Raw genomic sequence first — 57,671 nt, forward strand, 5'->3', positions numbered from 1 at the left:
GCAGACCGCATGCGCGTAGCCCGTCTGATCGAAGTCATGACCGGTGGTACGGCGCTGGTAGAAAGCATGCACGGTGCCGGCAGCCCGCAGGCCCAGGAAGTTATGTATTCGAAGCTGGCTAACCTGGACGCTAAGAAGAAAGCTGCCCTGGCCATTGCCGGTGTAAAAACGGAAGACTGAGGTCTATCATGATTGTTGGTGTAAAATTTTGCGGTAACTGTAATCCCTTTATTGAAACGCCAACCCTGTTTAAGAAGCTTATTGCCGCTGCGCCGGATATGGAGTTTCGTCTGATCAGCAGGACCTTGCCCAAGTGGGATGTGTCGCTGCTCCTCAACGCCTGTCCGGCCGGCTGCCTGAAGGCTAAAGAATTCCCGAATTCTGTCGTTGTTTCGGGATTTAACGTTGACTACTGGGATGTAGACCCGGAGGATCTGGTGGCTCGGATCCTCCAGGCCATCCGCAGTAAATGGGCTGTCGTGCAAAAAGAACGTTCCGCGAAGAACATGGATGTTTAAAACGCATAGTTAGTCGACTGACGTTGCGAATTACTAAAATGCACAGGAAATATGCCTTGTGAATATTGACGTTATATAAGGAAAAACGTATAATTAAGTCACTAGAGCATTCGAATATGCAACGTGTTTCTTATATGAGAACTCATTACTTCGTGGCGATACAATGAGTCCTGATGAACGTATAAGAGAAAGCAAGAAAGTGAAAAAAGACGCGTGTTGGTTGCATAGTTTGGGATACTAGTGTCATGCGATATGTTATCATACATATCGTGGATCACACAGAGCGTCAGAAGCAGAGTACGTATGACAGAAAGAGAGGTGAAAGAGGTACATCTGTTCATGACCTTATTATTCGATTAAAAACGAATACTTACTCTGAACCTTCTGATTCAGCAATGTGCATATCGGAATGGCTGTGGTTGCCGTTCCAATAGAAATTGTTCGAATTTTGTGGAGGTGGCTATTTTGTCTAACGAATTGGCTATTGAAAAATCTTGTATGAGCAAATGCTCGTGGCGACTTTTACCGTATTTGCTCTTCATGTTCGTTCTTTGCTACATTGATAGAACGAACTTGGGCTTTGCCGGCCTTCAGATGTCCCCTGAATTAGGGCTCACAGCATCGACCTTCGGCTTTGGTGCAGGCCTGTTCTTTATCGGCTATTTTATTTTCGAAGTTCCTTCCAACCTGTGCTTGGCTAAATTCGGTGCCCGTCGCTGGATTGCCCGTATCATGGTTACCTGGGGTGCTGTAGCAGCTCTCATGTGCCTCATCAACGGTACTACAAGCTTCCTCGTAATGCGTTTCTTACTTGGTGCTTCTGAAGCTGGTTTCTATCCTGGCGTTATTTACTTCATCGGCGAATGGTTCCCGAACAAATATCGTGCAGGCGCTCTTTCCCGCTTCAACCTCGCTCAGCCTGTTGCTTTGATCTTCGGTTCCTTGCTCTCTGGCTTCCTCATTTCCGCCCTCGACGGCGTTATGGGGTATTCCGGTTGGCGTTGGCTGTTCCTCGTAGAAGGTATTCCGACCGTATTCTTTGGTATCGTAACCCTCTACTACCTGACAGACAAACCGGCCGATGCACAGTGGCTGACAGAAGAAGAACGTACATGGCTCATGAATCGTCTGGCTACGGAAGCTGCTGCTATTAAAGGCGCTAACGAAGACTACACGATTGGCAAGGCTCTGACACATCCGGCTGTATTGGCCCTTGGTATTGCTTACTTCCTCGCTATTTGCGAAGGCGTTTATGGTATCAACATGTGGATCCCGCAGATGCTCAAACAGTGGTCCGGCATGACTCCGGTCGAAATCGGTTTCATCGGCGCATTACCGTTCGTAACAGCTTTCTGCTGCATCCTTCTCCTTGGTTGGAGCTCCCAGAAACATCAGGAACGTAAATGGCATCTTACCTTCGCCCTGATGGTTGGCGCTATCGCTCTTTGCTCCAGCTTGTTCGTAACAGGTACGATCCCGACCATGATCTGCGTATGCTTAGGCTGCGGCGGCATGTTCTCGGCTATTCCTCTGTTCTGGACAATTCCTGCTCAGTTCCTTACCGGTACGGCTGCTGCTACAGGTATCGCTGTTATCAACTCCATTGGTAACCTCGGCGGTTTCTTTGGCCCGACGGCTGTTGGTATGGTTCGTGACGCTACAGGCGAATTCCAGTATGGTCTTCTCCTCATCGGTGTCAGCGTATTCATCGGTGCTGTTATCTGCCATGTTCTCAACAACATCTATGGCAAGAAAGTTGACTACAGCGCTATTGAAAACGAAGCAAAATAAGTTAAATTACATACAGCTTGACAGCGTGATGTCTGTAGGGCTGTAACATAGGCAAACGGCTCTGTCCATCTGGATAGGGCCGTTTGTTTTTTATAAGGAGGCAGGTAATATGGATCTTTCAAACTTTTCTTTAGAGGGCAAGCTGGCCCTCGTCACCGGTGGCAGCCGCGGCTTAGGCCAGGCTATGGCCGTTGCATTGGCCAGGGCCGGTGCAGACATCATTTCTATTCAGCGGAAAAATGAATGCGCAGAAACCAAGCGCCGTGTAGAAGCCTGGGGCCGGAAATGCTATCCTTATGGACTCGATCTGGCAACGCTCAATTCAGCAGAAGAGCTCGCAGAAACACTGGAAAACACCTATGGCCCTGTAGATATTCTCGTCAACAACGCCGGTATTCAGCGGCGCCATCCGTGCACGGAATTTCCCATTGAAGACTGGGATCTCATGCTGCAGGTACACCTGCGGGCTACGTTCCTCATGTGCCAGGCTTTTGGCAAGCGCATGATCGCCCGCGGCGGTGGTAAAATCATTAATGTGGCGTCTCTGTTGGCTTTTTCCGGCGGCTATACGATTCCGGCCTATGCAGCAGCTAAAGGCGGTATTGCCCAGCTGACAAAAGCGCTGGCCAACGAATGGGCAGAAAAAAATGTCAATGTCAACGCCATTGAACCGGGCTACTTCGATACGGATATGAATACGGCCCTGCAGCAGAATCCTGTACGCAACAGCCAGATTTTGGACCGCATTCCGGCCAAACGGTATGGCGATCCCGATGAAATCGGCGGCATGACGGTCTTTCTCGCCTCGCCGGCAGCGTCTTATGTACATGGCAGCGTCATGATCGTCGACGGCGGCTGGATGGCACGATAAAGTCATAGCCTAGCCATCAGCCATACGATAAATTCATATCATATTGACAACCTATACTGAGAATACTAATATATTAGTATGTAAGAATTAATCGGAAGTGATACAGTTGCAGGTTGTTTGCGCAGCTCCGGCGTGCCGGGACTGTACGAGTCAGGAGGGTATGAGTATGCCAAAGTACAACAAAGTTACACCGGAATTGATTGAAAAGTTATATGCCTTGTTAGGCAAGCACAACATGACGACGGATCCGGAAAAACTGGATACGTATAAGACGGACGAAGAAACAAATCCCATTTATTTTCATACGCCGGAAGTAGTCGTTTTTCCGGAAACGACGGAACAGGTTGCCGGTATTATGAAGCTGGCCAATGAATACGTCGTGCCTGTTACGCCGCGCGGTGGCGGCAGCAGCCTGGCGGCCCAGGCCATTCCTGTATACAATGGCATTGTCCTTTGCCTGGAAAAAATGAATAAGATTATTGAGGTCAATAAAGATGCTCTTTACATGATCGTCGAAGCCGGTGCTGTTACGACAGCCGTCCAGGCAGCAGCCAAAGAAGCGGGCTTATATTATGCCGGCGATCCCAGCTCGAAGGCGTCCAGTGAAATCGGCGGTAACGTAGCGACGAACGCCGGCGGCAGCCGCGTTGTCAAATACGGGACAACACGGGATCAGGTCTACTGGATCGAAATGGTTACGCCGACTGGTGAAATCACAAAGGTTGGCAAACGGCTGCAAAAGAATACGACAGGGTATGCACTGGAAAAACTCATTTGCGGCTCTGAAGGGACACTCGGCATTATTACCAAGCTTTGCTTGAAGCTGCGTCCTGTTGCTCCGTATCATTTCGACATGGTCGCTATATTCCAGGATGAAATGAAAGCCCTGGCTGTTCCTAATCAGCTCTTGAAGGCCGGCGTACAGCCGACAGCTATTGAATTCCTCGATAATAAGGGGATTCAAAGCGAAGAACGGTACATGAAGATCGAGTTGCCCTATTCTAAGGATCAGGGCAACTACATTATCGTCACAATCGATTCGTATGATCAGGATGACCTGGATAACCGCGTAGCTACGGCTGACGAAATCTGCGAAAAGAACGGTGCTGTTGAATCCCTCGTAGCAGACGACCGCATTTGGGGCGCCCGCTATAATATTGGCGAAGCGGCCCGTAATGACAGCCTTGTCTTCCTGGCAGAAGATATCGTCGTTCCGGTCGATAAGATTGGGGAACTGATGGCTAAGCTGCCGGAAATTGAAAAGCAATACGGCATTGCTACGACGACGTCGGCCCATATTGGTGACGGCAATATTCACGTCAATGCCTTGAAGATGGATATGCCCTTGGAAAAATGGAATGAAATCATTCCCAAGTACCATGATACACTGTATAGCTTCGTGTACAGCTTAGGCGGTTGTTTATCCGGCGAACATGGTATTGGCTGCCGCAAGATACAGGAAATGAAGAAATTTACAGACCCTGTAGAATTAGGTACGATGAAGGCCATCAAAAAGGCTCTCGATCCGAAACTGATTTTGAACCCTGGCAAGATATTCGATTATTCAGAAGCATAAGCACGTTACACGAGCCGGTCTGGACCTAAGCCAGGCCGGCTTTTATGCATATTTTATATAGGTAAGCCCTAACGTATGTTAAAATCGTCACATACTTGATTTTAATTGACTTTATGCAATGATTATGATAATCTAATCCTATAGTTAACATATACGAACTTAAATTGAGTATTCGAACGAAAGAGGACAGCCTATGGATCCTGATAAATTACACAATCCCACCCTGCGTGTACTGAATATACTGGAAACGGCATATAAGTATGAAGGAGGTATTTCTTTTACAGACTTATCGCGCCAAACGGGGATTTCTAAAGGGACCCTGCATCCGATCGTCATGACCTTGGCAGCGAAGGATTACCTGCAGTGTACAGACTCCCTGTTTACATTGGGAAAAAGCTGTTTTCGCCTGGGCTATGCCTACACGCGTACGCTGCGCTGCCTCGATATTGTAAAGGCTCATATGGAAGAAATCGTCGATGCCTGCAACGAGATTTGCCAGTTAGGCATTCTCGAAGGAACCGATGTCCTCTATATTGCGAAGATGGAGCCACAGCAGGCCATTTGCGTCAATTCTTCTGTTGGCGCGACACTGGGGGCCTATGCGACGAGCCTGGGCAAAAGCCTGCTGAGCTGCTACAGTGATGACGAAGTGCGGCGCATTTGTCCGGCCACGTTCATTCAATACACGCCGAAAACGGTGAAAAATATTGATGAGCTCCTGGCGCAGCTGGACACGATCCGCACGCAGGGCTATGCCTTAGAAAATGGAGAAGTAAATAAGGATATTGAGTGCATTTCCGTGCCCGTCCAGGTAGCGCGGCAGACCATGGCTATTAGCGTCAGCCTGCCTATCTACCGTTCGACGCAAGAAAAGCAGGCAGAAATATTGGCCCTGCTGCAGCAGCACAAGCACGAAATTGCCGATCAAACAGCTGGTTTACAGCAGGATCTCAGTTTTATATGATGGCCGGGATTTGCTGATATTAAGGAAAAGAGGGTATATAACGATGAATGAATTTAAAGACAAAATTGTAGTAGTAACAGGCGGCGGCCGTGGCATTGGTGCCATGACAGCCCGCAGATTCTGTGAAGAAGGGGCTCATTGCGTTATTTCCAGCAATGTCCTTTCGGAATGTGAAGAATGTGCTGACGCCTTGAAAAAGGATGGCTTTTCTGCCAGCGTCATGGCCTGTGATGTCAGCAAGCCGGCTGATGTAGATGCCCTGATCGCTGCTACGGAAAAAGAATACGGTCAGATTGACATTTTTGCCAACATTGCCGGTATCTGCACGAGCGGTATGAACTTCCTCGGCGTCACGCCGGAAAGCTGGGACCGCGTCATGAAAATCAACGCCTTCGGTACGCTCTATACGAACCAGAAAGCCATTGAATCCATGATTCGCACGGGTACGAAGGGCAACGTAGTCAACGTGACTTCCATTGCTGCCAAAACCGGGGCCGGTGCTGTCGGCGTCGACTATTCGGCCAGCAAAGCGGCTATTGTCAATATTACTGTGTCTGCCGCTACGTATGCAGCCCGCTATGGCATTCGTGTCAATGCGGTCGCACCGGGACCGATTGCAACGAAGATGACCGATGTATGGGATCCTAAAATGTGTGCCAAATTAGTCAAGACCATTCCCTTGGGCAGAAAGTTCGGCGAACCGGATGACATTAGTGAAGCCATTATTTTCTTGGCCAGCGACAAAGCAAAATATATTTCCGGTGAAATACTGGATGTCAACGGCGCAGCGTATTGTGACTAACAGAAGAGGTGATTTTCATGTTTGATAAATTACAGCTTAACGGTAAAACGGCTATTGTAACAGGTGGTACGAAAGGGATTGGCAAGGGCATCGTCGAAGGCCTGGCCCAGAGCGGCGCCAACGTCGTCGTCGTCAGCCGCCATCAGGATGAATGCGATGCTGTAGCCAAAGAAATAGAAAAATATGGCGTCAAGGGTTTGGGCGTAAAAACGGATGTCACCGTTGCCGCTGAAGTCGCACAGCTCATGGAAAAAACGATTGCTGCCTTTGGCCGCATTGATATTCTGGTCAACAACGCCGGCAGTGCCATTACCAAAAAAGCCGAAGATTTGACAGAAGCCGATTGGGACCGCGTCATCGATATGGATATGAAATCCGTGTTCTTCGTGACCCAGGCAGCCGGCAAGTACATGATCCAGCAGAAGTCCGGCAAAATCATCAATTTGGCCTCCATGCTGGGCCTGGTAGCCGAAAAACAGGTATTGCCCTATTGTGTAGCCAAGGGTGGTGTACTGCAAATGACCAAGGCGCTGGCATTGGAATGGGCCCGGTACAATATTCAGGTCAACGCTATTTGTCCGGGCTACGTCATTACGGATATTAATAAAGACGCCTTGAGTGAAGAAAAAGTATATAAGCATATTACCGGTAAAATTCCTATGCGCCGCTTCGGTGAAGTAGGTGATATTGCCGGTGCTGCCATTTTCCTTGCGTCACCTGCGTCTGATTATATGACAGGCCAGCAGATCGTCTTAGATGGCGGCTGGACCATGCAGTAAGAAAATTTACAAAATAGTTCTAATATAGGAAGACATTCCCATATACGAATTAATCAAAGAAAAAAATATAGTACTATAATTTTGCCTATTACAGGCGTTGAGAGCGATTGCGGTCACAGAGCAATTGCTCTTTTTATTTTTATTTGTTATATAAAATATAACGTAAATATAACGTTATACCTAGGCAATTGTTAAAATCTTTCGGAAAGATTTAGTTGATAAATTTTCTTGGTATAGTACAATGTAGACGCTAAGGGCATGCTTTGTGGCTACTAATCTACAGTATAATCAATTCTAATTTAGAATAACATGTTTTTATACTTTTTATGATGTACTGTATGATGAAACATGTCATGCAATTTATTATTTCAAAGGATGTGTTTTAAATGGCAGATTTACAAAACATTCCGGCTAAACGCTGGATCCGTATTATTCCGCCGACGATCCTGGTTTATATTTTTGGCTTTATGGATCGCACGAACATTGGCTTCGCTATGGCTGGTGGCATGAATGAAGCCCTGCAGATGACAGCTACTCTTTCCGGTTTAGCTGCAGGCATTTTCTTTATTGGTTATATGGTTCTTCAGGTACCAGGTGGTCATATTGCGGAAACGGGCAATGCGAAAAAGTTCATTGCTATTTCTATCCTGGCCTGGAGTATTATGTGTACGAGCCTCGGGTTCGTTCAGACCTCGACGCAGCTTTTAGTCCTGCGTTTCCTCATCGGCGTTGCCGAAGGTGGTGTTTGGCCGGCTATTCTGGTTATCATCGCCCATTGGTTCCCCCAGTCTGAACGTGGCCGTGCTAACTCGTACTTCATTATGAACATCGCCATTGCGTCCATCATTACCGGACCGGTTTCCGGCTGGCTGGTTACGACCTATGGCTGGCGTTCTGTATTCCTCGTTGAAGGTGCTGTTTCCTTCCTCCTCATCTTCGTTTGGTGGCCGCTCATCAGCAACCGTCCGTCGGAAGCTAAATGGATTTCCAAAGAAGAACGGGAATATTTGGAAACGACCCTGGCTGCTGAACAGAACGAAATCAGCGGTGAAGACAACACACCGTCTACGCTCTCTGCTATTCTCGGCAGTGTCAACATGTGGAAACTGATTCTCATTTATTTCGCATACCAGACCGGTATTTATGGCTTTGCTATGTGGCTGCCGACGATCCTGCGTGACCTCACGCAGACCGGTATGACCAGCATCGGCTTCCTCTCGACGATTCCGTATTTCGCTTGCATGATCGGCCTCTATGTATTCGGCCATCTTTCCGATAAGAGCGGCAACCGTAAAAAATACGTTGCCTTGCCGTTGCTCGGCTTTGCCCTTTGCTTCCTGGCAGCAGCGTTCCTGAGAGAAAACACATGGGTATCCTTTGCCTTCCTCTGCGGCTGCGGTCTTTTCCTGCAGTGCGCATCCGGTATTTTCTGGACGATTCCGACAATGCTCTTCCCGGCTAAGGTTGCCGGTGACAGCGTCGGTGTTATCAACGCCTTAGGTAACCTGGGCGGTTTCGTTGGCCCGTTCATCGTTGGCTGGCTGACGACACAGTTCATGTCCGTCTTTGCCGGTGTATATTTCCTGGCTGCTATGCTGGCCTTTGGCTTTATCCTGACTCTTACCCTGCCGAAGAAAACGGAAGGCGTACAGGAATAAGCAAACAGCTGATATATCCTGTCAGATACTAGTAGTTCCCAACACAACACGCGCATAGAGCGGTATCCGTTAGCCACCGGATGCCGCTCTTATTTTTATAGAAAAAGGGCAGGTGCACTGTAACGCACCTGCCCTTTCCCTGTCTTAAAGACCTGTATTTAGTTATCGCTGTCGTTTAAATCGAGAATGGCCCCTGTAGCTGCCGACTTGGCAATGCGGGAGTAGAGGCCGAGCCAGCCGTGGGTAAACTTCGGTGTAGGCCGTACCCATTTTTCCCGGCGTTTCTGTAATTCTTCATCGGAAACGTGGAGCGTCAGCTGGTTGTTGGGAATGTCGATCGTGATCTTATCGCCATTTTCTACCAGGGCGATCGGTCCGCCGTCAGCGGCTTCCGGCGAGATGTGGCCGACAAAGCAGCCGTTGTTCGTGCCGGAGAAGCGGCCGTCTGTAACGAGGGCCGTCGACTTAGCCAGGCCGCGGCCATATAAGTACTTCATGGCTTTGAACATTTCCCGCATACCCGGGCCGCCTTTCGGGCCTTCGTAGCGGATGACGACGACGTCACCGGCGACGATTTCGCCGTTCAAAATGGCTTCTTCCGCAGCTTCTTCCGAGTCGTAGCACTTAGCGCTGCCCGTAAAGGTCATAATGGAAGGATCGATGGCTGCCGGCTTGGTAACGCCCGTTTCCGGTGCCAGGTTGCCACGCAAAATGGCCAGGCCTTTACGCGATTCAAAGGGCTCTGCCATGGTCTTGATGACGTTGGGATCGAATTCATATTTATAGATATAGTGTTCCAGATTTTCTTTTACTGTACCGCCTGTAACGGTAATGCAGTCTGCGTGGAGGAGCGGCAGGATTTCCGTCATGACCTTGGGAATGCCGCCGGCCTTGTAGAAATCTTCCATATCGTATTCGGAAGCAGGATTTACTTTGGCTACGAGCGGCGTCGAAGCGCTGAGCGTGTCAAAGGTCTTGAGCATTTCTTCGTGGTCAATGCCCAGTTCGTGGGCCATGGCCGTCAGGTGCAGGACACCATTGGTCGAACCGCCTGTGGCCATGAGAACGCGGATGCCGTTTTCGATAGCTTCCTTGGTGAGAATCTTATGGCTCGTAATGCCTTGGCGCGTTAAGTTTACGATGGCTTCACCAGTCTGTTCGGCCGCCCGTGTACGGTCGGCGTAGACAGCCGGAATGAGAGCGACACCGGGCAGGGAAAGACCCATGGCTTCGGCTACGCAGTTCATCGTATTGGCAGAGCCGTAGAAGGAACAGGAACCGCACGTAGGGCCGCAAACTTCTTCCATGCTGTTAAATGTGGTTTCATCGATCTTGCCGGCCTTGAGCATGCCCAGGCCTTCGGACATAGAAGTCAAATCCGATTTACGGCCGTCGAATTTTTTCCCGCCGAGCATAGGGCCGCCGCCCATGAAGATGACGGGAATGTCGAGGCGGGCTGCTGCCAGGAGCATGCCCGGAACGATCTTATCGCACGAGCCGAGGAGGACAACGGCGTCGAGGCGGTGGATTTCTACCATTGTTTCGATATCGTTGGCAATGAGATCACGCGAAGGCAGGATGTAGTGCATGCCTGCATGGCCTTGGGCTGTGCCGTCGCAGCCGGCGATAACGCCAAATTCACAGGCTGTGCCGCCGGCACGGTAAATACCTTTTTTTACGGCTTCGGAAATCTGGCGGAGATTGTAGTGGCCCGGGACCAGTTCGTTCCATGAATTGGCAATGCCGATTAAGGGACGTTCCAAATCATCGTCGGAGTAGCCAATGGATTTGAAGACGCTACGGTTGAACGACCATTCCGGCCGGCCGAGTATTTCTTTACTTCTGTACATGAGAGTCATCCTTTCTTTACCTCAGAGTATAATAAAATTAAATAATACATATTTAACATAAGTAATATTCCTCTGTTTAATATATCTGTTTTCTGTTTTTTTTGCAACTGGTTAAGGCGGAAATATATGTGAAAAATAATTACAAACTTTTGATAAATCCCCATTTTATGCGGTTGTATGACGCTAAAAAAAATATCTCTTTTTTCATAGACTGGGACACTAGAATGTGATAAAATGACAGTAAGAGAAATCGTTTTCAACAGCCGCGGCCAAGAGCGGTGCCATGGGCCTCGTCAGAGTATTTGCCAGGCCTGGAAAAAGAGTAAATACTTGCGGTAAAAAGCGCAAAAACTATACGTGAATTACTTGACATAATAGAACAGACTAGTAAAATTAAAGTATGTGAAATTCGCTTATGTATACTAATATGCATATACGAATTAGCGAAGAACAGTGAAGCAGAATATTGTTAATATATCGCTGTTTATAGTGAATAGGAGGAGTTTAGTTATGAAACAAGGAACAGGCGTAGTTGCAAATTTGTGTAAAGATGTATTCATCCCTAAGATGGCGAAGGTACGTCAGAATTTTGACCTTTCGTATATTAAGGTGGAAGACATTCCTGCTGCTGTCCGGGCTCAGCTCGACCGGGACGTCATCGCTTCCAAGATTAAACCGGGCATGTCCATTGCCATTACCTGCGGCAGCCGCGGCGTATCCAATACGGCGTTGATTATCAAGACCATCGTTGCCTATGTCAAAGAAAAGGGCGGCAAACCGTTCGTTTTCCCGGCTATGGGCAGCCACGGCGGTGCTACTGCTGAAGGCCAGACGGAACTGGTTAACGGCTATGGCGTTGTAGAAGACTATATTGATTGCCCGATCCGCGCTACGATGGAAACAAAACAGATCGGCACGACAGACGATGGCCGTCCTGTTTTCATCGATAAATACGCTGCTGAATCGGATGGTATTATCATGCTCGGCCGTATTAAAGCACATACGCAGTTCGTTGGCCCTTATGAAAGCGGCCTCATGAAGATGGCTGTTATCGGCATGGGCAAACAGCATGGTGCCGAAGGCGTACACGAACAGGGCTTCGTCAACATGGCTGCCAACATTCAGCGCTATGGCAAAGTTATCCTGAAAAACGCCCCGATCATCTGCGGCGTAGGCTTGCTCGAAAATGCAGCTGACCAGACGCACACCATCGTTGCATTGACACCGGATGAAATCATCGAAAAAGAACCGGAATACCTGAAAAAAGCAAAAGAATTGATGGGTCATATTATGATCAAACATGCTGACCTCCTGATCATCGACCAGATCGGCAAAAACATCAGCGGTGACGGCCAGGATCCTAACGTATCCAACATGCTGCCCCGTGAAACAGGCGTTCCCTTTGGCCCGAATGGTGAATTCCCGTCGAAATGTGAATTCCGTGCAGACCGCAACATCATCCTCGACCTGACGGAAGAAACACACGGCAACGCGAACGGCCTCGGCCTGGCTGACGTAACGACACAGCGCTGCGTCGATAAGATCATCAACGCTGCTGCCTATCCGAACGCTGTTACGTCCACGATTTTGGAAATGGTTAAGATTCCGCTCTGGACAGAAAATGATAAACTGGCTATTCAGGTTGCCCTGAAGACAGCTACAAAAGCTGATAAAAACGCTCCGAAGATCGTTCGTATTAAGAACACGATGGAAGTACAGGAAATCTATGTTTCCGAAGCACTCCTTCCTGAAGTAGAAGCTAATCCGAACATGGAAGTAATCAGCGGTCCGGAACCGATGGCCTTTGACGCAAAAGGCGATTTGTTCTAAGATCCTGTAATCTTTTGTCTGCATCCGGGGGTTGAATAGAGCAATCCCCGGATACTTATATAGTTCCCTATCCACGGAAACAGGAGGAAATTCTATGGAACAGAGATGTAAAGATGTACGTAAGGTATGGGCTCAGTCTGATGCGCTGAAGCTCGGTACCGAATTTTCTGAAGGCGATCTTGGCAAACCGCAGATTCTGATTGACGATGTCTGGGGTGAAAGCCATCCTGGCAGTGTCCATTTGGACAAATATGCAAAGCAGGCAGCCATCGGTGTATTTGAAAGCGGTGGCAAACCGGCAAACTTCCACGTAACCGATTTGTGCGATGGCTGGGCACAGGGCCATGACGGCATGAACTACATCCTGCCGAGCCGTGAACTCATTGCCGATATGGTAGAAGTTCACGCCAATGTTATCCCTTGGGATGGCGTAGTCCTGATTTCCAGCTGCGATAAAGCCGTTCCGGCACACCTTGAAGTAGCAGCCCGTTTGGATCTGCCGGTTATTCACATTCCTGGCGGTTCTATGCGTAGCGGCCCGGGGTGCACTACATCTGACCTGGCCGGCCCGATTACGGCCCGTGACAAACGCGGTCTCGTCAGCCATGATGAAATGAGAGATTATAAACTGACCGGCTGCCCGACTTGTGGTTCCTGCCAGTTCATGGGTACAGCCAGCACGATGCAGTGTATGTCTGAAGCCCTCGGTATGGCTTTGCCCGGCAACGCCGTTGTTCCGGCTACGCTCATGGAAAGCCAGCGCTATGCCCGTATGGCAGGCCAAAAGATCATGGAATTGGCAGCCAAAGGCATTACGACGTCCAAAATCATGACCAAGGCTGCTTTTATCAATGCCATTAAAGTTCACCAGGCAATCAGCGGTTCCACGAATGCGACGATTCACATTCCGGCCATTGCCCATGAATTAGGCATCGATATTCATCCGCGTATGTTCGACGAAATCGGCAAAAACATTAAGTATCTGACGAATGTACAGCCGAGCGGCAAATACATTACGGAATTCCTCTGGTATGCCGGCGGTATCCCCATGATCCAGATGTACCTGAAGGACGAACTGGATCTCAACGTTATGACTGTAACCGGCCGTACATTGGGCGAAAACCTGGAAATGATCCAGAAGAGCGACTTCTTCGAACGCGGCCTGGGCTATCTGAAGACCTATGGCATCGATCCGGAAGACATTATCCATAAACCGGAAAATTCGAAGAAATATGGTTCTTTGGCCGTACTCGACGGCAACATTGCTCCTGATGGCAGCGTTGTTAAATTCTCGGCTATTAAGAATCCGGATATGCTCCATCACATTGGCCCGGCCCGCGTCTTCAACTCGGAAGAAGACTGTCAGCAGGCTATTATTACAGGCAAAATCAACCAGGGCGATATCCTCTTCATCCGCTACGAAGGGCCTAAAGGCTCCGGTATGCCTGAAAGCCTCATGACGACCGATGCTATCGCATTTGATGAACGTTTGGATGGTACGGTTGCTTTAGTTACAGACGGCCGTTTCTCCGGTGCTACACAGGGCCCGGCTATTGGCCACGTATCTCCGGAAGCCGTAGAAGGCGGTCCGATCGCATTGCTCGAAGACGGCGATATGATCGAAATCGACATTCCGAACCGTAAGATCAACATGATCGGTATTGGCGGCGAAAAGAAGACGGCAGAAGAAGTAGCAGCTATTCTTGCTGAACGCAAGAAGAACTGGAAGATGCCGGACTTCCCGAAAAAGAAAGGCTACCTGGCTCGTTACAGCAAATATGCTACGTCGGCTATGTCCGGTGGCTATCTCCAGTAAGGAGCTTCCCCGCGCCAGAGAAGGACAAAAAGCTATATAATGTATTATATGAAAATCCCCGGCTCGTAATGAGCCGGGGATTTTTTATACTAAAAGGAGCTGTACAAAAAATGATTCCTATTTTTTGTACAGCTCTTTTTAGTACCCTTATAAAGGTTGGGCCTGGAAGGATTTGGCGAAGAAATCAATATCGCTGACGTTGATTTCCGTAAAGGCCTGTTCTACTTTTTCTTTTGCGTCCTTGAGTGCGGCAATGCAGCGTTCTTTCTTTGCGTCGTCTAAGCGGAAAGACGGGATGCTGACGCTCATGGCGGCAATATAGTGGCCGTTATACTGCAAGGGAACAGAAAAACAATTGATGCCCGGAGAAATTTCTTCCTGATCCATAAAATAGCCGCGTTCCCGGCCGGCCTGGCATTGGGCATATAAAGCATCAAAGTCGGTGCAGGTACGTTCCGTTACAGGCTGCAGGCCTTGGGGATAGAGCTTTTTGATGCTTTCCAAGGGGTACTCACTTAACAGGGCCTTGCCAATGGCAGTGCTATACGCCGGCAGGCGCTTGCCAACGAACGAGATCAGGCGGATCGGTTCCGGCGATTCTTCCTTGGCCAGGTAGAGTACGTCACCGTTGATCAGCACACCCAGCTGGGATGCTTCTGACGTAGCGGCGACGATGCGCTTCATTTGCGTCTTGAACAATTCCAGTACGTCCATATCCTGCAGGCAGGCAGAGCCAACGATCAAAGAATTGATTCCGATGATATATTTGTTGGTACCGTGATGGGCAATAAAGCGGCGCTCACATAGCGTACGGATGATGGGGACAATCGTGCTCTTCGGTACGGAAATAGCCGTCGCAATTTCCGTCAGCGTGCAGCCATCTTTGGCCGTCGCGAGCAACTGAAGAATGTCCAGGACACGGGCTGTCGGCCTGTGTGTCGCGTAAGGCATTATTGACGGACCTCCTTTTTGGTACTAGAAAATAGATGATTACGTTCAGCAATGTACCATAAATTTGTGTCACCCGGAGTTGTTCGGATTAGCAAATCTATGGGAAAATGGCAAACTACGTGAAAATTAAAACTAATGAGCCGGTGATAAGGCATAAAAAATAACGTAAAACTAAGACCTTAGCATTATAGCATGAATTTGTATCTGAGTGTTGCCATTTCCACAAAAAAATGATAAAATATAGCTGAAAAACGTATATACAAATTATAACTCATATACGAACGTTATGTAAAGGGAAATTTGTATATACTAGGTTAAAACTAGTAAAATAGTTTTGAATAAATGCCTGATGAGGCGTATAATTAGGGGAGGTATTTTTTATGGATTTCGAATTTTCTGAAGAACAACAGGCCATTCAGAAGTTAGTACGTGAATTTGCGGAAAAGGAAATTGCACCTACCGTCCATGAACGGGACGAAAAGGAAGAATTTTCTCGTGAACTTTTTGACAAAATCGGGGAATTAGGCTTATGCGGCATTTTCTTCCCGGAAGAATACGGCGGCAGTGAAGGCAGCTATACGAGCTACATTATTGCCAACGAAGAACTTTCCAAGGTAGATGATGCAGTAGCTGCCGGTTATGCTTCCAGCATTTCCCTCTGCGCTTGGCCTATTTGGAAATTCGGTACAGAAGAACAGAAGAAAAAGTACCTTACACCGTTAGCAGAAGGCACGAAACTCGGTGCATTCGGCTTGACGGAACCGAATGCCGGTTCCGATGCAGCCCGCCAGCAGAGCGTCGCTGTAAAACAGGGTGATCATTACATCCTGAACGGTTCCAAGATCTTCATCACCAATGGTGGCGAAGCTGATATCTATGTTGTATTCGCTATGACAGATAAATCCAAAGGAACCAAAGGAATTTCCGCATTCATTCTTGAAAAGGGAATGGAAGGTTTCAGCTTCGGTAAAGAAGAACATAAAATGGGTATCCACGCATCGGCAACGCGGGAACTGATTTTCCAGGACGTTAAAGTTCCGGTTGAAAATCTTCTCGGTGAAGAAGGCAAAGGCTTCACAATTGCAATGCAGGGTCTCGACGGCGGCCGTATCGGCGTAGCTGCTCAGGGCCTCGGTATTGCCGGCGCTGCCTTAGAAGCTGCTATCAAGTATTCGAAAGAACGTGAACAGTTCGGCAAGACGATTGGCAAATTCCAGTCTATCGCTTTCATGCTCGCTGACATGGCTACGAAACTCGATGCTGCCCGTCTCCTGGTATATCGCGCTGCTGCCCTCAAAGAAAAAGGACTTCCTTGCACGAAAGAATCCTGCATGGCTAAAATGTATGCTACAGATGCTGCTATGTCCATCGCTACGGATGCAGTCCAGATTCTCGGCGGCTATGGCTACACTCGCGAATACCCTGTAGAACGCCTCATGCGTGATGCGAAGATCACACAGATTTATGAAGGTTCTAACCAGATTCAGAGACAGATCATTTCTGGACAACTTTTAAAGTAAACGCAGCATAAAAAGAGAGGTAAAAAACGATGAGTGATGTATTAACGTATGATGAAATGAAAGTTGGCGACAAGACCACGTTCGGCAAGACCATCGGTGAATGTGACGTCTATGCCTTTGCCGGCGTAACAGGGGACTTCAACCCCATGCATGTTAATGAAGTAGAAGCATCGAAGACCATGTTTAAAGGCCGTATTGCCCATGGTATGCTCAGTGCTGGTATTATTTCTACAACGATGACGAAGGCCGCTCACGGTGGCACGCCAATTTATTGCTCGCAGGAACTCAAGTTTAAGGCTCCTGTACATATCGGAGATACCATCACCTGTACAGCCGAACTGATTGAAAAGGTTCCGGAAAAACATCGTCTCATTTATAGTACAGTTGTTACGAATCAGGATGGCGTCGTTGTAACGGACGGCAAGGCTATGATTCTCAAATTCTAAATCAGTTGTTGGTGCAGCGGGCACAGGTTCTGTGTCCGCCCGTACCATGTTGACCACAGGAGGTTACTATTATGGCACTTATGACTGGCGAACAGTATATCGAAAGCATGCGTAAATTAAACCTGCAGGTATATATGTTCGGTAAGAAAGTTGAAAACGTCGTTGATGATCCGATTCTTCGTCCGTCTCTGAACTCTGTACGTATGACCTATGATCTGGCTCAGAAACCGGAATATGAAGATCTCATGACGGCTACGTCCTCTCTTACCGGTGAAAAAATCAACCGTTTCACCCACATCCATCAGAGCACACAGGATCTGATGAACAAAGTTAAAATGCAGCGTCTCCTCGGCCAGAAGACGGCAGCCTGCTTCCAGCGTTGTGTAGGTATGGATGCTTCGAACGCCGTATTCTCCACAACCTATGAAATCGACCAGAAATATGGTACGCATTATCATGAAAACTTCAAGAAGTTCTTAACGCGCGTACAGCAGAACGACTTCACTGTCGACGGCGCTATGACGGACCCGAAGGGTGACCGCAGCAAAGCACCGCATGCACAGGATGATCCGGATATGTACCTGCACGTTGTAGAACGTCGTCCTGATGGCGTCGTTGTTCGTGGTGCCAAAGCACATCAGACGGGCTTCATCAACTCTCACGAAGTTATCGTCATGCCGACGATTTCCATGCGTGAAGCTGATAAAGATTACGCTATTTCCTTCTGCTGTCCTACCGATGCTGAAGGCATCTTCATGATCGTTGGCCGTCAGTCCTGCGATACGCGTAAACTGGAAGGTGCACCGATGGATACGGGCAACCCGGAATTCGGCGGCACAGAAGCCCTGGTTATTTTCGATAACGTATTCATCCCGAATGACCAGATCTTCCTGAACGGCGAAGTTGAATTTGCCGGCATGATGGTAGAACGCTTTGCCGGTTACCATCGTCAGTCTTACGGCGGCTGCAAAGTTGGCGTAGGCGACGTATTGATCGGCGCAGCTGCTCTGGCTGCTGATTACAACGGCTGCTCTTCCGCATCCCACATCAAAGACAAGATCATTGAAATGCAGCACCTCAATGAAACCCTCTTTGGCTGCGGCATTGCTTGCTCCGCTTTGGGCACCAAGACGAAAGCCGGTAACTACCTCATCGACATGCTGCTGGCTAACGTCTGCAAACAGAACGTTACGCGTTTCCCCTATGAAATCGTTCGTCTGGCTGAAGATATTGCCGGCGGTCTCGTAGTAACAGCACCGTCTGAAATCGACCTGCGCGACTCCAAGATTGGGCCGTATGTTGATAAATACCTGAAAGGCATCTCTGCCGTTTCGACAGAAAACCGCCTGAAAGTATTACGCCTCATTGAAAACCTCTGCCTCGGCACAGCTGCTGTTGGCTACCGTACAGAATCCATGCACGGTGCAGGTTCTCCGCAGGCACAGCGCATCATGATTTCCCGTCAGGGCAACTTGGAAATGAAGAAAAACCTGGCAAAAGCAATTGCACACATCGAAGAATAATCAGTACCTTTGGCAGGCCTCGTAAGAGGCCTGCTTTTTTGTACGCCAATATATTGCAGGTATGGACAGATAAGCAAAATATTCGTTGACAGAATACAACCAGGTGCCTATAATGAACGTAGAGTTAACGTAGTGATATGGGGTTTCACGCTTGCAGAAAACGGGGAAAGGGGGCGTGTGTACGTAGCCGTGTAAGCCTGCAGGCTAATTTAAATAGGGGGTGTGCACTATGACACACGATTTGTATGGTAGTAAGCCGACGAAAGTCCGCTGGATGGTCTTTGGCTCACTGCTGGCATTATGTACGGTTAACTATGTAGACCGGGCGGTTATTTCGATTTGTATGCCTGCCATCGAAGCAGATTTGCAATTTGGACCTGCCATGGTCGGCGTTATTCTGAGTGCTTTTTTCTGGGGCTATACGCTCATGCAGATTCCGGCCGGCTGGATTGCTGACCGCCTGGGACCAGGGAAAACGATTCTCGGATCAGGCCTGCTCTGGGGGATTTTTCAGATCATTACAGGCTTCCTCAATGGCAGTACGGGTTTCATGATTGTCCGCGCCTTGTTAGGTGCGTCGGAAGCGCCAATCTATCCGGCCAGCAGCAAGCTGCAGTCTGTATGGCTGACGAAAAATGAACGTACCCGCGGGGCGGCTATCGTCGATGCCGGGTCAGCCTTAGGGACGTCGATTGGCGGGCCGCTGATCATTGCCTTCCTGGCTTGGTTCGGTGGCTGGCGTGGCGCATTGATGGGTGCCGGTGTTGTAACCATGGCTGTTGTCTTAGTTTGTTATAAATTTGTACATACGACACCGGATACGAATACCATGATCAATGCAGCCGAACGGGAATACATTGACAAGGCCTTAAAGGAAGAATATGAAAGTGAACAGATGGCCAGTGGCGGCCGTACGTCCTTAGGCTTACCGCGGTATTTGCGCAGCCTGACCTTCTGGGGCATGGTCTTAGGCTTTGTCTGCTACGACTGCTTCTGGTATGGCCTCATGACCTGGGGCCCCATGTATTTATCCCAGGTATTCAAGGTCAATATCATGACCGTCGGCGGCTCGATTTTCATCATCTTTGGCTGTGGCGTCATTGGCTCCTTCTTCGGCGGCTACATGATCGATATGCTGCGCATCAAGGGCTATGATTCCAACAAGGTCGTCAAATACGCCCTGGCCGGCTTGGGTATTGCCATGGCTCTTTCTATGTACCTTTTGAGCACGGCGGCGACGATTACCCTGGCGATTGTCTACATGTCCTTTGCCATGTTCTGTGAAAAATGGGTTGGCGCTACCTTTTGGATGATGCCGGCTGCCATTTCCCAGAAGGATGATGTCGGTATCGTGGCCGGTGCCATGAACTTCATGGGCAATATTGGCGGTACGATCGTGCCAATCCTCGTTGGGCTTATCGTTACCTTTACGGGCAGCTATTATTGGGCCATTATCCTGTTCCTGGCCTTTGCCTTGGGCGTTTGCCTGTTCCCCATCTGGATTAACATGAATAAGAAGGTAGGGGCGCAATAAGAACTGCAGCCATAGGCGCTGTGACAGCATTTTATCAATAAAAGAAGAGGGGGACCTGCTCTATGGGCAGATCCCCCTTTGTAATTTAAAAAAAAGATGCGTAACGAGGAGTTGTTAATTTTTTGTTTATAACTTTTGTGTATACTGTAACCACTGCATTTTAGTACAGTGGGAGGATAGGGTAATGGTAACTTTTATTAGACATCACCGCCGGGCAACACTGGGTTTGTTGTGTCTGGCATTGATCTTGTTGTATGTGGCTCATTTGGGGTCGTATCATCTTATCGAGCTCGATGAAGGCCGCTATCACCGGGTAGCCATGGAAATGGTTTTATCCGGCGATTATGTGACACCTCATTTTGATTACATGCCGTATTTTGAAAAGCCGATTTTCCAGTATTGGATCACGGCCCTGGCCATGAATCTCTTTGGCTTTCAGGAATTTACAGGCCGCGTCTTGCCGGCCTTGACCGGTGTCGGTAATGTCCTTGTGGCAGCCTGGCTGGGCCGCTATATGTATAACCGCCGTACAGGGATTATGGCCGGTATCATCCTGGCAACGACGGCCTTGCAATTAATCGTTTCTTCTATTGGCGTTCTCGATATGGCCCTGACGTTCTTTGTCAACACGTGCCTGGCCTCGTTCTATGTCTTCGAACGGACAGAAAAGAAGAAGTATTTGCTCCTTTTCTATGCTTCCATGGGCTTTGGCATGCTGACGAAGGGGCTGATTGCCATCGTCTTTCCCTTGGGCATTCTCTTTTGGTACGTCCTGCTTACGCGGCGGCCGCGCCTCTTTTTGCGCCTGTTCTACCTGCCGGGAATCTTGCTCTTTCTGGTCATTGCTGTGCCCTGGTATTATCTCGTCTGCCAGCGTAATCCAGAATTCTTTTATTTCTTCTTTATTCGCGAACATTTCCTGCGTTTTGCGACGACTATGCACGAACGGTTCCATCCGTGGTATTATTTCGTACCCGTGCTTTTGGCAGGCTTCATGCCGTGGACAGGCTTCTTGCTTACCTTTTTCAGCAAACGCGGTATTTTCCGCAGCCCGTCGTCACCTAAGGAAAAGCAGGCCCTGTGCCTCCTGGCCTTGTGGGCTGGCCTGATTTATCTCTTCTACAGTATTTCTGATTCGAAATTGCCGACGTATATCATGCCCTGCTGGCTGCCCTTGTCCATCCTCGTAGCAGCCTCGCTGGAACGGTGCCGCCACGTCGGCAGCTGGCTCTGCCATTCCTTCCTGGTAAACAGCATCCTCTGCCTGCTCTTTACCGTTGCGGGCATTGCCTATATCATGCGAACGGACTTCCTCACCGTTTCCGGCTTTGTGACGCACGGCGGTTTGCTCATTGCCTCACTTTTGCTCGGGACTATCGCAGCCGCCTGGATCTGGCGCTCGCGGCGCAGCTTTTTGGCAGTATTCCTGGTTCTTTCCTGTATGGCCTATGGCTTTGGCGTCGGTGCGCATCAGGTACAAGGCCAGATCCACGACCACCAGACGGCGTACTATGTCAGCCAGGATTTGAAGGAACTCGATCCGGATCAAAAGACGCCGATTATCATGTACGGCAAATTTATGCCGGGCTTGGTCTATTACCTGGACCGGCCCATTGCAGCGGCTAACTTTATGGGCGAATTGGAATATGGCCTGTACCACACGGACCGGACGGGCATGTATTACGGCAGTAAGGAGTTGCGCGAACTCTGGGAAAGCCCGCAGCGCGTCATCGTCGTCGTGCAGCCGCTCTATCTCGACGAAGCGCGCCGCGTCTTAGGTACGCCGGAAGCGCAATGCCTGCACGTAGAAGATTACTACATCCTCGTCAATCATAAGGCGTCACAGTCCTAAGAGGTTAGCTCATGCTGACGCGGACGGGGTCGCCTGTGACGGCATCGAGGAGAATATGGTAGGTCACGCTGCCATCTTTACAGCGGACGGCGTAGAGGGGATGCATAGGCTGTGCCTGAGCCTGAGGCTGGCCGGCCTGCGCTGCCGGTGCCTGGGTTGTAGCCGGAGCCTGTGGCTGTTTGGCCTGTGTCGAAGCGCCGGTTGTGCCGTCCTTACGGTCCTGCTGGCCCCCCTGGTCCGGCGATCCTTTTCTATCTCTTTCGCGTCCCTTGTGTTCCTTTCCTTCTTTAGGGTCTTTCTGATCGGGACCGCCCTGACGGGGCAGTTCCAGATTTACTTCAGCAAACGTTAAGGTAGAGCTGTCTTTACCAATGGCCTGTGCTGCCCGTTCCTTGATCGTATCAGGGTCGAGCAGTGCCAGGCCATTTTTGGTTGCTTCTGCTTCAATCATGGACGTGCGTGCTGCGGCGACTTCAGCATGGTGGGCCTTCTTTTGCTGTACGTGGTACCAGCCGGCACCGCCGCCGATAATGGCACAGACCACCACGACAGCCGTGGCTTGTTTCAGGTGTTTCTTGGTAAATACTTTCTGTTGCAATGTGTCTTTGAGCGAGTCTAATTTTTTCTGTTCCATCATGGTACCTCCTGTATGTGAATGAAGACTTTTTTTGACTACACCTGCAGTATAGCGGTAAAATCTAAACAGGACCTAACAGGGGGCATAAGATTCGCGAAATTATGCGTTTTTTTCGCTTTAGGAAAGGCGCTTTTTGTTTAGGAAATCTTAAGAACTATCGCCTATACTAGGCGTATACAAGAAAAAGAAAGAAGGCGGTGCCCATGCGTATTCGTGATATATCTCTGCGTAAACGGCTCCTCTTTGCCAACGTCATGATGGTGGTGATCCCTGTCTGTATCCTCATGGGGATCGCCGGCCTGATTTTGCAGGGCCTGCGTTTTTCCGCCGGACCTGATGGCAATCTGGTGACCCTCTGGCCTGAAAAAGGGCCGGCCATGTCCATTCAGTACACTGTGAGTTCACTAAAAGTCAATATTGATAAATTGGACCACATGGATAAACCTAAAGTCAAGGATCTCATGGATGACTGTCATGTTCTCGAGAGCCTGGGCATTGAAACAGCCATTGTCCGCCAGGGACACGTTCTCTATTGCACGCCTGGCGCCAATGCCCTGCGCCTGCAGGAAGCGGTATACCGCAAAGGCGGCGGTCAGTCGTCGGCCATGGTTTGGAACGACGAAGGCTTTTATTTCACCTATACGGCACCACAGGGGACGGCTATTTTCGCTGCCGGTGACGTGCCCTTCCTGGCTCGTGGCGGTATCCGGCCGGGCACCGCCAAAGGGCTTTTGCACGGCGTGCTTTTCTTTATGGTAGGCCTGGCCCTGGTATTGATTCTCGGCTTTGGTATTTATTTGTCCCGTCTCTTATCGCGGCAGATTCTGGAACCGTTGTCGGCGCTGCGTCAGGCCTCGGCGGCTATTCGCAATGGCAATCTCGATGAGCCCCTGCAGGTTACGGCCGGTGACGAACTGGGTGAAGCGTGCCGTGACTTTGATGCCATGCGGCAGGAATTGCAGCGCTCCCGGGCAGAACGGGAACGCTACGAACAAAACCGGCGCGAGCTCATTGCCGGTATTTCCCACGATTTGTCGACGCCGCTGACGCTCCTTAAAGGCTATGCCTGTGGCATTTTGGAGGGCATTGCAGCGACACCGGAAAAGAAACATCATTACGTCGAGCTCATGTACCGTAGTGCCTGCACCCTGGAACGGCTCGTAGACAGTCTTTTTCTCTTTTCCAAACTGGAATTGGGCCGCGTGCCCTTCCATACAGAAGTCGTCGATTTACAGCAGTACTTTGCAGATTTCCTGGGTGAATGTGCAGGCGACTATGAAAAACGCGGCTTAGACCTCCGCCTGTCCCATACGGGCCGGGGCTTTTGGGTAGCCCTGGACCGGATGCAGTTTCAACGGGTGGTGGAAAACCTTTTGGAAAACAGCCTGAAGTATAAAGAAGGCGAACGCGTGGCTGTAGACATTGTCCTGACGCAGTGCGGCGGCCAGGCCGGCCTGGCCTTTGCCGATCACGGCCGGGGCGTACCGGATGAGGCCTTGCCCCTGCTCTTTGACAGCTTTTATCGTACCGATAAGGCCCGGACGGATGTGAAACAGGGCAGTGGTCTGGGACTGGCGATTACCAAGCAGATTGTAGAAGCCCTAGGGGGCACGATTAAGGCCGAAGCCACACCGGGAGGGGGACTTACGATTCGCATGACCCTGCCCCTTGCAAAGGAGACGAAAAACAGTGAAAACGATACTGATCATTGAAGATAACCAGGAAATTGCCGAACTGGAACGGGATTTCCTTGAAGCAGCCGGCATTACTGCCGAAATTGCCGAAACGGGTACGGACGGACTGGACCGGGCCCTGCATCAGGACTATGACCTGGTCCTGTTGGACATCATGCTGCCCGGCCTGGATGGTTTTGAAGTCTGCCGCCGTTTGCGGGCGGAAAAGGATGTGCCCATCCTCATGGTATCGGCTAAACGGGAAGACATCGACAAGATCCGCGGTCTGGGACTGGGCGCCGATGATTACATCATTAAGCCCTTTAGCCCCATGGAGCTCGTGGCCCGCGTAAAGGCCCATATAGCCCGGTATGAACGGCTGACGGCCGGTGCCCAGGCAGCTAACGCCGCGGTCATTCATTGTGGGGATCTTACTATTGAAACGGATAAGCATCGCGTCTTTGTCGGCCCTAAGGAGGTCACGCTGACGCATAAGGAATTTGAGCTCCTCGTCTTTCTGGCCCGCAATCAGGGCATCGTCTTTAACCGCGAGCGCCTTTTTGAAAAGGTTTGGGGCTACGATGCCGAAGGCGATACGGCGACAGTCATGGTCCACATCAACCGCATCAGGGAAAAAATTGAGCCCGATCCGTCTCATCCTATTTATATTGAAACCGTCTGGGGTGCCGGCTACAGGATGAAAGAATGCTAACGGGCCGGGTGTTGTAAAAAGCGTTCAATTTTGCCTGTAAACATGCTACAATAGCCCATAGAAAGATACGTTGCCAAGGCACTTGGGGGAAGAAGGATAGCCATGATTGATCTGGAGAAATTGCAAACGATATTAAAAGAATACAAGCGGGATTTTGAGCAGCGCTGGCCTGCCGAACGATACAAATGGGAGGCCGTATATTGCTTTCAGACCAATTGGGATTTTATGGCCCGGGACTTTGAAGAAATGTTCATCGCCGCTACGGCGCAGACCAAAGACCTGCTCACCTCGGTCAATTATTATCCCCGCGGCGTCATGCGGGGCTTTGCCGCCGTTAACCGCGATGCTACGCGGGCTATGTTTTCCCGTCTCTATGATGAAAAGAAGGACCTGACAGAACGGGTTGAGCAGTTCCAGGAGGCTGCCGAACAGATCCGCCGGGAATACGGCGAAGGTATTTGGAAACAGCATTACCAAAAACTCAACGCCATCAGTATCTACCTTTGGCTGCGCTATCCCGATACGTATTATATTTACGACTATTCCGAATGCCGTGTCGTCGCTAAGGAATTGGGGAGCTCCTTTATTCCCCGCCGCGGCGCCCATGCCGGTAATTTAATCGGTGCTTACGCTCTGTATGATGAAATTTGCGACGTCGTAGGGGCCGACCTGGAATTACAGCAGCTCTTTCACAGCCAGCTGCAGGACAAATGCTGGCCCGATAAAAAGGCGCGGACGCTGACCATCGATTTTTGCCGCTATATCAGCCGGGTGTACTCGAAAAAAGGCATTGGCCGCAGTGACAGCGACTGGCTGCCTATCGATTATTCGCCGGAATTGACCGTAGCAGACTGGCTGGATCTCTTGCAGGACGATGCCGTTTTTACAGAAAGCAGCCTGGAAGTCATGCGCCGTCTCCTCGATTATGGCGGTATGGCAACGTGCCGGCAATTATCCAATAAATACGGTGAACCGAGAAATTTCTATAATTTCTGCTCTGTAGCCCTGGCCAAACGGGTAGCAGAAAAGACCGATTGCAACGTCCTCAATACAGACGACGAAGAGGCTAAATGGTGGCCGATTCTCTACATGGGCAAACGGGATGAAAAGGATCATGAAGGCGGCTATATTTGGAAGCTGCGGCCAGAGCTGGAAGAAGCCCTGCAACAGACCGACCTGTCCCGCGTCAGCCTCTATGCCTACGTATCTGTCCTCAAGGGCCCGCATGCGGCCTGGTGGTTTAGTGTCAATCCGGTCATTTGGAGCTTTTCGTCCCTCGATGTAGGGGAAACGCTGAGCTTTTCCCTATATAATGAAAACGGGAATAAGCGGCGGATCTTCGATCACTTCCTGGAAGCCCGAAGCGGTGACTTCCTCATCTGCTATGAAGCCATACCTGTGCGCAAAATCGTGGCTATCGGTAAAATTGTCAAGGAAAGCGATGGGGAAAACCTGTACCTGGAGAAAATTGAAGGCCTTGTCCATCCTGTCGATTTCCATACGCTGGAAAATATACCGGAACTAAAAGAGATGGAGTATTTTGCCAATCCCCAGGGGAACCTCTTTAAGTTATCGCGCAATGAATATACGTGCATCATGGATCTCATACGGGAAGAAAATCCTGTCGACCATAAACGGATCATCAAGCCCTATACACGGGATGATTTTATCCGGGAAGTCTACATGACGCGGGGACACTTCGATACGCTCATTTCCCTTTTAAAGCACAAGCAAAATATTATCCTTCAAGGGGCACCTGGCGTTGGCAAAACCTATACGGCAAAGCGGATTGCCTACGCCATGATGCGGGAACAGGATGATAGCCGTATTGAATTTGTCCATTTCCATGAAAACTATACATACGAAGACTTCGTTGCCGGCTATAAACCGCAAGGTGCTGGCTATGAACTGCAATACGGTATTTTTTACCGCTTTTGCCAGCGCGCAGCGAATATGCCTAATAAATCGTTCTTTTTTATCATTGATGATATTAACCGTGGCAACGTAGGCCAGATTTTTGGCGAGCTCATGCTGCTCGTGGAAAAAGCGTACCGGGGCACCCTGATAACCCTCTCCTGTAACGGCATGCCCTTTTCTGTACCTAAGAATATTTATATTATCGGCATGATGAGTATGGCCGATACCGTACCGATCCGCGATTACGTCCTGCGCCGCCGCTTTGGCTTCTTTGAACTGATTCCGGAATTCGACTCTGACGGCTTCCGGGCCTATGAACGGCACTTTGACAGCGACACCTTTCATGCCCTCATCGAGCGCGTGAAAGACTTGAATAAGGAAATTGCCGAAGACCCCCATTTGGGCCGGGGCTACCGCATTGGTCATGGCTACTTCTGTGGCCAGACCGAATATTCGGAAGAATGGCTCATGGAAATTGTAGATTACGAAATTATGCCGCTCCTGTCGGAGTACTGGCCGGATGATCCGGAAAAAGTACGCCACTGGGGCAATGTACTGCGCAGCGTCTTTTATGATTGAGGCTGCGCAGTTTTTTTAAAACCGAATGGTGCAGGTTCTGTCCTAAACTACGTCTGTATTGTATAATGAGGGTACAACGTGGCAGAGGAGGGGGTTCCCATGTCTTTATTTGATAAGACCGACGACAGGCTCTTATACGGAACGCAGGAGGTGCACTCGTCAGCTGATTATGTCATTGCAATCTTAAAGGATGCCCTTATTGCTAAACGGATTGCACCAGGTGATAAGCTTCCTTCGGAAACAGAGCTGGCGCGGCGTTTTTCTGTCAGCCGCAGCTCGATTCGTGAAGCCATAAAGATTTTGTCGGCCTTTGGTGTCGTTGAGAGCAAACGGGGCGACGGTACGTACGTTGCCAAAGAAGCGAATGATACCTTTGTCTTTAAGCCGCTCCTGTTCAGCTTTATTCTTACGCAGCCGGATTTTCGGGAATTGCAGGAACTGCGTTTTATGCTGGAAGATTATATTTTGCAGCTCGTCCTGCAACGGTATAGTGTGAACGATCTGCAAATCTTAGAGGCCTGCAATAATCAGCTTAAGCAGTGCAAAGAAAGACACCCGCAGAATGCAGAGGAAATTCTTCATTATGATTTGCAGTTTCACTGGCTCCTAGTGCGGATCGCGCAAAATAAGCTGATTGAAAAAATATATATTTTTGTGCTGGATTATTTTAAACCTTATATCCGGCGGGGCATAGAGAACCCGGCTACGGTCATAGAAGAAGCGGGCTACCCTCACGATGCGATTATCCAGGCTATTAAGGAAAAAGATCCACAAAAGGCCCATGCGGCCATTCGCCGTTCCATTACTATTTGGAAACAGCTGTTGACTGTAAATTGAGGAGGAAGCATAGGATGAAAATTGTTGTCTTAGATGGATATTGTGAAAATCCCGGTGATCTTAGCTGGCAGGCCTTGCAGGAACTAGGTGACGAGTTGGTTGTCTATGACAGAACGCCCGCTAATGACGCTGTCATTGCTGAACGTATACGTGAGGCAACCGCTGTGTTTACGAATAAGACGCCCCTTTCCCGGACGGTACTGGAAGGGAGCCAGACACTGAAGTTTATTGGCGTTCTGGCAACAGGATACAATGTCGTAGACGTAGAAGCGGCGAAAGAAATTGGCATTGTAGTCACCAATATTCCTACGTATGGAACCGATTCTGTAGCACAGATGGCGATTGCCCTGTTACTGGAAGTGTGCCATCACGTAGGTGCTCACAACGAGGCCGTACAGCGTGGCGAATGGGCTCATAATGCCGATTGGAGCTTTTGGAAATATCCCTTGATTGAGCTGGCTGGAAAAACGATGGGCATCATCGGTCTGGGACGTATTGGCCAGCGGACGGCACAAATTGCCCGGGCCCTGAACATGCGCGTCATAGCGAACGATGCCTTCGTTAGTGAAGCCGGGCAGGCTGTAGCAACGTACGTAGACCGGGATACGCTCTTTGCCCAGTCTGATGTTATCGTTCTCCATTGTCCCTTATTCCCTGATACGCAGGGACTGGTTAATGCGGAAACAATTGCTAAGATGAAGGATGGCGTCATCCTCATTAACAATTCCCGCGGCCCGTTGATCATAGAAGCAGATCTGGCACAGGCCCTGAAGTCTGGTAAAGTAGGTGCTGCTGCTTTAGACGTTGTCTCTACAGAACCCATTAGGGAAGACAATCCCCTTTTGGGGCTCCCTAACTGCCTGATTACGCCTCACATTTCGTGGGCTCCCAAGGAAGCTAGACAGCGTCTGATGGATATTGCTGTAGATAACTTAAGACAGTTTTTACAGGGGAAACCCATTAATGTCGTGAATCAGTAAGAAAAAAGCCCGGACCTGAAAAGTCCGGGCTTTGCCATAGGTGTATTATTTTTCGTGGAAGAATTCGATTTCTTCTCCGCACGGGCCGATAGCAAAGGCCACGCGGATGGGGAAGGGCGGTTCCGAAGCGATGACGACGTCTTTCGGTTCAACCGTAATGGTGTAGCCTGCCTGCCGTACGGCAGCAATGCAGGCATCGGGATCATCGGTTGCCAAGGCCAGATGGTGAATCGATCCGGTAGCATGGGATACATTGCCGGCTGCAAACACTTCGATGACGCCACAGCCTGTGTCGATCATGGCACCGGCCTTGCTGCCTTCACCCCAGGAACGGAGTACGGTCAAACCGAGAACTTCCGTGTAGAAGTGAAGGACTTCTTTGAATTCTGCCGGGCAGGAACATTTGATGGCTGCGTGATGAATACCTTTGATTAAACTCATGATAACCTCTCCTTAAGGGAACGATAAGAACATGTCTTTTTCCGGGCGTTCCGTTGCACATGTTGACAATACATGATATACTATAGATGTAAACAATAACTATTATTGATTAGAAACAAGGGAGTGATTCTTATGCGGATTGGTGAAGGGACCATCGAAGAAGTAAATGAAGACGGTTTGGTAAAGATCAAAGTAAACCGTGATCACTTATACGTTGCTTGTAGTGCCTGTGCCGCAGCAGAACACGTGATGATAACAGCTTACAACACCGTAGGGGCAGAAGAAGGAAATTATGTACGGTACGAAGTAGATGACTCACACTTGGTACTCAGTTCCTTTGTCTGTTTCATCATGCCGTTGCTTTTGGCTGCTGTAGGCGGTTTCGCAGGCTACATGCTGACGACGACTGTCCTCTGGGGCGTCATCGGCGCTGCTATAGGTGTGCTCATCGGCGTTCTCGGTGTCAAGCACTATGATAAAAGCCTGGGGCGTGTCCTCGATACGCGGGCGTATATTACGGCAATCCTGGGAAAGGACGAAGCAGCTGCCCATGAAGGATGAATCTACAGATGTGCGGCAAGGCAGGTTTTTCTGCTCTTGCCGCACTTTTTTTGTCCCTAAATTGACCTGCCTTACCGCGTCAGCGTATTGGTCAGTTCGCCAATGCCTTCAATCTTTATGGTTACTGTATCACCCGGCTTGAGCCATACCTGTTTATCTTCCGGATAGCCGAGAATAACGCCGGAAGGCGTACCTGTGTAAATGACGTCGCCCGGTTTGAGGGTCATGTATTGAGAAATATAGCTGACGATCGTAGCCGGATCGAAGATCAAATCACTCGTATTGGAGTTTTGACGGAGCGTGCCGTTGACGTAGCTCTGTATTTGTAACTGATTGGCGTTGATTTCCCGGGCCGGTACGATATACGGTCCCAAGGGAGCAAAGCCGTCGAAGCTCTTGCCCATAATCCACTGGGTTGTGCGCAGCTGCAGGTCCCGGGCGGAAAAATCGTTGCCTGCCGTATAGCCAAAGATATAGTCAGGCGCTTCTTCCTTGGATACCTGTCGTGCTTCCTTGCCGATGACGATGACCAGCTCTGCTTCGTAATCGTATTTTTCGGCAGTTTCCGGCAAGCGGATGGCTTCTTTATGGCCGAGCAGGGCGTTGCTGAATTTGCTGAACAAGGTCGGGTATTTTGGCAATTCCATGTGGGATTCCTTGGCATGAGCGGCATAGTTTAAGCCGACGCAAAGAATTTTTTCCGGTGCCGTAACGGCCGGTGCAAAATGAATGGTTTCCACGTCGACGACCGGACCGTTTGCAGCTGCTGTTTCCAGTGCCTGCAAGGACAAGGTCTCGTTTAAGGCATGCTCCATCGTTGCTGGAATAGCCGGATACCCACCGGCTGTGGCATCATGGGCAGTACCGTCTTGTAAGACCCCCAGATGAATGTGACCATTTACATAGAAATTGAACAGTTTCATACGACACCCCTCTTTTTTGATGGAAAATATATAATAACAAGCGTAATCTCTTACGTTGTATTATTGCTGTAGCAAGCTTATAGTGCGAGCGGGGAAAAGTCTGTAATCTCTTCCAGTGTGGCCACGAAGGCTTCCAGGTTATCCTGATCGGTCTGTGTAAACCGGTTATAAATAGGACTGTCTATATCGAGGACGGCTACGATGTGGTCGCCATTATGGATAGGGATGACGATTTCCGAGTTAGACGAGCTGTCACAGGCAATGTGGCCGGGAAACAGGTGGACATTGTCGATACGCTGCGTCTTGTCTTCTGCAGCTGCCGTGCCGCAGACGCCCTTTCCCATAGGAATATGGATGCAGGCGACTTTTCCTTGGAAGGGCCCCAGTAAGAGGTGATCCTTCTGTATCAGATAAAAGCCGGCCCAATTAATGGACGGCAAGTGATCCATGAGCAAGGCCGAAGCATTCGCAAAAACGGGCAGCCAGGCGGCATCGGCCTCGGCGAGGGCCCGCAATTGCTGGTTCATTAAGGTCATATCAGTCATAGTAAAGCTCCTTTGCGTGAGAATACGTTGTGTTGCACGATCCGTGCTGTATATACCATTTATTATATCATTAATAGACAGGCAACAGGAAAAAAACTTGCCACTTTCTGTTTTCGTGCTAGAATTACTTTTGCGACAGAAAGGATGACAACACCATGATAGATATAAAAAAATGGACAGGCACGCTCCTGTCTCTCGTGGCCGCCTGTTTGCCCGGCCTGGCCAGCAGTGCAGCCATTCCCATTACGAATCTGGTACAAATCGTTGCCAGTGATGCGGCTACGGCAAAGACGGTAGCCTGGCAGGACGACAGCGGCCGCAGTGACTATACCGTCGTATACCGCCAGCAAGGGAATACGGATACACAGCGGGCCTTCGTTACCAGCCCGAAGCGGCCGCCTGTGTACGATGCAGACTGGGTGCCGCCCTATACGTATGGTGCCTATATGCAGGGTCTTAAGCCCGATACGGCATATGAATATAAAATCGCCACGGCTGATGGGGAAAGCGGCTGGTTTCCCTTCCATACGACGACGGAACAGCTCGATGCCTACAAGGTCCTCATCTTTGGTGATTCCCAGTCGACCGATTACGGCGTCTGGGGCAGTACGGCCAGAACGGCGTATGAGCATCATCCGGAGGCTGCTTTTTTTATCATGATGGGAGACCTCAGCGATAACGGCCAGTCCTGGTATCAATGGCGCCAATGGTATGAAAATGCCGACATCCTGACCTCCCATATGCCTATTGCGCCGGTACTAGGCAATCACGAAGCCTATTCCCTGAACTGGACCTTTTGTGAACCCTATACGTATAAAGCACTCTTTCCTGTACCCTACGATGCACCGAAGGGGCAAAACCGCCTGGCCTATTCCTTTGATTACGGCGACGTCCATTACGTGTCCCTGAATACGGATTATGAAGAACTCCATACAGACTATCCGCAGATGATGGAAGAGGAAGCCCAATGGCTCGATCAGGACTTAGCTGCTGCCCAAAAGCGGGACAAACGGCTCATCGTCCTCATGCACCGGCCGGCTATTACGGCTACCTCCCGTGCCATACCGGATCTCAACGGGACGTGGTTCATGCCTCTCTTTGATAAGTACCATGTGCCCCTGGTCTTTACGGCGCATGAACACTGCTATGCCCGTACGGAGCCCTTCCGCGACGGTAAGCCCGCTGCCGGCGGCACGACCTATGTGACGACGGGCCGTTCCGGTACAGAATCGTATACCGATACGGTGCAGCGCTACTGTGATGCTGTCTATTATAATCCCGTCGATATGCCCATGTACCTGACACTGCAGGTCAAACCGGATGCGTTTGTCGTCACTGCCTATAAGAATGATGGTACGGTCATCGATGCGGCGTCCATTGCGGCGCCGCCGGTACAAAAGCAGGTCCGGACTGTACGGGAAAGCCCGGCCAAGGCAGATAAAAAGGGAGAACGTAAAGGCCTGGCAGGCAGCGCTCAGAACGGGACAGCCGGGAGCACACAGGCACAGATTGTGACAAAACCGTGACATAAATATAGTACAATCAATACTAGGAGATGATGCCAATGCAAGACAAAACCTGTAAATTTCTTGCTGTCGTCTTTGCTTTATCCCTGACCTTGGTTCATAATCCTAGTGTTTCCCAGGCCAGCAGCAATGATTTGGCTGCTTCCAATGCAGCGCTTTTGCGCCAAATGAACCGGATGGAACAACGGATTGACCAGGACTGGCAGACGCAGCGCCGTTTCTTTTCAAACTGGATGAATCAGTCCCTGACGGCTCCCGATCCGTTTGCCAATATGTGGCGGGATCAGCAGCAGAATCTGGAAAATCTGCAGGCAGCCTTTGGGAAAAATGCCCTGTCTGGTAACGGCACAGGCAGCAGCCTGCGTTTGACCAGCAGTACTGGTGACGCCGGCGGCGTAGAAGTGACGAGCCGCTCGTGGGGCACAGGTACACCAGCCCAGGCGAAAGTAGCCTATGCGCTTAGCGGGCAAAATCTGACGGGTGATGTAACGGCTGATCAGGGCAGCACACTTACCTTATCCTTACAGAATGGCACGCATTTTAAAGGTGCCTTCAACGCCGGCCAAAAGGCACAGGCAGCAGCACTCAGCCTGGATCAGGACTCCGTATGGGACGTAACGGAAGATTCGTACGTGACGGCTCTTACCGATACGGATACGAGCCTGGCTAATATTCACAGTAATGGCCATACCGTATACTATGATGCGGCCAATGAAGCCAATGCCTGGCTTCAGGGCCAGACAAAACAGCTGCCCGGTGGCGGTAAGCTGACACCACAGGCAAAACCAACAGAAAAATAAGTACATAGCGTAAAAATCCGGTTCCACACTGAGGGAACCGGATTTCTTTTTTTCTTATTCAAAGGTCTGCGCCAGGGCAGACAAGTGTTTCTGATGGGCAGGATACCAATCCCTGAAAGGCTGGCCTGCCTCTTCCAATACAGCCGCAAGGGCCGTAAAGAAACGGGGCAGGTCTTCTTCTTTGAGGGTAGCAATTTCTTCGCCGAAGGCTTCCTGGCCGAGGCGGCTGCTGCCGCCGGCACTGACGACGTAAGCCGGGTAGGGATGCTTATCGACAATCTTTAAGGCGCCGCGCAGACCGATGCTGCCGGCCTGATGGCCGCCGCAGGAGAAATGGCAGCCGGAAATATGCAGCTGCGGCAAATAGCGCGTTGCCACGTCATCCGCATCCAGGGCTTGCAGCAATGCTGTCAGGCAGGCCTGGGCATCGCGGATTCCCATTTGGCAGGTCGTAGCGCCAATGCAGGCGACCGAAGCGTGGAAGTCGTCTTTGGCCGTATCGCCAGCTATGATGGCGAGGGCCCGGCCCGCTTCGTCAGGCCGCCGCGGGGCTGATAGTGGATATAATAGAGGCCGTCTTGCTTTTGTGGCTGTATGCGGCTGTCAGCCTGTACGACCGGCGGCATCGCCCCGGGCGCAGCGACACCTGGCTCCGGCATGATGTCCAGCTCTTTTTCCCAGGCTTTTTCCAAGTACTCTGTAAAGAGGCGGCGAAATTCCTCTTCGCCCAGGGTCAGGAGCAAATAGCGGCTGCGGGCCCGGGCGTGGGCTTCGTAATTGCCGTGCTCACTGAAGAGCTGCAGCATAGCATCCAGGTAATACAGGCATTGGGACGGCTCCGTATGACGGGCGAGGCAAAGGCCCATTTGCGGCCGCGGTCCTAAGCCGCCGGCAGCATAGACGTCAAAGCCGCCGTTGCCATCCCAGACAAAGCCCAGGTCCTTAAAGGTCGCATGCGTTTCGTTGCGCCGGCTGGCCGTAAAGGCGATCTTAAACTTACGGGGCAGGCGTAGCGTCGGAAACACGGCCAGCCTGTAGGCAGCAGCAGCCCGTACGTAGGGACTGATGTCGAACGTTTCTGCCGGGTCGATGCCGCGCAACGGGTCTGCCGCAATGCTGCTGAAATGGCTGCCGCCGCTGGCCGTTCCAAAGACGTCGTGCTCCAGGGCTTCAGCATAAATGTCGAGAACCTCCGGCCCGCTCAGGTGATGAAACTGCAGGGCCTGGCCGCTCGTAAAGTGGATCTTTTGGATCGCATGGGTTTCGATGCAGTCTGCCAGGTAGGCCAGCTGGTCATGGCTTATGGCGCCGGCAATAAAGCGCAGGCGTAGCATGGCTGTCTGGCCGCCCCGTTCGGCATAGCTGCCGAAACTGCCGGAAGCGCCCATATATTGTATCGGCGAAATACGGCCGCTGAAAAAGTCATCACTAAGCTGGCGGTATTTCGGGACAAGCTGTAATAACAGGTCTTTCATCTTTCGATTGATCAGGGTCATGGCGAGTCCTTTCTTTTTGTAACAATAACAAATTCTATCATAGTATACACGAAAAAAATGGCCCTTGTCTGTACGAAAAGCAACGGCATCAAAGAGGACCTGCCTATGACGATTTGGCAATTCAAAAATTAGGGTATTCCCATTTCCTCTATTTTGTAGTATCATAGAACACGTCACCAAACACTATATATTGTATGTACGGATAAAGATAATAACCATATTTGGTATAAGATAAGAAGATTATGAATTTTTAAAGGAAATGAGGAGATTGGTAATGGAGCAGATGGAACCCATGGAAAATGCACAAGTAAAGGTCAATGTCATCAAACGGAATGGCCAGGAAGTAGGCTTTGATATTAAGAAAATTATCAATGCCATTACGAAGGCCAATAATGAAGTAGACGATGTTCATCAAATGAACCCCTATCAAATCCGGGCCGTTGCCGATACGATTGCCAAGAATATTTCGTCCCTGCCCCATGCCATCAACGTAGAAGATATACAAGATATGGTAGAAAAGGGCATTATGGAAATGCGCGGCTACGAAGTGGCCCAGAAATATGTACGTTATCGCTATAAACGGGAAATTTCCCGTAAGACCAATACGACAGATGACAGCATCCTGGCCCTCATTGAACAGATGAATGAAGAAGTCAAACAGGAAAATTCCAATAAAAACCCGGTCATCAATTCGACACAGCGCGACTACATGGCCGGCGAAGTCAGTAAGGACCTGACCCGGCGTGTCCTTTTGCCGGAAGATATTGTCCGCGCCCATGAACAGGGCATTATCCATTTCCACGACATGGATTATTACGCCCAGAAGGAACACAACTGCGATCTCATCAATTTGGAAGATATGCTCCAAAACGGCACGGTCATCAGCGAAACGCTCATCGAAAAACCGCACAGCTTCTTTACGGCCTGCAACGTAACGACGCAGATCGTCGCCCAGGTGGCCAGCAACCAGTATGGCGGCCAGTCCTTTACTCTAGCCCATTTGGCACCCTTCGTCGACATTAGCCGTCAAAAGATCCGCCGCCAGGTTGAAGAAGAACGCAAGCTTTGTGGCGAAAGCATGGATCCGGAAGTCATTCATAAAATCGTGGCCCGCCGGCTGCGGGAAGAAGTAAAGAGCGGTATCCAGACAATTCAGTACCAGCTCATTACGCTCATGACCTGTAACGGCCAGGCACCGTTCGTCACCATGTTCATGTATCTCGACGAAGTACCGGAAGGACAGACGCGGGACGACTTGGCCCTCATTATCGAAGAAGTCCTGCGCCAGCGCATGCAGGGCGTCAAAAACGAAAAGGGCGTCTGGATTACACCGGCCTTCCCGAAACTGATTTACGTCCTCGATGAAGATAACATCTCAGAAGATGCACCGTACTGGTATCTGACCAAACAGGCTGCCGAATGCACGGCCAAACGGCTCGTACCGGACTATATTTCGGCGAAAATCATGAAACAGCTGAAACAGGGCAACGTCTATACGTGCATGGGCTGCCGCTCCTTCCTGACCGTCGAAGATTCCCAGCGCAAGGCTGACGGTACGCATAAATTCTATGGCCGCTTCAATCAGGGCGTCGTCACGATCAACCTCGTCGACGTAGCCTGCTCGTCCTACGGCGATATGGAAAAATTCTGGCAGATCTTGGACGAACGCCTGGATCTCTGCCACCGGGCCCTGCGCTGCCGTCATGAACGCCTCTTGGGCACCGTTTCTGACGTAGCACCGATCCTTTGGCAGTATGGCGCCCTGGCCCGTCTGAAGAAAGGCGAAACCATCGACCGCCTGCTCTTCAACGGCTATTCGACCATTTCCCTGGGCTATGCCGGCCTCTATGAAATGTGCATGCGCATGCTCGGCAAATCCCATACGACGCCGGAAGGCCGCGAATTTGCCCTCAAGGTCATGCAGCACTTGAATGACAAGTGCAAGGAATGGCGCGATGCCGAAAACATCAGTTATTCCGTCTATGGCACGCCTATGGAATCGACGACGTACCGCTTTGCCAAGGCCTTGCAGAAACGCTTTGGCATCATCAAAGGCGTAACGGACAAGAACTACATTACCAATAGCTACCACGTCCACGTAACGGAACCGATCGATGCCTTCCACAAGCTGAAGTTTGAAGCCGATTTCCAGCGTCTTTCGCCAGGCGGCGCCATCAGCTACGTAGAAGTACCGAATATGCAGAATAATATTCCTGCCGTCCTGACGGTCATGAAATATATTTACAACAACATCATGTATGCCGAATTGAACACGAAGAGCGACTATTGTGAAGTTTGCGGCTACGATGGTGAAATTAAGATTATTGAAGATGAAACGGGAAAATTGATTTGGGAATGCCCGAACTGCGGTAACCGCGATCAGGAAAAAATGTCTGTAGCCCGCCGTACGTGCGGCTACATTGGCACCCAGTTCTGGAATCAGGGCCGGACCCAGGAAATCAAAGACCGCGTTCTCCATCTCTAAAGGATGAACCATGAATTACGCAGAAATTAAAGAATACGATATAGCCAATGGTCCCGGTGTGCGTCTGAGCCTTTTCGTCTCAGGCTGCACCCACCATTGTCCGGGCTGCTTCAACGAGATGACCTGGAACTTTGACTACGGCCAGGCATTTACGGCAGACGTAGCAGGGGAGCTCCTGGAAAAACTGGGTGAAGACTGCTACCAGGGCCTGACCCTCTTAGGCGGCGAACCTATGGAGCCGGTCAACCAAAAGGGCCTTTTGCCGCTCTTGCGCCAGGTTAAGGCACAGTATCCCCAAAAGGATATTTGGTGCTTTACAGGCTATCTCTTCGACCGGGATCTCCTGGGCCGTATGGCACATACTGTACGGGAAACGAAGGAACTCCTGTCGTACATCGACGTCCTCGTAGACGGCGAATTTATCCTGGCAGAAAAGGACGTTACCCTCCTCTTTAAGGGCTCGCGCAACCAGCGCACCATTGACGTGCAGGCGTCCCTTGAAAAAGGCCATATCGTCCTCTGGGATACGCAGCAGGCGGCAATTAGAAAAGCATAACGAAAGACCGTATAGGCAGCGCAGCAGTGCTGCCTATACGGTCTTTTTTACCACGAGATACGGATCAGATCAGTCCCAGCCCCTGGAAGAGAATCTTCAGGCCAATGAGAATCAGGACGATACCGCCCAGCCGTTCCGAACCGGCCTTATAACGCAGGCCGAAGAGACTGCCGACCTTGATGCCCACAGCCGAACAGACAAAGGTCGTCAGGCCAATACAGGCCGCGGCGTAGACGATAGAAACGCCCATGAAGGCAAAGGTCACGCCCACTGCCAGGGCATCGATGCTCGTAGCAATGGCCAGGAAGAACATGGTACCTGCGGCGAGAGATGCATTTTCCTCTTCTTCGCCACCGGCCTCGCGGATCATGTTAGCGCCGATGAGGACGAGAATGAGACAGGAAATCCAGCTGTTGTAGCGCATGATATAGGCGGAAAAGAAGCTGCCCAAATAGTAGCCTATAGTCGGCATGAGGGCCTGAAAGCCGCCGAACCAGGCGCCGGCGATGAGCATATGCCGGACTCTTGTCTGCCCTAGGGACAGGCCCTTACAGACAGAGACGGCAAAGGCGTCCATAGAGAGGCTCAAAGCCAGAATGAATAATTCCAGTGTAGTCACAATATCTCCCTCGTTTTCTGTCAAAAAAAAGACCTGAAGACAGCAAGAATACTGTCTCCAAGTCTCATCATTTCAAATAGCACCGGGTGTATACACCAGGATGTCGATACTATTGTACATGTGTATGTACTGATTACTCCCTTGAAGCAATACAGCTATTATATAGCAGCCCTGGGAGCGTGTCAATGAAATTGAAAATAAAATTGAGAATGACCTCAGGCTGTTTTCATGGTAACCAAGTACACCGTAGCCAGAATGCAGGCAAAACCTGTAATATCCGTTGCCGTAAAGGGCGTACCGAGGAGAAGAAACGAGCAAACCGTAGCCGATAAAGGCTCTAAGGTACCGATAAAGGTGGCCTTTACGGGGCCAATATCGCCGACGCCGCGCAAAAATAAGGTAAACGAAGCAACCGTGCCGATGAGGACGATGAAGGCAATGGCCATCCAGCCGGAGAAATCCAGATTAAGCGAGGCGCGCCACGGCGTGATGATCAGGCCTAAGGCCATGCCGCCGATCAGCATGGCCAGGGCGTTGACCGGCAAGGTGCCCCATTTGCGGATTTGTGCGCTGGGCAAAATCGTATACAAAACAGAGCAGGCAGCCGAGCCAAAGCCAAAGACCAGGGCCAGCGGTGAAATAATCAAGTGGTGGAAATCGCCGCCTGTAGCGATGAGAAAGACGCCGCCTAAGGCGAGCAGGATGGCCAGCATGTGCCAGGCATTGGGCAGACGGCGGAGGTGGATGGCCGCAATGGTCGACATGAGCACGACGTTGAGTGATTGTAATACTGTTGCCGTGCCAGCGTTGGCGTATTCAATAGCGGAAAGATAGGTAGCCTGGCAGGTAATAAGCCCGAAAACAGCAAAAATAACGATATGGAGCATATCGCGCGGGCTGTGCAGGACGTGAACCAGCGTCGGGCGCTGCAGCCCTAAGACCAACGCCAGCAGTACGACACCGGCACCGATCATACGCATATTGGTGAGCAGCAGGGCATCTATTGTATAGTATGTAAACAAGTATTGGCCACACGTACCGGACATACCCCAGCTGAGGGCACCGGCAGTAGCACAAATGAAACCACGCTTTACATGTTCTTCGGCCATGAGAACCTCCTTTTTTTCTGATTACGCCTTATTATAAAAGACGTTCTTAGCCTTGTAAAGAGGTGGATTTTTGTCAACGCACTGTGTCATTGTTGATTTTACCGGAGCGTGATAGAATAAATAAAGAACACATATATCGTTATTTATGGGAAGTTGTCGTTAGGGGGAATTACTATGACTTGGTCTATGCCTTCGTATACAGCACCGGATTTTACATTGCCATTATTTACAGATGCGCCTGATGTGACGCTGGTACCGGCACCGCGGGATGGTGTGGCACCGGACCGGTACCATTCCATGTCGATTTTCCCGGAATATTTTAAAGTCCACGGCACGTGGCTATTGGCAGAAGAAAGCCGCATGGATTGTGTACCTGTTTATGCCGGCGGCCGCATTGCCGTCGTCGAATTCCGCAATTTGAAAAAGGGCGATCTCGTCGTCGTTGGCCGTAAGGAACGGGGCGAAGAAGGAATCTACGTCCATGATACAGGCTTTTCGGCAGACCGGGAAGACACGGATGATTCCTTTATCTTCCGGACCGGCCGCTCGCGGGAAACGGCCTATTCTAAAGATTACGATTCTGTCTATGAACTGCTTGAGTATGAAAAGCAGCATGGGAAAATCGTCTGGGTCATGGGGCCGGCCTGCGCGTTCGATGCCGATGCCCGGGCAGCCTTTGCCGATCTCGTCCGGGCCGGCTATGTCGACGGCCTCATGGCCGGTAATGCCCTGGCAACACACGATCTGGAAGCCGCCTATTTGGGCACTGCCTTAGGACAGGATGTGTATACGCAAAAGCTGGCCCCCTTAGGCCATTATAACCACTTGGATACGATCAACAAGGTGCGCCAGTATGGCTCCATCCATACGTTTATTGAAAAGGAAAAGCTGGATAACGGCATCATTGCCGCATTAGACCGCTGCCACATTCCCTTTGTCCTGGCCGGGTCTATCCGTGATGACGGGCCGCTGCCGGAAGTCATTGGCAACGTATATGAAGCCCAAAATGCTATGCGTGATATGATCCGCAATGCCACGACGGTCATCTGCATGGCAACGATGCTGCACTCCATTGCTACGGGCAATATGTTCCCGTCCTATCGGGTCGTCGACGGACACGTGCGGCCAACGTATTTCTATTGTGTCGATATTTCGGAATTTGCCGTCAATAAGCTGCGCGACCGGGGCAGTCTCAGTGTCAGCTCCATCGTGACGAATGTACAGGATTTCGTCGTCAACGTACGGAATAATCTTTGCCGCTAAGCGCAGGCTGGCAGGAAACATGTAAGTAAGGAGAAACAAGTATGAAAATCACATTTTTCTTGCCATATATGGAAATGAAGGATGTCGTCTCCCAGACCTTTGTGGAACAGCAAAAGCAGGATACAGAAGCGTGGCAGCTGGAAACGATTTTAAAATTAGGCACGCAGATCTTAGGCGACATTTCCGTATCCGGTGATGTCGTCATTGCCCGCGGCGCTACGTACCGCAAACTGAAGAAAATACTGCACCACGTGCCGGTAACGGAATTAAAAATCAGTGGCTATGACATCATGCGGGCGGCGCTGGCCTGTAAAAAAGAATATGGTGACGGGCGCATCGGTTTTATTGGCACGCAGGAAATGATTTATGGCACCCAAAATATTTCCCAGCTGATCCCGGTAGAACTGGTGACGGCAGAAGCCGATGAAGAAAAAGAAATTCACGCGCAATTAGTGCGCATGCGCGACCAGGGTATCCGCGCCGTCATAGGCGGCGTAACGGCGACGATCATTGCCCGTCAGCTGGGTTTTTCTGTCGTGCGCATCAGCTCCGGTAAGGAAGCGGTCTATCAGGCCCTGGTAGAAGCCAAGCGAGCCTATCACCTTTCCCTGCAGGAACGGCGGCGGGCCGAACTGTTTCAGGTTATTTTAAACTATACGAGTGATGGTATGATTGCCGTCGACCGCAATGGTGAAATCCTCATGATCAACAGGGAAGCTGCCAATATTACAGGCCTTTCGCCACAATGTGGCGGCCAGCGCCTCGTCTCCTTATTGCCCCAATTGCCACTGCAAATGGTTCTAGAAACGGGCCAGCCCGTGCTCAACCACATCGTGCGCGTGAACGACCAGGATATTAACCTGAACTGCGTCCCTATGCAGGCTGGTGAACAGACCATTGGTGCCGTGGCGGCTTTTCAGCCGGTCCTGAAGGTACAAAATCTGGGCAACGAAATACGGCGTAAGAAAAATAAAAAAGGCCATGTAGCCAAGGCGACGTTTGCCGATATTTTTGGCGATAGTCCTGCGTTAAAGGATACGATTCACTTGGCACAACAATACAGCAAGTCCGATGCCAATGTCCTCGTCAATGGGGAAACGGGGACCGGGAAAGAACTGTTTGCCCAGAGCATTCATAACGCCAGCCGGCGGCGGAATGAGCCCTTTGTGGCCATCAACTGCGCTGTTTTATCGGAAAACCTCCTGGAAAGTGAACTCTTTGGCTACGTAGAAGGCGCCTTTACGGATGCCCGTAAGGGCGGGAAAATCGGCCTTTTCGAAGCGGCCCACAACGGTACCCTTTTTTTGGATGAAATTGCTGAAATTTCGCCGCGCATGCAGGGCCTGCTCCTGCGCGTTTTGCAGGAACACGAAATCATGCGTGTTGGCGACGACCAGATTATTCCGGTCAACGTGCGGGTCATCGCCGCGACAAACCGTGATTTGGCCCAAATGAGCCGGGCAGGCCTGTTCCGTCTGGATCTCTATTACCGCCTCAATACGCTGCACCTGGTCCTGCCGCCCTTGCGCGAACGGGGAACGGACGTAGTGACGCTGTTTAAGCGCTTCCTTACGACCATTTATAACCGGAATGGCATCATTTGGAACGGTATGACAGCCCAGGCAGAACAATGCCTCCTGCAGCAGCCCTGGGCCGGCAACATTAGAGAACTCTACAACGTAGCCGAACGTGTCGCCGTATTCACAGAAGGACGGGAATTGCAGGAAAGCGACCTGCGCGTAGCCCTCACGGGCGGCGTATACGGCAACGCGGCCAAAGCGGTATCCGTAGAAACAGATACTAAGGCAGAAGCTGCCATGCCTGAATCAGAAACAGCGCTTCCCGGCTCAGGCATGGATGAATACGAACGCATCCGGGCAGCCCTGGAAAAAACACATTATCATTATGGCAAAGCGGCAGAACTTCTGGGCATGAGCCGTACGACGTTGTGGCGGAAGATGAAACAGTTTAAGTGATGCTGGTAAATAGTTGAGAAGAAACTAGAGGGGATTTGTCTAAGCAATCTCGTAAAAATACAGTGGCGTACGGGAATATACGTCTGATGAGAGCACGTAAGTCGCCGTAGTTTCTTTTTACTGTACTGTTCCCGTAACAGGAGGAAGCCTCCGCTTCTATAGGCGGGGATACATTCATGTAAATCTCTTTGGTCATTAAATATATTGTGAAGAAATTATCTTATAGAGCGAACTCCAAGTATAGAGACGGCTAACTTGGAATTTGCTCTATAATTTTTTTATTGGATTCTAAAATAGTAAAAAAATGAAAAACAATAATTCAAATACATGAAACTAATGAAATAAAATAGTTCAAATGAAAGATGAATGAAACATGAATGAGGCAAAGGCATAGATAGAATCGTTTTGAAAAATGATTTTTGCTCATAGAAAACAGCAAGATGACTTGACTTTATGTTAATTATTTAACGTAGTATTCAAAAATACTAGGAGATATATTAAAATGAATGCTAATTGCGCATGACCAATCACTTAGGATAAATATTGGCACAAAAATTTCATGTGAAAAGTGTAACGTTACGGACCGTGAGTAGAGGAGATACTCATGCAGACCGATTTTATTGTTCAAGCCATTATAGTATTTATAAGAGATGAGGAGAGATTTGTATGAATGCAGTTCCGAAGAAGAGATGGTTTAGAATACTGCCCGCAGTATTCCTGATGTATTGTATTAATATGATTGACCGAAACAATATTGGTTTTGCATTTCCCGGAATGGAATCCGATTTAGGGATTGGTGCAACCTATGCAGGCTTAGCAGGTGGGATTTTTGCTATTGGTTATTTATTCTTGCAGGTTCCGGGTGGCCTTTGGGCTGAACGCTGGAGCGCGAAAAAATTAATTGCCGTTGCCTTGATCGCTTGGGGCCTCTTTGCAGGCTTAACCGGTTTTATCCAAAATGTTACGCAATTATTAATCGTACGTTTTATGATTGGCTTTGTAGAAGGCTGTATTTTACCGGCAATTGTCTTATTGTTAAAACGGTGGTTCCCGTTTGATGAACGGGCGAGAGCTAATGGGATCTGGATGCTTTCTATTCCTTTTGCAGCCATGATCATGTCGCCAATTTGCGGATTTATTCTTACCTATGCTACCTGGAGAGAAATGTTCTGGATTGAAGGTGCCTTCCCGATTATTTTCTGCATCATTTGGATGTTATGCATTACTGACCATCCTAAAGATGCAAAGTGGCTTTCTGAAGAAGAACGCGATTATCTGATGAATGCTGCAGCAAAGGAAGAATCTAAAATTGCAACTAAAGGCATGTCCATTAAAGATGCGTTAAAAACAAGAAATGTTATTATCTTAATTGCCATTTGGTTCCTTACACAAACGGGTTTTGCCGGATATTCCATTTGGCTGCCTACAATGATGCGTGATTTGACTGGAAGCAGCCAAATGCTCGTTGGCTTATTAACCTCCGTTCCCTGGTTCTTTGCAATGATTATGCTGATGTTAAACTCCCGTCATTCTGATAAAACAGGGGAACGTCGTTTCCACATGATTGTACCGGCTGTATCTTCTGCATTGTTCTTATTGCTTTCTACTTATTTAGCAAGCACCGGCAATGTAACAGCTGCTGTAATTTCCTTGATTTGCTGTGGCGGTCTTATTCAGTGCTACTACGGGATCTGGTGGGCTATTCCGACAACCTTTTTAACGGCCGATGTATTAGCTGTAACACTGGGGGTAATTAATGCTGTCGGTAACTTGGGTGGTTTCTTTGGCCCGTGGTTATTTGGTTATTTTACAACTGTAACCGGAAGCTCTTTAGGTGGCATGGTATTCCTTGTTACGGCCTCTATCATTGCTCCGTTACTCTTATTATTACTGAAAAAAGATATTGGTAAAACCGAAGTTAGTGCAGCTCGTAAGGCAACTGGTAAGGTGGAATTACAATAGAGGAGATGTTTGGTGTGGAATTAATTGACTTGTCATTTCCCATTAAAGACCATTGGCGTTGGGGATATAAACAAACATTAAAAAATACGTTGGAAAATGGTGATGATTTTAGATCGTCTGTTATGACCTTGCCGGCACATGCGTTTACCCATGTAGATACGTTGCTGCATTGTAAACCCGGCGGAGCGCCTGCCTTGGATGAATTGCCTGTTGATACATATTCCGGCAGTGCCTCAATTATAGATTTATCATTTGTAGATGCAGGGCATAAGATTACTGCAACGGATCTAGAAGAACACGCAAAAGATATAAAAGCAGGAGATATCATTCTCCTCAAGACGTGTTGGGATAAAAAACGCGATGTGCAGTCTAAGGAATACTGGTCAGACGCTCCTTTCGTCAGTGAAGAAGCTGCAAACTGGCTCCTTGCAAAGTCGCCTAAGGCAGTTGGCTTTGATTTTCCGCAAGATGAGATTTTAAGACAAGCAGCAACGTATAAAGGTTGCTTGCCAATGAGCGCATCTACAACACATTACGCACTTTTATTAAAAGGTGTGTTCCTGATTGAGTATTTGGCCGGATTGGATCAGATTAAGCAAGATAGAATCACATTTATGGCGTTACCGCTCAAACTGGTCGGGGTTGAAGGCTGCCCTGTACGGGCGGTAGCAATAAAAAGCATTTAGGAGGAACAGAATGAAACCGATTATAGGTATATTTTTAGGTGAAACAGCAGGTGTAGGTCCGGAATTGGTAGCTAAACTGGTAGCAGATAAGGTTCCGTATAAATATTGTCGTCCCGTTTTGATTGGCGATGCCCGTGTACTTCGCCAGGGGATGGAAATTTCTCATGTCGATTTTCCCTTTACGTGTGTAGAAAGCGTAGACCAGGTCGATTGGGATGGCCCTATTTCGATTATTGATTTGAAGAACATCGATCCGAAAACGGTCAAAATCGGCACAGTAGATCCCGCTTCCGGTAAGGTAACAGGCGATACGCTCGTCTATTCCATGGATCTCTTAAAGCAGCACCAGATCGACGGCTTCGTCTTTGGTCCTCTGAACAAACAGGCCTTCAAATTGGGCGGCTACCACGTAGAAGACGAACACGTCCTCTTTGCCCAGTGCCTGGACTGGCTGGATAAGCCCCGCGGCATCCTCAATGTCATGAACAACCTGTGGACCTTCCGCGTAACGACGCACATTCCGTTCCGCGATGTACCTAAGTACATTACGAAGGAAAACGTACTAAAAACGATCGAACTGACCTACAGCACGATGAAAAGAGCCGGCTATGACAACCCGCGTATTGCCTTGGCAGCCCTGAACCCCCATGCCGGTGAAGGCGGCCTCTGTGGCACAGAAGAAATAGACGTATTGGCACCGGTTGTACAGGAACTGCAGAGCCAGGGCAAAGATATTGTTGGCCCGGTTTCGGCTGATACCATTTTCATGCATGCTTTCAAAGGCGAATACGACGCTGTCGTTACCCTTTATCATGATCAGGGCCAGATTGCAACGAAGCTCTTGGCCTTTGACGTCGGCGTTACCGTTGCCGGTGGCTTGCCCTATGCCATTACGACACCGGAACACGGCACGGCCTTTGATATTGCCGGTAAAGGCATTGCCAAACCGAGCTCCTTTGAACAGGCCATCCGCATTGCTGCCCAGATGTCGGGCTGGCGCGAACAGGCCTAAGCAGATGTAATTGCATACCCCTAACGGAAAGAGAAATCCGCTCCTCTCCGTTAGGGGTATTTTTTTCGGCCGCCTGCCGCAGAAAGAATTATTTCAGAACTATTTGCTGTAAAATGAGAGTATGAGTATATCATCTTTTCGCCTTTAGGATTATAATTAAACAAGAGAGGAAGGAGTGTAAATTATGAAAGAAGTACATGAAAAGAAAAGACCTATGCTGTTCTACTATATCGTCGCCTTGGCCGTAATTGTCATCTTCAATGCCATTGCCAAGCCCTATTATGACCAGCAGAGCATCAAGCAGGTCGATTATGGGACCTTCATGAACATGACCGACGATAAAGAAGTTTCCAGCGTACAAATAGATACCAATCAGATTCTCTTCAAAGATAAAGATGGGAAGGAATACCGTACCGGTGTCGTCAATGACCCGCAGCTGACAGAACGCCTCCATAAGGCAGACGTATCCTTTGACCAGGTCATTAAGGAACAGGATTCTCCCTTTACAGAGTTCCTCATCGCCTGGATTTTGCCAATCCTTATTTTCTTCGGTATTGGCTACTACTTTAATCGTCGTCTTATGAACCGCGGTGGCGGTAATTCCCTCATGTTCGGTTCGAAAAATCAGGTGAAGGTGTACGTACCTTCTACCAAGGGCGGCATCCGTTTCGATGACGTAGCTGGAGAAGATGAAGCCAAGGAAAATCTTTCAGAAATTGTCGATTTTCTCCATCATCCTGATAAATATGCCAAAATAGGGGCGAAGATGCCGAAAGGGGTCCTCCTCGTCGGTCCTCCGGGCACGGGGAAAACGATGCTGGCGAAGGCCGTAGCCGGTGAAGCCGGTGTTCCCTTTTTCCCCATTGCCGGGTCGGAATTCGTAGAAATGTTCGTCGGCATGGGCGCCTCCAAGGTGCGCGATCTCTTTAAGCAGGCCAAGGAAAAGGCACCGTGCATTATCTTCATCGATGAAATCGATGCCATTGGCCAAAAGCGTACAGGCAATGCTATGGGTAACAGTGAACGGGAACAGACACTGAATCAGCTGCTGACAGAAATGGACGGTTTTAACGGCGATGACAGCGTCGTCATCTTAGCTGCCACGAACCGCCCGGAATCGCTGGACCCGGCGCTCTTGCGTCCCGGCCGTTTTGACCGCCGCGTGCCGGTCGAATTGCCGGACCTCATTGGCCGTCAGGAAATCCTTAAGTCCCACGCTAAAAACGTTCCGTTGGCTTCTGATGTCGACTTTCATACCATTGCCCGCATGGCTGCCGGCGCGTCTGGTGCCGAGCTGGCGAATATCATTAACGAAGCGGCCCTGCGTGCCGTGCGTGATCACCGCGACGAAGTAAAGCAGGCTGACCTGGAAGAAAGCATTGAAGTCGTCATTGCCGGCTATCAGAAGAAGAACGCCATCCTGTCAGATGAAGAAAAGAAAATCGTAGCGTACCATGAAATTGGCCATGCACTGGTAGCGGCCATGCAGAGCCATTCGGCACCGGTACAGAAGATCACTATTATTCCCCGTACGTCTGGTGCCTTAGGGTATACCATGCAGGTCGACCAGCAGGATAAGTACCTCCTGTCAAAGGAAGAACTGGAAAACAAGATTGCTACCTTTACGGGCGGCCGGGCTGCAGAAGAAGTGGTCTTCGGCCAGATTACGACAGGTGCCTCGAACGATATTGAACAGGCGACGAAACTGGCCCGGGCCATGATTACGCGCTATGGCATGTCCGACGAATTCGATATGGTCGCCATGGAAACGGTGACCAATCAGTATTTGGGCGGCGATACGTCCCTGGCCTGTGCACCGGAAACGCAGAAGTATATTGACGCCAAGGTCGTTTCCTTCGTCAAAGAGCAGCACGCCCGGGCGAAAAAGATCCTCATGGAAAACCGGGATAAGCTCGATGAACTGGCAAAATATCTCTATGAAAAAGAAACGATTACAGGAGAAGAATTTATGAACATCCTGCGCGGCACGTACGAAAAGAAACAAGCCGCAGCAGAAGCAGTACCGGAAGCAGAAGCCTGATAGGCATGCGGAAAAAGAAGGCCTGCAGCCTGTTCCTACGGGAACGAGGCTTGCAGGCCTTCTGCTTTTTCCTTATACTGGATAGAAGGAGGGAAGGAATATGAATGACGTACAAATCGTCGGCTGGCAAGATGACTACCAGCAGGATTATTACAACCTGGCAGCAGAATGGCTGAAACGGTTTTTGAGCATTGAGCCGGGGGATTTGGCCCTCATGGAGCATCCCCGTGAAGCCGTCATCGCCAGAGGCGGCGATATTTTCTTTGCCCGCCTGGGCGGGAAGAATGTCGGTACGATCTCCCTCGTGCCGCATGCACCGGCTGTGTACGAGGTGGCAAAATTCGCCGTCACACCGGCTTGTCAGGGCCAGCACGTAGGCAGTCTCCTCTTAGAGCATCTGCTGGCAAGGGCCCGTGCCAGGGAGGCAGAAAAGCTGGTTCTCTATACGAGCCATATTCTGCAGCCGGCCATCCATCTGTACGAAAAGTACGGCTTTTACCGTACGCCTGCCAATGATTCGCCCTTTGCGGATGCAGACATACGAATGGAATTATCAATATATGAGAAGGAGGAATAATCATGAAAATATATCATAAATTACTCGTAGCCCTGTTGTTGGGCTTAGGCGTATTTGCCGCACCGGGGCTGCCGGCGCAGGCGTATTTTAACAGCCCCTTGGCAGAGAACCCCAACTACCGGCCTGTCAATTTCGGCTTAGGCTATGAGGTTTACGTCGATCTCAGCTCCCTGAAGACTGTAGAAGATAATGGCCGCGAATGGGTTTTTACGGTCAATATGTTCAATTCCCAAGAGGATTCGGGAAAAATCGCAGGAATTTATACGATTACCTATAAGATCGACAGCGGTAAACAGGCCTGGATTTACGAAGAAAATTTCCATTCGTGGACGGCCATCCCCATGAGCAAGCGCATTCAGCATGGCCAGCTGGCAGACTATGTGACAGTCAACCTGTGTTATAAAGAAAAGACCGGTAAGTACCTGAATGACTATAATAATTACGTAACGGGCATGCAGCGCTACTACAGAGGCCCGCAGGCACCGGTGAAATGAGAGGGCTCGCAGCCTTTGTCCTGGCGGCGGTCCTGACCCTGGCCGGCTCTCTGTCACTGGCGGCAATGCCTATGAGTAAAGGCCCGGCCTTACAGCCCGGTGCTACGATCGGCATCGTCGCACCGGCCACGCACAGTGAGGGAATCGATCTGGCTCCGGGGATACAGGCCCTGCAGCACCTGGGCTACCGCGTGCAGCTGGCTCCGCACGCCCTGGCGCAGACCGGGTATTTTGCCGGTACCGATGCTGACCGGGCCCGTGACGTCAACGACTTTTTTCGCGATGACCGGATTCAGGCTATCCTCTGTCTCAATGGCGGCTATGGCAGTGCCCGCATCCTGGACAAGCTGGATTACGCCATGATTGCCGCTCACCCCAAAATGCTCATTGGCTTTAGCGATATTACGGCCCTGCAGGCGGCTCTCTATGAAAAGAGTCATTTAGTTACGGTCAGTGGCCCCCTTTTGGTCACCCTGCATGATGACCGCTCCTATTCAGAGCAGCAGCTGCAGCAAGGGCTGGCGGCAACGGCGCCTATTGGGGAAGTGAAACTCCCGCCAGGCCGGCAGCTGACGACGCTCGTACCAGGTGAGGCATCAGGCCGCCTCATTGGCGGCAATCTGACTGTCGTGGCTTCCTTGGCCGGAACGCCTTATGAGTTAAAAGGAGACGGTGCCATTTTGGTCCTCGAGGACGTTGGCGAAGATGCGTACCGATTGGACCGCATGCTCAACCAGCTGTGGCAAAACGGCCTGCTCCAGCGCGTAGAAGCCATCGTCTATGGTGATTTTATCGATTGTCCCCATGACCCGGGGGACTTTACAGCCGACCAGGTATTGGCCTATTATGCTAAGCTCGCTGGTAAACCGGCTGTACGCGGCCTGCCTGTAGGACACGGCCCGGATAAAGCCTTCCTGCCCCTGGGCGTAGAAGCGACGCTCTATGCGCCGGAAGGGGCTCCGGCCCGGCTGGTGATCCGGGAAAGCCATACGGCAGGGCATACATAAAAAACGACAACAAAAAACGACAACAGAACGCGTCCGTTGTCGTTTTTGTTTTCTTTTGCTGTCTTATTCGATGGTATAGACCTTTTCCAGCTGGTCTAAAAAGCCTTGGATCCGCTGCAGCTCTGCCGGATCGGTTACTTTATGGCCCGAATAGTAGTACGTTACTTCCTGGGGCAGATATTCCAGCCCTTTATGGAAATCTAGCTGCCGGATCAATTCCCGCACGGTCCCTTCGTTGCCGTCGACAAAGCGGACCTGATCGGGCAGGATGCGGCGCAGTGTTTCCTTAAAGTAATTGAAATGCGTGCAGCCTAATACCAGGTTGGCGTATTTGCTGAAATCATAGGGAGCAAACTGTTCCTGCAGATACTGTTCTACAGCAGGAGAGGAGAAATCACCCTTTTCGGCAAATTCAACGAGCTTTGGCAGGGCTAAGAGGTCTACCAGGCTTTCTGTGTCGTACTTTTCAATTAATTCCTTGATCTTGTGCCCGCGGACCGTGACCGGCGTAGCAATGACCAACACGCGGTTGCGGTTTTTATCCATATCGAGCGCTTTTTTCGCCGCCGGTTCCATGCCGATAATGGGGATGGAATACTGGTGGCGCAGGGCCTGAACGGCTACGCTCGTCGCTGTATTGCAGGCGACGACGATGGCCTTGACGTCCTGGGTCATGAGAAAGGAGAAGGCCTGGCTGACGTAGTCAAATACTTGTTCATTCGTTTTGGTGCCATAGGGCACGTTATCTTCGTCAGCAAAGAAAATAAATTGTTCGTGCGGCAATACCTTCATGGCGTGGTGCAGTACGCTGAGGCCGCCCATGCCGGAATCAAAAAATGCTATTTTCATACGAAAAACCTCGATTGTCATGGTGTGATAAAAGTATACGGTGTTTTTAATTATAGCACGAATGGTAGCATGGGAAAACGGGCTTCTTGCAATTTTGGTATATGCAATAGCAGATTTCTATGGCAGAGAACAGAGAAAAACGCGTCTTTCCTGCTATAATAAGAAGAGAACCAGTACGCAGATGATCTGGTTAGGAAAGGATGGTGCCTTATGTTAAGGAAAAGTACAGCAGCAGACCTCGACCGCGTCCATGAATTGATCAGCGCCCTTGTAGGCCATGAATTGGATTACGATACGTTTGCCCAGATATATAAGGAACAATTGAACGACAACGATTATTACTGTCTCTTAGGCGAACTGGACGGCCGTGTTTGTGGCGTCCTGAATATGCGCTTTGACCGGCAGCTCCATCACGGCGGCAATGTAGCAGAAGTGTTGGAATTTTTTATTACGCCTGACGTACGCAGCCAGGGAACAGGCGCCCGTATGCTGGAAGCAGCCGAAGCGATTGCCAAGGAACACCAGTGCGTTCTCATTGAAGTGACAAGCCGTAATATCCGCGTCGATGCCCACCGCTTCTATATGCGGGAAGGCATGGAACACACGCATGCAAAATTCGTCAAAGAATTCTAAGCGTCTTTCTCCCTGCCCTATACTGTGGCAGGGATATTTTTTGGAAAGGACCTGGCATGATCAAAGAAATTACAACACGCCGCAGTATCCGCAAGTATGCGGCCACCCCTGTGCCCCGGGCAGTGCTCGAGGAAATCATTGAAGCCGGCATCCTGGCACCGTCGTCCAAAAACAGGCAGCCCTGGCACTTTATCGTCGTCACAGGCGCGGCTAAGGCCGAAATGGTGACCGTCATGGGCCTGGGCCTCGACCGGGAAGCGCAGACGCCGCTCCTGCCGGAAAGCGCACCCTATTTGGCCGGCGCCAGACAGACGCGGGACATAATGAATCAGGCCGGTGCCGTCATTTTTGTCGTCAATACGCTGGGCTTTGAAATCCATCAGCCCTTAGAGACGGAAGACCGCATCTCTGAAATTTGTAATGTCCAGTCCATCGGGGCGGCTATCGAGAATATGACACTGACGGCTACCTCCCTGGGCTATGGCAGCCTGTGGATTTGTGACTTTTACTTTGCCTATGGGGAGCTCCGCAACTGGCTGGAAACGGACGGCGAACTCGTCGCCGCCCTGGCTGTCGGCGTAGCGGCAGAAGAGCCGGCGCCACGGCCGCGCCGTACCTTAGCAGCGTGTACTGTTTGGCGGGATAGATAAGAAAAAGACCGGAATCGCGTGTTTGATTCCGGTCTTTTTGTCTGTTACAGGCAATTACGTTTCCCTGGCCTTGTGGGCGGCAGCGACGATATCCGCTGCTGTGAGGCCGTATTTCTTTAAGAGGTCGGCCGATGAGCCCGATTCGCCGAAGGTGTCCTGAATACCGACGAATTCCTGGCGGACAGGATAGCGGCGCACCAGCGTTTCGGCTACGGCCGAGCCCAGGCCGCCGATGACGGAGGCTTCTTCTGCCGTGACAATGCAGCCTGTTTGGCGGGCTGCTTTTTCGATGAGGTCTGCATCGATGGGCTTTAGCGTAGGCATGTTGATGACCATTGCCTGAATCCCTTCTTGGGCCAGCGTGTCTGCTGCTGCCAAGGCTTCTGCCGTCATGCGGCCTGTGCCGATGAGGGCTACGTCTGAACCGTCACGGAGGATTTCCCCCTTGTTCCAATGGTAGGTACTGCCGCTTTCATGAATATCCGGTACAGCGTCCTTGCCCAAGCGGATGTAGACCGGCCCTTTGTGGGCAATGGCGGCTTTGACGGCTTCTTCCGTTTCCCACGCGTCAGACGGATTGATGACCGTCAGGTTGGGCAGGCTGCGCATAATGGCCAGGTCTTCTACGGCCTGATGGGTGGCCCCGTCGGAGCCAATGGTGAGACCGCCGTGGCTGACGATGATCTTGACGTTCAGGTTGGGCAGGCAAATGGAATTACGTGTAATTTCAAAACCCCGTTCGGTAAAGAGGGCGTACGAGCCGGCCAGAGGAATCTTGCCGACGGCGGCCAGACCGGCTGCCGTACCGAGAAGGTCCTGTTCGGAAATGCCGACGTTGAAGAACCGTTCCGGTGCCTTGTTTTTGAACTTTTCTGCCCGTGTCGACGAAGCAATATCCGCATCGACGACGACGACGTCCGGATTTTTATAGATTTCCGTTTCCAGGACATGACCGTATGCATCCCGTGTTGATTGTGCCATCAGCCTTCACCTCCCAGTTCCTTCAGTGCCGTTGCGGCATCCTTGGCATCTAAGGCTTTATTGTGCCATTCCTTGTTATTTTCCATAAAATCGACGCCCTTGCCTTTGACCGTTTCGGCAATGATGACCGTCGGCTGGCCTTTGTGGGCCAGGGCTTCCTGCAAGGCGCTTTTGATTTGCGTAAAGTCGTGGCCGTTGATGGTAATCGTGTGCCAATGGAAATCGCGGAATTTAGCGTCGATAGGCATGATGTTCATAACGTCTTCCGTCGTGCCGCCTAGCTGCAGCTTATTGTGGTCGATGATGAGCGTCAGGTTATCGAGCTTGAAGTGGGCGCTGGTCATAGCCGCTTCCCAGACAATGCCTTCTTCAATTTCTCCGTCGCCGCAGAGGACATACGTATGCCAAGCGGCATGGTCGAGACGGGCGCCGAGGGCCATGCCGTTACCGGCCGACAGGCCTTGGCCCAGAGAGCCTGTAGACATGTCGATGCCCGGCGTGCGGTTCATATCCGGTACGCCCTGGAGCATAGCACCGCACTGGCGCAATTGCCAAAGCTCTGCTTCCGGGAAAAAGCCCTGCAGCATAAGCGTGGCGTAGAGGGCCGGTGCGGCATGGCCCTTGGACAGGATGAGCCGGTCCCGGTCAGGCCAATGGGGCTTTTGGGGATCGACATGCATGAATTCGCCGTATAATACCTGCAGTATTTCGACGATAGACAGAGAACCACCGGGATGGCCGGCGCCTGCAGCAGCCAGCATCTTGACGACGTACGAGCGCACCTCGGCGGCCCTGTGCGTCAGTTCTTCGTTAGTCATACGATTCATCTCCTTATGAAAACAAAATCATATATATCATACGTACAGCATAGACCTTTTTGGCCCTGCCGTAAAGTGCCGGCACGCCGGGACCGGCAGTGTTAAACAAACTATAACTTCCTGGGAAACTGCTTGACAATATGGGCCGTTTAGCCTATTCTATGTGGATGATATATGGCGCCGCACGACGGTGCCGGAAAGTTTCAATGTCCCTTTCTTTGGGGCAGGAGGAAATATATGGATGTACTGAAATACGGGCGGTCCCTGTCGCCGGCGCAGATCATCGTGTACAGCTTTGCGCTCTTTATCCTGGCCGGGACGGCCCTGCTTATGCTGCCTGCAGCCACTGTCGATGGCGCCGGTGCGACCTTTACGGATGCCCTCTTTACGATCGTTTCCGCCGTCTGCGTAACGGGCCTTTCCGTACAGGATACGGGGACCTACTGGACCTTCTTCGGCCAGGCGGTCATTCTTTTTGCCATTCAGGTCGGCGGCCTGGGCGTCGTCACGGCGGCCATTTCCCTGACTGTCTTTTCAGGCCGCAAGATCGGCCTCATGCAGCGCAATACCATGCAGGAAGCACTGGCGGCGCCACAGCTCAAGGGCATCGTCCAGCTGGTGCTCTTCATCCTGAAGTATGTCGCCATCATCGAACTCGTAGGCACACTGCTTTTGTATACGGTCTTTGCACCGCAGTACGGCTGGGTCACAGGCTGGTGGTATGCTATGTTCCACGCCATTTCGGCCTTTTGTAATGCCGGCTTTGATATTATGGGACCAGCTGGCGGCGGCTCCCTTACGACGTATGAATTCAACCCTGTCGTCAACACGGTCATCATGCTGCTCATCATCATCGGCGGCCTGGGCTTTATGACCTGGGCCGATGTGCGGACCCACGGCTTCCACATCCGGGCGTACCGCCTGCAGTCCAAGATCATCCTGATCATGACGGCTGTGCTCATCATCGTGCCGACGCTCATCTTTTACGCTACGGAATTTGGCCAGAACCACGATACGCTGTACCTCTTCCCGGCCCTGTTCCAGGCCGTGACGACGCGTACAGCCGGCTTTAACAGCGTCGATCTCATGACCTTTTCCGAATCCAACCGGGCTATCCTGATCCTGCTCATGCTCGTCGGTGGTGCGCCGGGCTCGACGGCCGGCGGCATTAAGACGACGACGGCCTTTGCCCTCTTGGCCTCGGTGTGGGCCATGATGCGGCGCAGCTCCGATATTTCCTGCTTTGGCCGGCGTATTTCCGAGGATACACTGCACAAGGCAACGGTGCTCTTCATGATGTATCTCCTCTTGATCATCTTCAGCACCATCTTCATTTCCGCCTTGGATGATATTTCCATCCTCGATTCGTGTTTTGAAACGGTTTCGGCTATTGCGACAGTAGGCCTTTCTATCGGCATTACAGACCAGCTGAGCACGCTCTCTAAGTATATTCTCATCTTCCTCATGTTCTTTGGCCGTGTCGGCGCCCTGACCTTTGTCTTTGCCGTCCACTCCAAATTCGACGGTACGCGCAGCCACTACGTCAAGGAAGACGTCGTTATCGGTTAAGAAAGAAGGACAACCACGTGAAATCTATTTTAATCATCGGCTTAGGCCGTTTTGGCAGCCATATTTGCATGATTCTCCATGACATGGGTCATGAAATCCTCGTCGTCGACACGTCAGAAGAACGGGTACAGAAAATGCTGCCCTATGCGACGAACGGCCTCGTTGCGGACAGTACGGACAAAAGCTTCCTCGAATCCCTGGGGATTCCCAATTTTGATATTTGCCTGGTGACCATCGGAGACGATTTCCAGAGCTCTATGGAAACGACGGCTCTCCTCAAGGACTTGGGCGCTAAGCTCGTCGTATCCCGTGCCTCCCGGGGGATTCACGAAAACCTCCTGCGCCGCTGCGGTGCCGACGTCACGGTCTACCCGGAAAAGCAGACGGCTTTTCTCACAGCCCTGCGCTACGGCTCAGATTCCCTCTTTGAATACTTCATCATCAGCAAGGATTACGCCGTTTGTGAAGTGGCCATT

Annotated in this window: 52 protein-coding genes (1 of these 52 running past the window's edge); 39 read left to right on the forward strand and 13 right to left on the reverse strand. The window is 50.5% G+C overall.

Going from position 1 to position 57,671, the window contains the following annotated elements; all coding sequences use genetic code 11:
• From H8J70_RS06130 to H8J70_RS06170, 9 genes are all read left to right on the forward strand, one after another.
• The coding region (locus H8J70_RS06130) for a 4-hydroxyphenylacetate 3-hydroxylase C-terminal domain-containing protein (RefSeq protein ID WP_281386268.1) at nucleotides 1-180 on the forward strand (180 nt) is incomplete at its 5' end.
• 8 nt (nucleotides 181-188) lie between these two features.
• The gene (locus H8J70_RS06135) at nucleotides 189-518 is read left to right on the forward strand and encodes a hypothetical protein (RefSeq protein WP_186502980.1); all 330 of its coding nucleotides are present in this window, start codon (nucleotides 189-191) and stop codon (nucleotides 516-518) included.
• 465 nt (nucleotides 519-983) lie between these two features.
• Entirely contained in the window at nucleotides 984-2,309 is a 1,326-nt protein-coding gene (locus tag H8J70_RS06140; protein ID WP_186502981.1) for an MFS transporter, read from the forward strand.
• Nucleotides 2,310-2,418: 109 nt separating this feature from the next.
• On the forward strand, nucleotides 2,419-3,180 hold the full coding sequence (locus H8J70_RS06145) for an SDR family oxidoreductase (protein WP_186502982.1): 762 nt from the start codon (nucleotides 2,419-2,421) through the stop codon (nucleotides 3,178-3,180).
• A gap of 166 nt (nucleotides 3,181-3,346) precedes the next feature.
• Complete coding sequence (locus tag H8J70_RS06150) at nucleotides 3,347-4,756, forward strand: FAD-binding oxidoreductase (RefSeq protein WP_186502983.1); 1,410 nt, start codon at nucleotides 3,347-3,349, stop codon at nucleotides 4,754-4,756.
• A gap of 193 nt (nucleotides 4,757-4,949) precedes the next feature.
• Nucleotides 4,950-5,720 carry an IclR family transcriptional regulator gene (locus tag H8J70_RS06155; protein WP_186502984.1) on the forward strand — a complete coding sequence of 257 codons (771 nt, stop codon included), beginning with the start codon at nucleotides 4,950-4,952 and terminating at the stop codon, nucleotides 5,718-5,720.
• A 43-nt stretch (nucleotides 5,721-5,763) separates the two neighbouring features.
• On the forward strand, nucleotides 5,764-6,522 hold the full coding sequence (locus H8J70_RS06160; protein WP_186502985.1) for an SDR family NAD(P)-dependent oxidoreductase: 759 nt from the start codon (nucleotides 5,764-5,766) through the stop codon (nucleotides 6,520-6,522).
• Between the two features lie 17 nt (nucleotides 6,523-6,539).
• Nucleotides 6,540-7,301: an SDR family NAD(P)-dependent oxidoreductase gene (locus tag H8J70_RS06165; protein WP_186502986.1), complete on the forward strand. Its 762-nt coding sequence runs from the start codon at nucleotides 6,540-6,542 to the stop codon at nucleotides 7,299-7,301.
• A 386-nt stretch (nucleotides 7,302-7,687) separates the two neighbouring features.
• Nucleotides 7,688-8,959: an MFS transporter gene (locus H8J70_RS06170; RefSeq protein WP_186502987.1), complete on the forward strand. Its 1,272-nt coding sequence runs from the start codon at nucleotides 7,688-7,690 to the stop codon at nucleotides 8,957-8,959.
• Nucleotides 8,960-9,117: 158 nt separating this feature from the next.
• On the opposite strand, the gene ilvD (H8J70_RS06175) is transcribed toward H8J70_RS06170, so the two are convergent.
• The gene (gene ilvD, locus H8J70_RS06175) at nucleotides 9,118-10,809 is read right to left on the reverse strand and encodes a dihydroxy-acid dehydratase (protein ID WP_222433610.1); all 1,692 of its coding nucleotides are present in this window, start codon (nucleotides 10,807-10,809) and stop codon (nucleotides 9,118-9,120) included.
• 510 nt (nucleotides 10,810-11,319) lie between these two features.
• Between ilvD (H8J70_RS06175) and H8J70_RS06180 the strand changes: the two genes are divergently transcribed.
• Together H8J70_RS06180 and ilvD (H8J70_RS06185) are read left to right on the forward strand one after the other, a co-directional pair.
• Nucleotides 11,320-12,639 (forward strand): nickel pincer cofactor-dependent isomerase, group 22, encoded by a 1,320-nt coding sequence (locus H8J70_RS06180; RefSeq protein ID WP_186502989.1) that lies wholly within the window; start codon nucleotides 11,320-11,322, stop codon nucleotides 12,637-12,639.
• 94 nt (nucleotides 12,640-12,733) lie between these two features.
• A complete protein-coding gene (ilvD, locus tag H8J70_RS06185) occupies nucleotides 12,734-14,455 on the forward strand; it encodes a dihydroxy-acid dehydratase (RefSeq protein WP_186502990.1) in 1,722 nt (573 codons plus the stop codon).
• Nucleotides 14,456-14,602: 147 nt separating this feature from the next.
• Here the strand turns inward: ilvD (H8J70_RS06185) and H8J70_RS06190 are convergent, their stop codons facing one another.
• The gene (locus H8J70_RS06190) at nucleotides 14,603-15,406 is read right to left on the reverse strand and encodes an IclR family transcriptional regulator (RefSeq protein WP_186502991.1); all 804 of its coding nucleotides are present in this window, start codon (nucleotides 15,404-15,406) and stop codon (nucleotides 14,603-14,605) included.
• 380 nt (nucleotides 15,407-15,786) lie between these two features.
• Between H8J70_RS06190 and H8J70_RS06195 the strand changes: the two genes are divergently transcribed.
• The 5 genes from H8J70_RS06195 (at nucleotide 15,787) to H8J70_RS06215 (ending at nucleotide 22,281) form a co-directional block, all read left to right on the forward strand.
• Nucleotides 15,787-16,926, forward strand: a complete 1,140-nt coding sequence (locus H8J70_RS06195; protein WP_186502992.1) for an acyl-CoA dehydrogenase — start codon at nucleotides 15,787-15,789, stop codon at nucleotides 16,924-16,926.
• A 29-nt stretch (nucleotides 16,927-16,955) separates the two neighbouring features.
• A complete protein-coding gene (locus tag H8J70_RS06200; RefSeq protein ID WP_186502993.1) occupies nucleotides 16,956-17,372 on the forward strand; it encodes a MaoC family dehydratase in 417 nt (138 codons plus the stop codon).
• A 71-nt stretch (nucleotides 17,373-17,443) separates the two neighbouring features.
• Nucleotides 17,444-18,895: a 4-hydroxyphenylacetate 3-hydroxylase family protein gene (locus H8J70_RS06205; RefSeq protein ID WP_186502994.1), complete on the forward strand. Its 1,452-nt coding sequence runs from the start codon at nucleotides 17,444-17,446 to the stop codon at nucleotides 18,893-18,895.
• 229 nt (nucleotides 18,896-19,124) lie between these two features.
• Complete coding sequence (locus H8J70_RS06210; RefSeq protein ID WP_186502995.1) at nucleotides 19,125-20,429, forward strand: MFS transporter; 1,305 nt, start codon at nucleotides 19,125-19,127, stop codon at nucleotides 20,427-20,429.
• Between the two features lie 184 nt (nucleotides 20,430-20,613).
• Entirely contained in the window at nucleotides 20,614-22,281 is a 1,668-nt protein-coding gene (locus tag H8J70_RS06215; RefSeq protein ID WP_186502996.1) for a glycosyltransferase family 39 protein, read from the forward strand.
• Between the two features lie 4 nt (nucleotides 22,282-22,285).
• Here the strand turns inward: H8J70_RS06215 and H8J70_RS06220 are convergent, their stop codons facing one another.
• A complete protein-coding gene (locus tag H8J70_RS06220) occupies nucleotides 22,286-22,918 on the reverse strand; it encodes a YfgM family protein (protein WP_186502997.1) in 633 nt (210 codons plus the stop codon).
• A gap of 203 nt (nucleotides 22,919-23,121) precedes the next feature.
• Here H8J70_RS06220 and H8J70_RS06225 point away from each other — a divergent pair, with 203 nt between their 5' ends.
• From H8J70_RS06225 to H8J70_RS06245, 5 genes are all read left to right on the forward strand, one after another.
• Entirely contained in the window at nucleotides 23,122-24,630 is a 1,509-nt protein-coding gene (locus H8J70_RS06225) for a sensor histidine kinase (protein ID WP_246415288.1), read from the forward strand.
• Nucleotides 24,608-25,303 carry a response regulator transcription factor gene (locus H8J70_RS06230; protein ID WP_186502998.1) on the forward strand — a complete coding sequence of 232 codons (696 nt, stop codon included), beginning with the start codon at nucleotides 24,608-24,610 and terminating at the stop codon, nucleotides 25,301-25,303. The genes H8J70_RS06225 and H8J70_RS06230 overlap by 23 nt, the downstream gene beginning before the upstream one ends.
• A 102-nt stretch (nucleotides 25,304-25,405) precedes the next feature.
• The gene (locus tag H8J70_RS06235) at nucleotides 25,406-27,799 is read left to right on the forward strand and encodes an AAA family ATPase (protein WP_186502999.1); all 2,394 of its coding nucleotides are present in this window, start codon (nucleotides 25,406-25,408) and stop codon (nucleotides 27,797-27,799) included.
• A 99-nt stretch (nucleotides 27,800-27,898) separates the two neighbouring features.
• Nucleotides 27,899-28,636, forward strand: coding sequence for a FadR/GntR family transcriptional regulator (locus H8J70_RS06240; protein ID WP_186503000.1), 738 nt, complete (start codon nucleotides 27,899-27,901; stop codon nucleotides 28,634-28,636).
• Nucleotides 28,637-28,650: 14 nt separating this feature from the next.
• Entirely contained in the window at nucleotides 28,651-29,616 is a 966-nt protein-coding gene (locus H8J70_RS06245) for a D-2-hydroxyacid dehydrogenase (protein WP_186503001.1), read from the forward strand.
• 45 nt (nucleotides 29,617-29,661) lie between these two features.
• Here H8J70_RS06245 and H8J70_RS06250 read toward each other — a convergent pair whose 3' ends face one another.
• Nucleotides 29,662-30,057 (reverse strand): VOC family protein, encoded by a 396-nt coding sequence (locus H8J70_RS06250; protein ID WP_186503002.1) that lies wholly within the window; start codon nucleotides 30,055-30,057, stop codon nucleotides 29,662-29,664.
• 132 nt (nucleotides 30,058-30,189) lie between these two features.
• On the opposite strand from H8J70_RS06250, the gene H8J70_RS06255 reads away from it, so the two are divergent.
• Entirely contained in the window at nucleotides 30,190-30,618 is a 429-nt protein-coding gene (locus H8J70_RS06255) for a SoxR reducing system RseC family protein (protein ID WP_186503003.1), read from the forward strand.
• A gap of 71 nt (nucleotides 30,619-30,689) precedes the next feature.
• Here the strand turns inward: H8J70_RS06255 and H8J70_RS06260 are convergent, their stop codons facing one another.
• Together H8J70_RS06260 and H8J70_RS06265 are read right to left on the reverse strand one after the other, a co-directional pair.
• The gene (locus H8J70_RS06260) at nucleotides 30,690-31,541 is read right to left on the reverse strand and encodes a fumarylacetoacetate hydrolase family protein (RefSeq protein ID WP_186503004.1); all 852 of its coding nucleotides are present in this window, start codon (nucleotides 31,539-31,541) and stop codon (nucleotides 30,690-30,692) included.
• 77 nt (nucleotides 31,542-31,618) lie between these two features.
• The gene (locus tag H8J70_RS06265) at nucleotides 31,619-32,086 is read right to left on the reverse strand and encodes a GAF domain-containing protein (RefSeq protein ID WP_186503005.1); all 468 of its coding nucleotides are present in this window, start codon (nucleotides 32,084-32,086) and stop codon (nucleotides 31,619-31,621) included.
• Nucleotides 32,087-32,241: 155 nt separating this feature from the next.
• Here H8J70_RS06265 and H8J70_RS06270 point away from each other — a divergent pair, with 155 nt between their 5' ends.
• Entirely contained in the window at nucleotides 32,242-33,612 is a 1,371-nt protein-coding gene (locus H8J70_RS06270) for a purple acid phosphatase family protein (protein ID WP_186503006.1), read from the forward strand.
• A 38-nt stretch (nucleotides 33,613-33,650) separates the two neighbouring features.
• Complete coding sequence (locus tag H8J70_RS06275; RefSeq protein ID WP_186503007.1) at nucleotides 33,651-34,412, forward strand: hypothetical protein; 762 nt, start codon at nucleotides 33,651-33,653, stop codon at nucleotides 34,410-34,412.
• Nucleotides 34,413-34,466: 54 nt separating this feature from the next.
• Here the strand turns inward: H8J70_RS06275 and H8J70_RS06280 are convergent, their stop codons facing one another.
• Nucleotides 34,467-34,853, reverse strand: coding sequence for a hypothetical protein (locus tag H8J70_RS06280; protein ID WP_186503008.1), 387 nt, complete (start codon nucleotides 34,851-34,853; stop codon nucleotides 34,467-34,469).
• A gap of 65 nt (nucleotides 34,854-34,918) precedes the next feature.
• Nucleotides 34,919-35,908 (reverse strand): hypothetical protein, encoded by a 990-nt coding sequence (locus H8J70_RS06285; protein ID WP_186503009.1) that lies wholly within the window; start codon nucleotides 35,906-35,908, stop codon nucleotides 34,919-34,921.
• A gap of 274 nt (nucleotides 35,909-36,182) precedes the next feature.
• Between H8J70_RS06285 and nrdD the strand changes: the two genes are divergently transcribed.
• Together nrdD and nrdG are read left to right on the forward strand one after the other, a co-directional pair.
• Nucleotides 36,183-38,393: an anaerobic ribonucleoside-triphosphate reductase gene (gene nrdD, locus H8J70_RS06290; protein WP_374048464.1), complete on the forward strand. Its 2,211-nt coding sequence runs from the start codon at nucleotides 36,183-36,185 to the stop codon at nucleotides 38,391-38,393.
• Between the two features lie 10 nt (nucleotides 38,394-38,403).
• A complete protein-coding gene (gene nrdG, locus H8J70_RS06295) occupies nucleotides 38,404-38,949 on the forward strand; it encodes an anaerobic ribonucleoside-triphosphate reductase activating protein (RefSeq protein WP_186503010.1) in 546 nt (181 codons plus the stop codon).
• Nucleotides 38,950-39,013: 64 nt separating this feature from the next.
• On the opposite strand, the gene H8J70_RS06300 is transcribed toward nrdG, so the two are convergent.
• Together H8J70_RS06300 and H8J70_RS06305 are read right to left on the reverse strand one after the other, a co-directional pair.
• Nucleotides 39,014-39,568 carry a manganese efflux pump MntP gene (locus tag H8J70_RS06300; RefSeq protein WP_186503011.1) on the reverse strand — a complete coding sequence of 185 codons (555 nt, stop codon included), beginning with the start codon at nucleotides 39,566-39,568 and terminating at the stop codon, nucleotides 39,014-39,016.
• A 215-nt stretch (nucleotides 39,569-39,783) separates the two neighbouring features.
• The gene (locus H8J70_RS06305) at nucleotides 39,784-40,677 is read right to left on the reverse strand and encodes a DMT family transporter (protein ID WP_186503012.1); all 894 of its coding nucleotides are present in this window, start codon (nucleotides 40,675-40,677) and stop codon (nucleotides 39,784-39,786) included.
• 174 nt (nucleotides 40,678-40,851) lie between these two features.
• On the opposite strand from H8J70_RS06305, the gene H8J70_RS06310 reads away from it, so the two are divergent.
• The 9 genes from H8J70_RS06310 (at nucleotide 40,852) to H8J70_RS06350 (ending at nucleotide 51,695) form a co-directional block, all read left to right on the forward strand.
• Complete coding sequence (locus tag H8J70_RS06310) at nucleotides 40,852-41,940, forward strand: putative NPN-dependent ornithine cyclodeaminase (protein ID WP_186503013.1); 1,089 nt, start codon at nucleotides 40,852-40,854, stop codon at nucleotides 41,938-41,940.
• A 41-nt stretch (nucleotides 41,941-41,981) separates the two neighbouring features.
• Nucleotides 41,982-43,916, forward strand: a complete 1,935-nt coding sequence (locus H8J70_RS06315) for a sigma 54-interacting transcriptional regulator (RefSeq protein WP_186503014.1) — start codon at nucleotides 41,982-41,984, stop codon at nucleotides 43,914-43,916.
• Between the two features lie 666 nt (nucleotides 43,917-44,582).
• On the forward strand, nucleotides 44,583-45,878 hold the full coding sequence (locus tag H8J70_RS06320) for an MFS transporter (RefSeq protein ID WP_186503015.1): 1,296 nt from the start codon (nucleotides 44,583-44,585) through the stop codon (nucleotides 45,876-45,878).
• Nucleotides 45,879-45,892: 14 nt separating this feature from the next.
• Entirely contained in the window at nucleotides 45,893-46,564 is a 672-nt protein-coding gene (locus H8J70_RS06325) for a cyclase family protein (protein ID WP_186503016.1), read from the forward strand.
• Between the two features lie 10 nt (nucleotides 46,565-46,574).
• Nucleotides 46,575-47,576 (forward strand): PdxA family dehydrogenase, encoded by a 1,002-nt coding sequence (locus tag H8J70_RS06330; RefSeq protein WP_186503017.1) that lies wholly within the window; start codon nucleotides 46,575-46,577, stop codon nucleotides 47,574-47,576.
• Nucleotides 47,577-47,760: 184 nt separating this feature from the next.
• Nucleotides 47,761-49,617 (forward strand): ATP-dependent zinc metalloprotease FtsH, encoded by a 1,857-nt coding sequence (ftsH, locus tag H8J70_RS06335; RefSeq protein ID WP_186503018.1) that lies wholly within the window; start codon nucleotides 47,761-47,763, stop codon nucleotides 49,615-49,617.
• A gap of 100 nt (nucleotides 49,618-49,717) precedes the next feature.
• The gene (locus tag H8J70_RS06340; protein ID WP_186503019.1) at nucleotides 49,718-50,194 is read left to right on the forward strand and encodes a GNAT family N-acetyltransferase; all 477 of its coding nucleotides are present in this window, start codon (nucleotides 49,718-49,720) and stop codon (nucleotides 50,192-50,194) included.
• 2 nt (nucleotides 50,195-50,196) lie between these two features.
• The gene (locus H8J70_RS06345) at nucleotides 50,197-50,688 is read left to right on the forward strand and encodes a hypothetical protein (protein ID WP_246415290.1); all 492 of its coding nucleotides are present in this window, start codon (nucleotides 50,197-50,199) and stop codon (nucleotides 50,686-50,688) included.
• The gene (locus tag H8J70_RS06350; protein ID WP_246415291.1) at nucleotides 50,685-51,695 is read left to right on the forward strand and encodes a S66 peptidase family protein; all 1,011 of its coding nucleotides are present in this window, start codon (nucleotides 50,685-50,687) and stop codon (nucleotides 51,693-51,695) included. Before H8J70_RS06345 ends, H8J70_RS06350 begins: the two co-directional genes overlap by 4 nt.
• 63 nt (nucleotides 51,696-51,758) lie before the next feature.
• Here H8J70_RS06350 and murI read toward each other — a convergent pair whose 3' ends face one another.
• Nucleotides 51,759-52,544, reverse strand: a complete 786-nt coding sequence (gene murI / locus H8J70_RS06355) for a glutamate racemase (RefSeq protein ID WP_186503020.1) — start codon at nucleotides 52,542-52,544, stop codon at nucleotides 51,759-51,761.
• 210 nt (nucleotides 52,545-52,754) lie between these two features.
• On the opposite strand from murI, the gene H8J70_RS06360 reads away from it, so the two are divergent.
• Both H8J70_RS06360 and H8J70_RS06365 read left to right on the forward strand, forming a co-directional pair.
• Nucleotides 52,755-53,177: a GNAT family N-acetyltransferase gene (locus H8J70_RS06360; protein WP_186503021.1), complete on the forward strand. Its 423-nt coding sequence runs from the start codon at nucleotides 52,755-52,757 to the stop codon at nucleotides 53,175-53,177.
• Nucleotides 53,178-53,233: 56 nt separating this feature from the next.
• Nucleotides 53,234-53,827, forward strand: coding sequence for a nitroreductase family protein (locus H8J70_RS06365; RefSeq protein WP_186503022.1), 594 nt, complete (start codon nucleotides 53,234-53,236; stop codon nucleotides 53,825-53,827).
• 54 nt (nucleotides 53,828-53,881) lie between these two features.
• On the opposite strand, the gene H8J70_RS06370 is transcribed toward H8J70_RS06365, so the two are convergent.
• Together H8J70_RS06370 and H8J70_RS06375 are read right to left on the reverse strand one after the other, a co-directional pair.
• Nucleotides 53,882-54,808 carry a transketolase family protein gene (locus H8J70_RS06370; protein WP_186503023.1) on the reverse strand — a complete coding sequence of 309 codons (927 nt, stop codon included), beginning with the start codon at nucleotides 54,806-54,808 and terminating at the stop codon, nucleotides 53,882-53,884.
• The gene (locus H8J70_RS06375) at nucleotides 54,808-55,635 is read right to left on the reverse strand and encodes a transketolase (RefSeq protein WP_281386270.1); all 828 of its coding nucleotides are present in this window, start codon (nucleotides 55,633-55,635) and stop codon (nucleotides 54,808-54,810) included. Before H8J70_RS06375 ends, H8J70_RS06370 begins: the two co-directional genes overlap by 1 nt.
• A 228-nt stretch (nucleotides 55,636-55,863) precedes the next feature.
• On the opposite strand from H8J70_RS06375, the gene H8J70_RS06380 reads away from it, so the two are divergent.
• On the forward strand, nucleotides 55,864-57,195 hold the full coding sequence (locus tag H8J70_RS06380; protein WP_186503025.1) for a TrkH family potassium uptake protein: 1,332 nt from the start codon (nucleotides 55,864-55,866) through the stop codon (nucleotides 57,193-57,195).
• Nucleotides 57,144-57,671: the 5' portion of a potassium channel family protein gene (locus H8J70_RS12760; RefSeq protein ID WP_288201028.1), read on the forward strand. It continues 183 nt past the right edge of the window; 528 of the gene's 711 nt are visible here — the first part of the coding sequence; it begins with the start codon at nucleotides 57,144-57,146; its stop codon lies off the right edge, out of view. The genes H8J70_RS06380 and H8J70_RS12760 overlap by 52 nt, the downstream gene beginning before the upstream one ends.

Origin of the sequence: Megasphaera hominis, from assembly GCF_014269395.1 — a bacterium.
Taxonomy (GTDB): domain Bacteria; phylum Bacillota; class Negativicutes; order Veillonellales; family Megasphaeraceae; genus Megasphaera; species Megasphaera hominis.

Excerpts from the sequence above, each read along its gene's own strand:
- H8J70_RS06135 (WP_186502980.1), top strand. The coding sequence starts at position 189 with ATGATTGTTGGTGTAAAATTTTGCGGTAACTGTAATCCCTTTATTGAA.
- H8J70_RS06145 (WP_186502982.1), top strand. The coding sequence starts at position 2,419 with ATGGATCTTTCAAACTTTTCTTTAGAGGGCAAGCTGGCCCTCGTCACC.
- H8J70_RS06150 (WP_186502983.1), top strand. The coding sequence starts at position 3,347 with ATGCCAAAGTACAACAAAGTTACACCGGAATTGATTGAAAAGTTATAT.
- H8J70_RS06155 (WP_186502984.1), top strand. The coding sequence starts at position 4,950 with ATGGATCCTGATAAATTACACAATCCCACCCTGCGTGTACTGAATATA.
- H8J70_RS06160 (WP_186502985.1), top strand. The coding sequence starts at position 5,764 with ATGAATGAATTTAAAGACAAAATTGTAGTAGTAACAGGCGGCGGCCGT.
- H8J70_RS06165 (WP_186502986.1), top strand. The coding sequence starts at position 6,540 with ATGTTTGATAAATTACAGCTTAACGGTAAAACGGCTATTGTAACAGGT.
- H8J70_RS06170 (WP_186502987.1), top strand. The coding sequence starts at position 7,688 with ATGGCAGATTTACAAAACATTCCGGCTAAACGCTGGATCCGTATTATT.
- ilvD (WP_222433610.1), bottom strand. The coding sequence starts at position 10,809 with ATGTACAGAAGTAAAGAAATACTCGGCCGGCCGGAATGGTCGTTCAAC.
- H8J70_RS06180 (WP_186502989.1), top strand. The coding sequence starts at position 11,320 with ATGAAACAAGGAACAGGCGTAGTTGCAAATTTGTGTAAAGATGTATTC.
- ilvD (WP_186502990.1), top strand. The coding sequence starts at position 12,734 with ATGGAACAGAGATGTAAAGATGTACGTAAGGTATGGGCTCAGTCTGAT.
- H8J70_RS06190 (WP_186502991.1), bottom strand. The coding sequence starts at position 15,406 with ATGCCTTACGCGACACACAGGCCGACAGCCCGTGTCCTGGACATTCTT.
- H8J70_RS06195 (WP_186502992.1), top strand. The coding sequence starts at position 15,787 with ATGGATTTCGAATTTTCTGAAGAACAACAGGCCATTCAGAAGTTAGTA.
- H8J70_RS06200 (WP_186502993.1), top strand. The coding sequence starts at position 16,956 with ATGAGTGATGTATTAACGTATGATGAAATGAAAGTTGGCGACAAGACC.
- H8J70_RS06205 (WP_186502994.1), top strand. The coding sequence starts at position 17,444 with ATGGCACTTATGACTGGCGAACAGTATATCGAAAGCATGCGTAAATTA.
- H8J70_RS06210 (WP_186502995.1), top strand. The coding sequence starts at position 19,125 with ATGACACACGATTTGTATGGTAGTAAGCCGACGAAAGTCCGCTGGATG.
- H8J70_RS06215 (WP_186502996.1), top strand. The coding sequence starts at position 20,614 with ATGGTAACTTTTATTAGACATCACCGCCGGGCAACACTGGGTTTGTTG.
- H8J70_RS06220 (WP_186502997.1), bottom strand. The coding sequence starts at position 22,918 with ATGATGGAACAGAAAAAATTAGACTCGCTCAAAGACACATTGCAACAG.
- H8J70_RS06225 (WP_246415288.1), top strand. The coding sequence starts at position 23,122 with ATGCGTATTCGTGATATATCTCTGCGTAAACGGCTCCTCTTTGCCAAC.
- H8J70_RS06235 (WP_186502999.1), top strand. The coding sequence starts at position 25,406 with ATGATTGATCTGGAGAAATTGCAAACGATATTAAAAGAATACAAGCGG.
- H8J70_RS06240 (WP_186503000.1), top strand. The coding sequence starts at position 27,899 with ATGTCTTTATTTGATAAGACCGACGACAGGCTCTTATACGGAACGCAG.
- H8J70_RS06245 (WP_186503001.1), top strand. The coding sequence starts at position 28,651 with ATGAAAATTGTTGTCTTAGATGGATATTGTGAAAATCCCGGTGATCTT.
- H8J70_RS06250 (WP_186503002.1), bottom strand. The coding sequence starts at position 30,057 with ATGAGTTTAATCAAAGGTATTCATCACGCAGCCATCAAATGTTCCTGC.
- H8J70_RS06255 (WP_186503003.1), top strand. The coding sequence starts at position 30,190 with ATGCGGATTGGTGAAGGGACCATCGAAGAAGTAAATGAAGACGGTTTG.
- H8J70_RS06260 (WP_186503004.1), bottom strand. The coding sequence starts at position 31,541 with ATGAAACTGTTCAATTTCTATGTAAATGGTCACATTCATCTGGGGGTC.
- H8J70_RS06265 (WP_186503005.1), bottom strand. The coding sequence starts at position 32,086 with ATGACTGATATGACCTTAATGAACCAGCAATTGCGGGCCCTCGCCGAG.
- H8J70_RS06270 (WP_186503006.1), top strand. The coding sequence starts at position 32,242 with ATGATAGATATAAAAAAATGGACAGGCACGCTCCTGTCTCTCGTGGCC.
- H8J70_RS06275 (WP_186503007.1), top strand. The coding sequence starts at position 33,651 with ATGCAAGACAAAACCTGTAAATTTCTTGCTGTCGTCTTTGCTTTATCC.
- H8J70_RS06280 (WP_186503008.1), bottom strand. The coding sequence starts at position 34,853 with ATGGGAATCCGCGATGCCCAGGCCTGCCTGACAGCATTGCTGCAAGCC.
- H8J70_RS06285 (WP_186503009.1), bottom strand. The coding sequence starts at position 35,908 with ATGACCCTGATCAATCGAAAGATGAAAGACCTGTTATTACAGCTTGTC.
- nrdD (WP_374048464.1), top strand. The coding sequence starts at position 36,183 with ATGGAGCAGATGGAACCCATGGAAAATGCACAAGTAAAGGTCAATGTC.
- nrdG (WP_186503010.1), top strand. The coding sequence starts at position 38,404 with ATGAATTACGCAGAAATTAAAGAATACGATATAGCCAATGGTCCCGGT.
- H8J70_RS06305 (WP_186503012.1), bottom strand. The coding sequence starts at position 40,677 with ATGGCCGAAGAACATGTAAAGCGTGGTTTCATTTGTGCTACTGCCGGT.
- H8J70_RS06310 (WP_186503013.1), top strand. The coding sequence starts at position 40,852 with ATGACTTGGTCTATGCCTTCGTATACAGCACCGGATTTTACATTGCCA.
- H8J70_RS06315 (WP_186503014.1), top strand. The coding sequence starts at position 41,982 with ATGAAAATCACATTTTTCTTGCCATATATGGAAATGAAGGATGTCGTC.
- H8J70_RS06320 (WP_186503015.1), top strand. The coding sequence starts at position 44,583 with ATGAATGCAGTTCCGAAGAAGAGATGGTTTAGAATACTGCCCGCAGTA.
- H8J70_RS06330 (WP_186503017.1), top strand. The coding sequence starts at position 46,575 with ATGAAACCGATTATAGGTATATTTTTAGGTGAAACAGCAGGTGTAGGT.
- ftsH (WP_186503018.1), top strand. The coding sequence starts at position 47,761 with ATGAAAGAAGTACATGAAAAGAAAAGACCTATGCTGTTCTACTATATC.
- H8J70_RS06340 (WP_186503019.1), top strand. The coding sequence starts at position 49,718 with ATGAATGACGTACAAATCGTCGGCTGGCAAGATGACTACCAGCAGGAT.
- H8J70_RS06345 (WP_246415290.1), top strand. The coding sequence starts at position 50,197 with ATGAAAATATATCATAAATTACTCGTAGCCCTGTTGTTGGGCTTAGGC.
- H8J70_RS06350 (WP_246415291.1), top strand. The coding sequence starts at position 50,685 with ATGAGAGGGCTCGCAGCCTTTGTCCTGGCGGCGGTCCTGACCCTGGCC.
- murI (WP_186503020.1), bottom strand. The coding sequence starts at position 52,544 with ATGAAAATAGCATTTTTTGATTCCGGCATGGGCGGCCTCAGCGTACTG.
- H8J70_RS06360 (WP_186503021.1), top strand. The coding sequence starts at position 52,755 with ATGTTAAGGAAAAGTACAGCAGCAGACCTCGACCGCGTCCATGAATTG.
- H8J70_RS06365 (WP_186503022.1), top strand. The coding sequence starts at position 53,234 with ATGATCAAAGAAATTACAACACGCCGCAGTATCCGCAAGTATGCGGCC.
- H8J70_RS06370 (WP_186503023.1), bottom strand. The coding sequence starts at position 54,808 with ATGGCACAATCAACACGGGATGCATACGGTCATGTCCTGGAAACGGAA.
- H8J70_RS06375 (WP_281386270.1), bottom strand. The coding sequence starts at position 55,635 with ATGAATCGTATGACTAACGAAGAACTGACGCACAGGGCCGCCGAGGTG.
- H8J70_RS06380 (WP_186503025.1), top strand. The coding sequence starts at position 55,864 with ATGGATGTACTGAAATACGGGCGGTCCCTGTCGCCGGCGCAGATCATC.